The organism is Streptomyces sp. NPDC001663, from assembly GCF_042893105.1.
Lineage (GTDB): Bacteria > Actinomycetota > Actinomycetes > Streptomycetales > Streptomycetaceae > Streptomyces.
In genome coordinates, this window is record NZ_JBIAUR010000016.1 from 56351 (window position 1) to 112825 (window position 56475).

Consider the following 56475-nt stretch of genomic DNA (forward strand, 5'->3'; position numbering starts at 1 on the left):
TCGGCCTCTTCTTCGCCTTCTGGTCGTGGGTCGGCTTCGAGTCGACGGCGATGTACGGCGAGGAGTCCCGTGACCCGAAGAAGATCATCCCCAAGGCGACGATGATCTCGGTCCTCGGCGTCGGCGTCTTCTACGTCTTCGTCTCCTGGATGGCCATCATCGGCAACGGCGAGGCGGAGGCCGTGAAGGCGGCCTCGTCCGCGAACCCGCTCGCGCTCTTCTTCAACCCGACCGAGCGCTACGTCGGCCACTGGGCGGTCGACGTCATGCAGTGGCTGATGATCACCGGTTCGCTGGCATGCGGCATGGCCTTCCACAACTGCGCCGCCCGCTACATGTACGCACTGGGCCGCGAGGGCGTCCTGCCGTCCCTGAAGAACACCGTCGGCCGCACTCACGCAAGGCACGGCTCCCCGCACATCGCGGGCCTGGTGCAGACGGTGGTCTCCGCCGTCCTGATCGGCGCGTTCTGGGTCGCGGGCAAGGACCCGTACAACGCCCTCTACGTCCTGCTCGCGATCCTCGGCACGATGGCGATCCTGATCGTGCAGGCGGTCTGCTCGTTCGCGGTGCTGGTCTACTTCCGCAAGAACCACCCCGAGAGCCGGCACTGGTTCAAGACCTTCGCCGCGCCGCTCATCGGCGGCATCGCAATGCTCGCGGTGGTCGTCCTGCTGGTGTCCAACATGGGCGTCGCGGCCGGCACGGAGTCCGGCTCACTGCTCCTGAAGGCAACTCCGTGGCTGGTGGCCCTGGTCGCGGCGCTGGGCATCGGCTACGCCCAGTACCTGAAGCGACGCTCGCCCGAGCGGTACCTGCTGCTGGGGCGGACGGTGCTGGAGGAGACCAAGGAGCGGTAACTCCCGGCCCCAACTCCTAGTTGCCGAACAGCTGTTGGCGGTGCACCCGCCACCGCTCCATCATGGCCGCGACCTCGCCCTCGACGAACTCGAAGAAGGCGAGCGTCTCGGCCATGCGGCGTCCTGCGGGGGTGTCGGCGCCGAGGCTGCTGACGCCTTCCCGCAGGGCGCTCTCCCAGCGCTTGATGATGGCCTCGCGGTTGGTCAGGGCCTCGTACCACTGGTCGCCGTGCACCCGGTAGCGCTCGCGACGCGAGCCGGGCTCCCGCTCGCGCGAGACCATGTGCGTCATGGTCAGATAGCGCACCGCCCCGGAGACCGCAGCCGGACTGATCCGCAGCTGATCGCCCAGCTCGGCCGAGGTCATCGAGGCCTCGTCGGAGGAGAGCAGGGCGGCGAAGACCCGCGCCGGCATCCGCTGCATCCCGGCCTCGACCAGCTGCGCCGCGAAACTCTCCACGAACTTCGAGACCGCCTCCGCGTCACGCCCCGCCTCATCAGCCATGGTCACCACCCTATCCGGGCTTTATATGCTTCCTTAACTTCACAAATTTCTGAAAGAAGCGTACGTTCAGAACCATGACGAAGGCAATCAGCGTCTCCGGGCTCCACAAGTCGTTCGGGAAGACGCACGCGCTCGACGGCCTCGACCTGGAGGTGGAGACCGGCGAGGTCCACGGCTTCCTCGGCCCGAACGGCGCCGGCAAGTCCACCACCATCCGCGTCCTGCTCGGCCTGCTGCGCGCCGACTCCGGCGCCGCGCAGGTGCTGGGCCGCGACCCGTGGCAGGACGCGGTGGAGGTGCACCGCCGGATCGCGTACGTCCCCGGCGACGTGACCCTGTGGCGCAACCTCTCCGGCGGCGAGGTCATCGACCTCTACGGCCGCCTCCGCGGAGGCCTGGACGCGGGGCGCCGCGCCGACCTGATCGAACGCTTCGAGCTGGACCCCACCAAGAAGGGCCGCACGTACTCGAAGGGCAACCGCCAGAAGGTCGCCCTGGTCGCCGCGTTCGCCTCCGACGTGGACCTGCTGATCCTGGACGAGCCGACGTCGGGCCTGGACCCGCTGATGGAGGAGGTCTTCCAACGCTGCGTGGAGGAGGAGCGGGACAGGGGAAGGACCGTCCTGCTGTCCTCGCACATCCTCAGCGAGGTCGAGGAGCTCTGCGACCGCGTGAGCATCATCCGCAAGGGCCGCACCGTGGAGAGCGGCTCGCTGGCCGACCTGCGTCATCTGACCCGCACGAGCGTGACCGCCGAACTGGCGGGCCCGCCCAACGGGTTGGCGCACCTGCCCGGCGTCCACGACCTCGACGTACAGGGAAAGCGGGTGCGGCTGCAGGTCGACACGGACAAACTCGACGCCGTGCTGCGGCAGTTGAGCGAGTCCGGCGTACGGTCGCTGACCTCGACGCCGCCGACGCTGGAGGAGCTGTTCCTGCGGCACTACCAGGAGGCGTCATGACCTCCCTCGTGGGCACGGGAGTGCTGCTGCGCTTCAACCTCCGCCGCGACCGTCTGATGATCCCGGTGTGGGTGGCGGTCAACGCCCTGATGGTCCTCTCCATGCCGAACACCCTCAAAGGTCTGTACGGCACCGAGGCCGAGCGCACCGACCTGCTGCACCAGGTGGCGACCAACTCCTCCTTCCGCGCGCTGATCGGCCCGGTCTTCGACGACTCCCTCGGTGCCCTCACGGCCTGGCGCGTCGGCGTCTACGCGGGCGCGCTCACCGCCGTCACCGGCCTTCTGGTCGTCGTACGCCACACCCGCGACGAGGAGGAGAGCGGCCGGCAGGAGCTGATCGCCTCCGGCACGGTGGGCCGCCGCGCCTCGCTGACCGCGGCGCTGCTGGCGGCGGCCGTCGCGAATGCCGTACTGGCGCTGCTGGTTGCGGGTGGACTGGCCGGGCAGGGCGCCGCCGGAGCCGTCGCCTTCGGTCTGGGCCTCGCGGGTGTCGGCATGGTCTTCGCCACGATGGCGGCGATCGTCGCGCAACTGACGGAGAGCGCACGGCTGGCCCGCGGGCTGACGGCGGGCGTCCTGGGCGCGGCCTTCGTGCTGCGCGCGGCGGGTGACTCGGCGACGGCCGACGGCTCGTCGGTACTGACCTGGCTGTCGCCGCTGGGCTGGCTGGAGAACCTGCGCCCGTACGCGGACGAGCGCTGGTGGGTACTGCTGCTGTTCGGGGCGGCGGTGGCGCTCCAGGGCGCGATGGCGTACGGGCTGGCAGGCCGCCGGGACATCGGCATGAGCTTCCTGCCGACCCTCCCCGGACCTGCGGTCGGCCGGCTGGCCACGGCGGGCGCGCTGGCCTGGCGGCTGCAGCGGGGCAGCGTGTACGGCTGGAGCATCGCCTTCTTCGTCGTCGGCGTCGTCTACGGCGGCCTGGCGGACGGTGTGGCCGACCTGGTCGGCGACAACGAGAAGGCCCGCGAGATCTTCGAGCGGATGGGCGGCCAGAGCGGGATCACGGACGCCTTCCTGGCATCCATGGTCGGGATGATGGGCCTGATCGCCGCGCTGTACGTCGTCGGCTCGGTCCTGCGCCTGAACGGCGAGGAGACGTCGGGCCGGGCGGAACCGGTGCTGGCGAACGCGGTGGGCCGCCTGCGCTGGGCCGCCGGTCACCTGGTGATCGCCTTCGGCGGCGCTGTCCTTCTCATGCTGCTCACGGGCGTCGGCTTCGCCGTCGGCTACGGCAAGGAGGTCGGCCCGATCCTGGGGGCGTGCCTGGTGCAGGTGGCCGGGGTGTGGGTGATCGGCGGCGTGACGGTGCTGCTGTACGGGGTGCTGCCGCGGGGGGCGGTGGCCGCATGGGGAGTCGCCGGGGCGGTGCTGCTGATCGGCTGGGTCGGTCCCGCACTGGACGTACCGCAACTGGTCCTGGACCTGTCCCCCTTCGGCCACCTGCCGAAGCTGCCGGGCGGGGGGATGGAGTGGGGGCCGGTGCTGGTCCTGCTGGGGCTGGCGGTGGTGTTGGCGGCCGTCGGGCTGGCGGGACTGCGGCGGCGGGACATGACGACCTGAACGGCGGCGGGAACCCCCGAGCGGCCTGCGCACGTCACTCCCGGACATGGGGCAACGTACGGAGGCCGCCGCGGGATGCCTGACCGCGGCGCTCGGCGCGGGCGCGGGGCTCGCGGTGTGGTCCGTCGACGTCAGGGACAGGTGGTGGCGTTTCGAGGCGGCCCCCGACTGGAGCGTCCTCTACGCCGAACTGCCCCTGGCGATCCTCGGCGGAACCGCCGCCGCGCTGGGTGTCCGGGCCCTTCTCCGCCGTCTCAGACCGCGACGCTGAGCCCCTCCAGCCCCCGGATCACGAAGTTCGGCTTACGAGTCGGTTCCTGGGCGAGGCTCAGGGTCGGGGCCTTCTCGAGCAGGGCGGTCATCGAAGCAGCCAGCTCGATCCGGGCCAGTGGAGCGCCGATGCAGTAGTGGATGCCGGCGCTGAAGGAGATGTGCGGGTTCTCCCCGCGGGTGAGGTCGAGGGTCTCGGGGTCGGAGAAGACATCCGGGTCATGGTTGGCGGAGCCGAAGAGCATGGCGATCTCCGCACCCCGCGGAATCGTCGTCCCGTCGATCTCGATGTCGTCCAGCACCCACCGCTCGAAGAGCTGGAGCGGGGTGTCGTACCGCATCAACTCCTCGACGGCGGACGGTACGAGGGAGTGATCGGCGCGCAGAGCGGCCAGCTGCTCCGGGTTGCGGAAGAGGGCGTACCAGCCGCCCACCGTGGCGTTCACGGTCGCCTCGTGCCCGGCGTTGAGGAGCAGGACGGCCGTGGAGATCATCTCCTGCTCGGTCAACCGGTCGCCCTCGTCGTGCGCGGCGATGAGCCCGGAGATGAGATCCTCGCCGGGTTCCTTGCGCCGCTCGGCGATCAGCTCCCGCAGGTAATCCGAGAACTCGACGGAGGCCTGGACGGCCTTGCGCGCGGTCTCCTCGGACGGGTTCAGCTCGTACATCCCGCAGATGTCCGCGGACCAGGGGCGCAGAGGGCCGCGATCCGACTCCGGAATCCCCAGCATCTCGGCGATGACGGCCACGGGGAGCGGCTCGGCGACGTCGGTGAGCAGGTCGCCGCCACCCGCCTCGACAAGCCGGTCCACCAGCTCGCCGGCCAGCCTGGTCACGTACGGCTTCAGCTGCTCCACCGTGCGCGGCGTGAACGCCTTCGAGACCAGCCGCCGGATCCGGGTGTGGTCCGGCGGCTCCAGGTCGAGCATGCCGTGGTCGTTGAGGACGTGGAACGGCTCGTGCGCGGCGGGCGGCGCGGTCCGTCCGAAGTCCTCGTGTGTGAACCGGTGCAGATACGTGCGCCCGAGCCGCCGCTCCCTGAGCAGCGCCGAGACGTCCGCGTGGCGCGGGACGAGCCACTGGTTCGTGGCCTCGAAGTAGTGCACCCGGCCTTTGGCACGCAGCTCGGCGTAGGCGGGATACGGGTCGGCGAGGAACTCGGGGTCCCACGGGTCGAAGGCTGCCATGCGGGGACGCTAACCCGGGGTCTGCCCCTCTGACCAGGGGTGTTCCTTCAGGCGGTCGATCAGGGCGGTGAAAGCGTCAGACGGACCAGGCGAACGGCGCGGAGTGCCCGTTCTGACCCGCCAGATCGAGGTCGAGACCGAACGCCTGTATGCGGGCGACATTGGATTTCGCGATCGTCACGACCGAGTTGGGCGTGATGGTCATGCCATGCAGAGTCGCGCCTTCACTCGCGCCTTCGTGGAAGAAGTCCTCGACCTCTATCTCCACCGAGTCCCCGATGGTGACGCGGTGGGTCCGGCCCTGGGAGTCGAACGTGATCGGAGCGGTTTCCACCCCGGCGATCTCGCCCACCAGAGGTGTGAGTATCGCCGGCGGCCCACCCATCGCTCCGCTGAACACCCCCTGCAGCTTCTCGGCCTGCTCGGCCGAGGCCGCCGCGTCGAGGAACAGTCCCACACGCCAGCCACCCAGGGACATCTGCCCCGGCGCATCCGCCAGCAGCGCGACGGTGAGCCCACCGACGTCGACACCCTCGATGTCCCCTCGGTCGACGTGGAACACCAGCGTCACCTGACACCGCTCTGTGTCCGCCGGCATCGCCAAGGCCGAGACGGTGCACGGACACACCACGTCACACGGACACGCTTCGAAATACCGGCCTTCCAGACTCCATCCCATCGCCCGCTCCGCTTCACCACTCGTCGGCACTCAGACAGGATCCGTTCTCCGGATATGACTTCAGCATATGTCCAGACCAAGCAGCTCGCCATAGGAACTCCCTATAGCCCGTACTCACATTGCGTCTTTGCCTCTCGCTCTTTTCCGTACGTACGGTGAAACAGCTCGACGAGGTATTCACCGCCGTTTCTCCGTCGAGCGGCAAATTACGAAATCGAGAGGACCGGTGGCATGACCACGATCGAGAACGGATCGGGAACGCGAGAACTCGCGGGAAAGCGGGCCCTGGTCACGGGCGGTTCGCGCGGAATCGGAGCAGCCGTCGTACGCCAACTCCTGGACGCGGGCGCCGAGGTGCTCACGACCGCCAGGTCGGCGACGAGCACGGTGCCGGAAGGAGCCGCCTTCGTGACGGCGGACGTGCGGACACGGGACGGAGCGCAGGCGCTCGCCGCGGCCGCGCAGGAGGTGCTCGGCGAGGTGGACATCCTGGTCCACAACGCGGGTGGAGGGGAACCGCACGCGGACGCCGTGGCCATCCCCGACGAGGAGTGGCAGAACGCGCTGGATTTGAACTTCCTGGCGTCGGTGCGGCTGGACTCGCTGCTGGCACCGGGGATGCGGGAACGGCGTTCGGGGGTGATCGTGCATGTCTCCTCGGCCGCGGTCCCCGCCGCGCTACCACCGTTCCTGCACTACACGGCGGCGAAGGCGGCGCTGGAGAACTACAGCCGCGGACTGGCCTCGGAGCTTGCCCCGTCCGGAATCCGGGTCAACACCGTGACTCCCGGCAGAACCGCCACCCCCGGCGGCGAGGCGACGCGGGAGCAGTGGGCGCGCCTGAACGAAGGGCCGGGCCAGGCCGACAGCACGCCCCCGCTGGGGCGCGACGGCCGGCCCGACGACATCGCCCACGCGGTGCTGTTCCTCGTGTCCGACCGGGCGAGCTGGCTGACCGGGAGCAATCTCGTCGTGGACGGCGGCGAATTCACCAGGGGCTGACACCGACAGAATTCCGATACACCACTTCCGGCAAAATGAATTCAGCGGCGCCCGCCTCTTTCTCGGCCGGTCAGGAAACCGGCGAGAAGAAAGATGATTTGTGCCAGGTCTCCTGACGCAGGAATTCGAGCAGAGCCCTCTCCGCCGGGCCCGCGCCATTCCGGAGCGCGGCGACGACGGGCTGGGACACGACCGGGAACACCGGGCGCGCGAGGTGCTCGTAACCCTGGGGCACGGCGGAGGCCGGCACGAGCGTCACCCCCAGCCCGTCGGCGGCCCAGCGCACGGCCGTCGCCGTCTGGGACACACGGGCGACCGTGGTCGGGGCCAGTTCGTTGTCCCGCAGCACGTCCCGCAGCACGCAGTCGAGGGTGCTGTCGCGGTCGAACCTCACCCACGGCTCCCCTGCCAGCTCGCGCAGCTCGACCCGGTCCGCGGCGAGCTGCGGGTGCCCGACGCCCATCACCACGACGAACTCCTCGTCGCCGAGGTGATGGGCGTCGGCAGGACCCCCGCACGGCTCGGCCACCAGGGCGAGGTCCAGCACGCCCCGGCGCCCGAGCCGCTCCAGTTCGGCGGGGTTCGGCTCCTCGAAGACGGTGACCTCCAGCCGCGGGAAGCGGCGGCGCAGTGCGCCCAGCGCGCCCGGCAGCTGCCGCGTGCCCAGGCCCATCTGCACCGCGACCAGCAGCTCGCCCACCAGCTCATCGGCACCGGCCCGCGCCGTCGCCGTCGCCCGCCGCGCCGCGCTCACCGCGACCTCCGCCTCCCGCAGGAACGCGCGACCGACCACGGTGGGCACCAGTCCGGTCGGCGTGCGGTCGAACAGTGTCACGCCGAGTTCCCGCTCCAGGCTGCGGATCTGCTGGGACACCGACGGTTGAGCGACGTGCAGCAGCTCCGCCGCCGCAGTCACCGAGCCCTCCTCGGCAACGGCCAGGGCGTACTCGAACTGGCGCAGACTCATCGGCTCCCGTCCCCTTCCCGGGGGTGGACCGCGGTCCAGCCCGTTGTCATCGTTGTTGTACTGGTAAGAGGTCGGGCTCTCCCGTTATTTCGTCCCGGGACATCTGCGGACAGCGACCTACCCCGGCGTCACCAGCCGTGCCTCGTAGGCGAACACCGCCGCCTGCGTCCGGTCCCTCAGGCCCAGCTTCACCAGGATCCTGCTGACGTGGGTCTTGATAGTCGACTCGGCGACCACCAGCCGCTCGGCTATCTCCGCGTTCGACAGGCCCTGCGCGATCAGGACCAGGACCTCCGTCTCGCGGTCGGTCAGGTCGCCGTAGGCCGCCATTGCGGACTGCATGGGGCGTGGGGCTCCCGAGAGTTTGGAGAACTCCAGGATCAGGCGCTTCGTCACCGAGGGGGCCAGGAGGGCCTCGCCGGAGGCCACCACCCGTACGCCATCGGCCAGTTGGCGGGCCGAGGCGTCCTTCAGGAGGAAGCCGGAGGCTCCTGCGCGCAGGGCCTGGTACACGTACTCGTCCAGGTCGAAGGTGGTCAGGACCAGGACCTTTGCCGTGCCGTCCGCCGCGACGATCTCCCTCGTCGCCTCTATGCCGTTCAGCTCCGGCATGCGGATGTCCATCAGGACCACGTCGGGGGCGAGTTCACGGACGCGGTCCACCGCCTCGCGGCCGTTGACCGCCTCGCCGACCACCTCGATGTCCGGCATCGCGTTCAGCAGGACCGAGAAGCCCTCGCGCACCATCATCTGGTCGTCCGCGATCAGGACGCGGATCGTCATGCCTCTCCCTCGGTCCCGGCGGCGACCGGCAGGAACACCGTCACCTCGTAGCCTCCCTCGTCCGTCCGGCCAGCCGTCATCTCGCCGTTCAGCATGGAGACGCGCTCCCGCATGCCGGTGATGCCGTGGCCGGCGCCGGGTGAGGGCTTCAGCAGTGAGGGGTTCGGTGGCGGGTCGTTGACTATGCGCAGGCCCAGGCCGCCGAGTACGTAGCCGATCTCCACGCGGGCGCTCGCGCCCGGTGCGTGGCGCAGAGTGTTGCTCAGCGCCTCCTGGACCATGCGGTACGCCGACAGCTCGACGCCCTGCGGGAGTTCACGTATCGCTCCGGTCACCGTCTTGTCGACGTTCAGGCCCGCCTCCCGCACATTGGCGAGCAGGCCGTCCAGGTCGGCGAGGGTCGGCTGCGGGGCGTCCGGGGCCTCGTAGTCCTCGGCACGGACCACGCCCAGCACACGGCGCAGCTCGGCGAGGGCCGCCACCGCGTTCTCCCGGATCGTCGCGAACGCCTTCTCCAGCTCCGGCGGCGGGTTCTCCACGCGGTACGGGGCGGCCTCCGCCTGGATCGCGACGACCGACATGTGGTGTGCGACCACGTCGTGCAGCTCGCGGGCGATCGTCGTGCGCTCCTCCAGCAGAGTGCGCCGGGAACGCTCGTGCGCGGTCACCGTCTGCTGGGCGGTCACCTCCTGGCGGGCCTCGCGGCGTATGTGCCGAACGGTGACGGCGAGGAGGCACACGGCGGAGAGGAACAGCATCTCCATGGTGTTCGGGGCGAAGGGGGGTCCGCTGTGGAGGCCTTCGGCCGCGATGCCGTACAGCCCCGTCAGGACCCACATCCATGCCGCTGTGCGCGGCCGGGTCCGGATGGCCACGATCGTGAGGACCAGGAGGTGGGTGACGAAGCTGCCGTTCAGCCACGGCCACTCGCTGTCCCAGTCGCTCCACAGGGCGGCGGCGACCGGGGTCGCGACCATCGACAGCCAGAACGCGAGGATCGGGCGCACCGCGGTCAGCAGGACGGGGGCCAGGGCGAGCAGGCCGAGTGCCAGGTTCTCGCCCGCACCGCGGATGCTGCTGTTCGAGGCGACGAACATCGCGAACAGGCCGGCCGCGACGACCAGCGCCTGCGGCGTCCAGGTCGCGTACTCCCGCCACCGGCCCGACAGCCGCCGGGTGAACCGGCCGTCGGCCGCCATGCGGTTCAGTGGGCGGTAGGCGAAGGCGTCGTGGAACAGGTCCTGCTGCAGCCCGCGCAAGGCGTCCATGGCCGCCCGGACCTCCGGACTGCGCGGCTTGTACGGCTCGAACAAGCCGTCCGGTGGCTCCGGGGGCGTCGACTGCGTCTGGGTCGTCTCGGTCACGTTGAAAACGGTAGGCCGTGGCGGGGCGGCGGTCGTCACCAGTGAGAAGGGTCCTTCGGCGTCCCCCTCAGGTACTACGGGTACTGCGCCCGCCGGTCAGTATCCCGACGGCCGTACCAGCCCCGACTCGTACGCGAACACCGCCGCCTGCGTCCGGTCCCTGAGGCCCAGCTTCACCAGGATGCGGCCCACGTGGGTCTTCACCGTCTGCTCGGCCACGACCAGCCGCTGCGCGATCTCCGCGTTCGACAGGCCCTGGGCGATCAGGGCGAGGACCTCCGTCTCACGCTCGGTCAGGTCGCCGACGCGTGTCTTGAGCGGGGCTCGGGGCTTGCCGTCCAGGCGGGAGAACTCGGCGATCAGGCGCCGGGTGATGCCCGGTGCGAGCAGTGCGTCGCCGGCCGCGACCACCCGGACCGCCTCGGCGAGCTTGTCCGCGGACGCGTCCTTGAGCATGAACCCGGACGCGCCGGCGCGCAGCGCCTCGTACACGTACTCGTCGAGGTCGAAGGTGGTGAGCACCAGCACCTTTATGTCGGGGCGCTCGGTGGTGATGCGGCGGGTGGCCTCGATGCCGCCGAGTTCGGGCATGCGGATGTCCATCAGGACGACGTCCGGGACGAGTTCGTCGACCTTGGCCACGGCGTCCAGGCCGTCCACCGCCTGCCCGATCACGTCGATGTCGGGCTGGGTGTTGAGCAGCACGGTGAAGCCCTGCCGGACCATCTGCTGGTCGTCGGCGATGATGACGCGGATGGGGCTGCTCGTCATGCGGTGTCGTCCTTCGGGTCGGTGACGGGGTCCGGGGCGTCGGGGAGGTCCGGGCCGTCGGCGCGCGGGGCTACCGGCAGGAACGCGGAGACCTGGTAGCCGCCGTCCGGCTGGGAGTGTGCGGAGAGGGCGCCGCCGAGCATCGCGGCCCGTTCCCGCATGCCCAGCAGACCGTGCCCCGCGCCGGGCGACGCCGGTGCCTCGTGCAGCGGCCGCGAGTTGACGACTTCCACGTGCAGTCCGTAGGGGACGTAGGCGACTTCGACGCTCGCGCTCGCGCCGGGTGCGTGGCGCAGTACGTTGCTCAGCGCCTCCTGCACGATCCGGTACGCCGACAGCTCCACTCCGGACGGCAGCGGGCGCCGCTCCCCCGTGGTCCGTGTGGTCACGGTCAGGCCGGCCGCCCGGGTGTTCTCGACGAGCGCGTCGAGCCGGTCCAGTGTGGGCTGCGGACTGTGCGCGTCGCCGCCGGCGCCGTCGAGCGTGTCCGTGCCGGGGTCCTCCGAGCGCAGGACACCCAGCACGCGGCGCAGTTCGGTCAGCGCCTCCAGCGCGTTGCTCCGTATGCCCTCGAGGTTCTCCTTGAGCTCCTCGGGCGGGTCCGCCACGAGGTGGGGGGCGACCTGGGCCTGGATGGAGATGACGGACATGTGGTGGGCGACCACGTCGTGCAGCTCGCGGGCGATGCGGTTGCGCTCCTCCAGCAGGGTGCGCCGCGCCCGTTCCTCGGCGGTGAGCGTGGTCTGCCGGCCCAGTTCCGCGCGTGCCTCGCGGCGGCCGCGCAGCGCGATGCCGAGCACGACGACGATCGCGGACAGGGCGATGGTGACGACGGCGGTGTCCTGATGGTGCGCCGCGCCCCACACGTCATCGAGGACGAAGGTGAGCAGTGCGGTCAGGACCAGCACCTCGACGGACACCCTGGTGCGGACCCGCAGTGCGAGCAGCAGCAGTACGAGCAGGTGTGCGATGATCCCGGCCGCGGTCCAGGGCCAGGTGAACTCGGTCCCCTCGTCCATGCCCAGCTTGCCGTGCACCGCGAGGGCGCCCACCAGGGTGGCCCCCGTCGACAGCCACCACGCCGGGATCGGCCGCCACATCGCGAGGACCACGGCGCCGCCCTGCGCGAGTGCGATCAGGAAGCCGTTCACGCCCAGATGCCCGTTGTCCTGGAGCTGCGCCGTGCCGCCGAGCACGATGCCGAACGCCGCCAGGCACAGCACTCCGTGCGGCAGCCACCGCAGCCACTTGGACGGAGGCAGCGGGTCCGCGTCGACGGTGCACAGGTCGTCGCGCACCACCCGCAGCCCGCGCACCACCCGCTGCGTCCCCGTTCCCGTCACACGCACCACCCTAGACATGGGGCCTCTCCAGCGCCGCCCGCCCTGTGGACGGACGGTGTGCGCGGACGACCCGTGAACGCCGACGGTCGGTCCGCTCGGCGGGGCGGGCGTGCTCGTAGGTCCGAAAGGCGGCCCAGCAGACGGTGAGGGCCAGGGCGAAGACCGGGAGCCACATCAGGCGGGACGCCACCCAGCCGAGACCGTCGGGGGAGGTGTGCAGGCCGGGGAGGCGGCCCGCGAGGAGGCCGGTGGCCGTGGTCGCCATCATCGCCGTCTGGTGCCAGAGGAAGATCGTCATCGCGGAGAGGTTGACGAAGGCCACCGCCGCCCAGGCCAGAGGGCGCCGCATCGTACGGCGCAGCCGGTCGCGCAGGAGCAGCGCGAGGCCGCACTGGGCCAGGCCGAACGCGACCGCGGCCAGGGTCGGCGGGTTGAGGTTCGAGATCGCCGAGCCCGGGACGCCGACCATCGACGCCGGGTAGTGCGCCCAGATCACCAGCGCGGCCGTCGCCGCCGTGCCGCCGACGAGCAGGACCCAGCCCGCGCGGGGGCGGTCCAGCTCGCCGCGGGTCCAGGCCGCGCCGAGGGTGTACGGCACCAGCCAGCCCGCCGCCAGGTTCACCCAGCCGAGGCTCTGCGGGGCGCCGAGTCCGAAGCGGAGAAGGTCCACATGGAGGACGACGGCCAGCGGCCAGAGGGGGTTGAGCCGGGTGAGGAGCGGGGTCGCCGCCGTCAGGGCCGCGAAGACCAGAAGAAACCAGAGGGGTGACAGGGCCAGCTTGACGAGCGTGCGGACCGTGTCGAAATCCGCGCCGGACAGGAGCAGGGCCGTCGCGGTCACGGTCCACAGGACCAGGACGGCCGCCACCGGCTTGAACAGCCGCGCCAGACGGGCGAGCAGCCATTGGCCGTACGGCGTCCCCTTGGCGCGGGCCGAGCTGTAGCTCCGGGTCGCCACATGGCCGCCCACCAGGAAGAACACGGCGAGGGTCTGGAAGGCCCAGGAGATCGGGGCCAGCCACGGCATGTGCTGGAGGGGGCTGGTGGTGTGCAGGGTGCCGCCGTCCGCCACCAGGGCCGTGACCAGCCAGTGGCCGAGGACCACGCCGAGGATCGCGAAGGCGCGCAGGGCGTCCACGGCCCGGTCCCGGCCTGCGGGGGTGGCGGCGTCGATCCGGTCGGCGCCCTGCCGTATGCCGTCCCACGCGCGGCGCATGCTCAACTCACGCACGGGTCACCTCCTTCGACTCGCCGAGCACGATCCGGGCGAGGTTGGTCAGGGAGACCGAGCCCGGCCTGAAGTAGTCGCTGTGGCCGCCGGAGCCCGCCGCGAAGACATGGGCGCCGAAGGCGGGGGACACGGGGTCGGTGCCGAAGCCGACGGTGGTGCCGAACAGGTCGGTGCTGACGTGCGGCACCTCGGCGATCCAGTCGTCACCGCCGCGCGCCGCCCAGACGCGGGCCCGTGTGTGCAGGGCCGCCGCCGAGTCCGCGCCGGTGCCGGGGCTGCCGACGAGGGCGATGTCGGCGACGTCCAGGCCGGCGGCCGCGCGGGCGCACACCACCGAGCCGTAGGAGTGACAGAGCAGGGAGATGCGCGCCTCGGCCCCGGCTATTCCGCGCAGTTCGGCGACGAACTCGCGCAGGTGCGGGGCCGCCTGCTCGGCGCGGCCCGTCGTGAGGACCGTCGCGCTGATCGTGGCCGGCGTCCGGTAGCCCAGCCAGGCCACGACCGCGGTGCGGGTGCCCCTGGGGGCCTCGCGTGTCAGGCGGTCCTGCAGGGCGACGGCGCCCGCGCGGAAGCGGTCGTAGGTGTCGAGGGAGGTGTCGGAGCCCGGGACGAGGACCGCGATGCGGTCGGCGTGGGCGAGGTCGCCGAAGACCTCCGTCGCCTGGCCGGGGCCGCGGCCGTCGAAGGAGAGGAAGTGACGGGACGGCGTGGCCATGGAGCGGTCGGCGGCGGCGCGTTTGTCGTCGCCGTGGGTGGCGGCCATGCGGGACGCTGCCGCGGCGTTGGCGCGGTTGGCTGCGTAGGCCTTGTCGAGGGTGGTTGCCGTGAGCGGGGCGAGGGTGGCGGGGGGAGGGGCGGGGATCTCGGGGCGGGTGGCCGCGGAGAGGGGGAGGACCACGGCGCCCGTGATGAGGGCGGCGAGGGTGGCACGGCGCCATCTGCCGACTCGGCGGCGTCTGTTCGCACGCTCTGCGGTTGTCCCCGTCTCGAGCCCCATGGTCGTCTCCCCTTCCAGTTCGCCCGGCCATCGGGCTTGTCTGGATGGGAAGTTACGGAGACGGGCTCGTCGTCCGCGTCACGCCAGGGAGCTGTCCTGTCGCGTAGCTCTCAAGTACTACGGGTATGAAGGGGACGGCTCACCAAGCCAGTTGGGCGATCTCCTCCGCCACCACCGCGCACGCGTCCGCCGCCGGGTCGATCAGCGGGAAGTGGCCGACGTCCTCCAGGAGCGTGAGGCCGACCACCTCGCCGGCCTTCGCCGCCGCGTCCGCGTAGGACTCGGCGACCGCCTGCGGGACGTCGACGTCCGTGCGGCCCTGGACCAGCGTGGTCGCGATGCCGGTGGGCAGCAGCAGCGACGGGTCCGCGTGCGGGCGCCGCTCGGTGAACTTCTCGTCGCCGCCCAGGAGTTGGCGCGCGGCCCCGCCGCAGACGTCCAGCTTGTCGGCGACCTCGAAGTCGGCGATCGGGGCGAGGGCGACGACACCGCGCAGGGGCGCGGGACGGTCCGTGCGCCACGGGGAACCGGAGGGCAGCACATGCCGTGCCGCCGCCCACAGCGCGAGGTGGCCGCCCGCCGAGTGGCCGGTGATCACCATGCGGCGCGGGTCGGCCTGCGGGAGGGCTTCCCGCAGGAGCGCAGGCAGTGCGTCCAGCGCGGCCGCGACGTCGTCGAAGGTCTCCGGCCACCGCCCCGCGAGCGGACCGCCCGAGCCGCCCTGGGCGGGGATCGCGCCGCCCCGGCGGTACTCCACGCTGGCCACGGCGAAGCCCCGCCGGGCCAGGAAGTCGGCGAACGGGGAGATGTGCCGCCGGTCGTACGGCGCCCGCCAGGCACCGCCGTGCAGCACGACGACCAGCGGGGCGAGGGTGCCGGCGGGCAGCTCGTGGCGCGGGGCGTAGAAGTCGATCAGCTGGTCGGGGTGGTCGCCGTACGCGGCGGTGGAGTCGGGGTCGACCGAGGGGTGCGAGAACGCGGACTCCTCCTCGGCGGCGGCCCGGGCTGCGGCGTCGTCCGGCATGCTCCAACCTCTCAGCGGCGATGGGGGTACCTCCCAGGCCTTCGGCACTGGGGGCGGATTTCGGGCCGAGCGGACCAGCTGCCACATCGGCCGTTGGCGGGGACGGTACCAGGCCGGTGACGTGCGCGGACACGGGGATGTCACGCACGGTGAGGACAAAACGGTTCTGTGACGCGCGCGGGCCGGGCGGCACCGTGACCGCCCGGCCCGCACCCGCATGCCAAAAGCACGCAAGCTACCCGCCCAGTGTCTCCCCCAGCACCCGGGCCGCCCGCTCCACATCCCCGAAGCCGACGTACAGCGGTGTGAATCCGAACCGCAGCACGTCCGGGTGCCGGAAGTCCCCGACCACGCCCCGCTCGATGAGCCGCTTCATCACATCCCCGGCGTCCGCGCAGCGCAGCGCCACCTGGCTGCCGCGCTCCTCGTGGGCCACCGGAGTCAGCGATTCCACCCGCCCCGCCGGGACGTACTCCCCCACGCACTTCAGGAAGAAGTCCGTCAGCGCGAGGGACTTGGCGCGCACCGCCTCGATCGACACGCCCTCCCAGACCTCCAGCGCCGCCTCCAGGGCGAGCATGGAGAGGATGTCCGGGGTGCCGACGCGACCCCGGAGCGCGCCCGCGGCCGGTTCGTAGCCGGGGCGCATGCCGAAGGGCTCCACGTGGGAGTTCCAGCCGGGCAGCGGGGAGTCGAAGCGTTCCTGCAGGTCACGGCGTACATAGAGGTACGCCGGTGAACCCGGGCCGCCGTTCAGGTACTTGTAGGTGCAGCCGACCGCCAGGTCCACGCCGTGCTCGTCGAGGCCGACCGGCAGCGCGCCCGCGCTGTGGCACAGGTCCCAGACGGCGACCGCGCCCGCCGCGTGCACTTCCGCCGTGAGACCGGGCAGGTCGTGCAGGCGGCCGGTGCGGTAGTCGACGTGGTTCAGCAGGACGGCGGCCGTACGGTCGGAGAGCACGCCCGGCACGTCCCCCGGGACCACTGGACGCAGCGTGCACCCCGTCATCCGGGCGGCCGACTCGGCGATGTACCCGTCCGTGGGAAAGGTCGTCGCGTCGACGACGATCTCGTCCCGGCCCGCTCCCGCCATCCGCACGGCGGCGACAAGTGCCTTGAAGACATTGACACTTGTCGAGTCGCCGACGACGATCTGCCCGGCCGCCGCCCCGACCAGCGGTGCGATGCGGTCGCCGATCCGCTCCGGCGCCGTCCACCAGCCGCTCTCGTCCCAGGACCGTATGCGCAGCTCGCCCCACTGCCGCCGTACGACGTCGTCCACCCGCCCCGGGACCGCCGTCGGCAGCGCGCCGAGCGAGTTCCCGTCCAGGTAGACGACCTCGTCCAGCACGAACTGCTTGCGCAGCCCGGCAAGTTCGTCCGCAGCGTCCGACTTCCCTGCCTGCACCGTGAGTTCAGACATGGGACCGCGCCGTCCACAGCTCGGGGAAGACGTTCTTCTGCGCGCGCTTCTCCAGCCAGGCCACGCCGGCCGAGCCGCCCGTGCCGGGCTTGGCGCCCATGGCGCGGCGGGTGGCGACCAGGTGATCGTTGCGCCATCGCCACACCAGCTCGGCCACGTCGGTCAACGCCTCGCCCAGCCGGGCGAGTTCGGCGTTCTCGTCGCCCGCGTAGACCGCGGTCCAGGCGGCCTCGACGGCCTCGTTCGGCTCGTAGCGCCGCGAGACGTCGCGCCGGAGGACCGACCCCGGGATCGCGCACCCGCGCCGTGCCATGAGCCGCAGCACCTCGTCGTACAGGCTCGGCTCGGCGAGCGCCTTCTCCAGTTCGGCGTGGACGCGGGGCGCGCCGCGGTGCGGGACCAGCATGGACGCGGACTTCTCGCCGAGCAGGAACTCCATCCGGCGGTACATCGCCGACTGGAAGCCGGAGCCCTCGCCGAGGGCGGAGCGGTACGAGTTGAACTGGGCCGGGGTCAGCTGGCCGAGCGGCTTCCAGGAGGCGTTCAGCGCCTCCAGCTCCCGTACGGAGCGCTTGAGCGCGGCGACGGCGGTCGGGACGTCGTCCGAGCGGAGTGCGTGGGCCGCGGTCTCCCACTCGTGCACGACGACGGTGAACCACAGCTCCATGACCTGGGTCGTGACCAGGAAGACCATCTCTCCAGGGTCCTCGGAGAGGGTGTGCTGGAGGTGGGTGAGGACGTCGGCCTTGACGTAGTCCTCGTACGGGGTCGTTCCCTGGAAGTCGAGATGCGGGGTCTCGGGCTCCTGAGCCTCTGCGGGCTGGGCCAAGTGGGACATCGCGGTCTCCTGCAATGTGCTCCGGGTAGCGGTCCGCCCCTGCCGTTATCGACACGGGGGCCCCGGTCCCCACCGGGCATCCTCCACAATCGTCCCCCGAAACCGCAAGGTCCGCCCGGTCACACCGGGCGGACCTGCACCGATACGCGTACGGCTAGCCGAGGGTCTGGGCCGCCGTCGGGGAGGAGTCCTTCAGGAACTGGCTGCAGCGCTCGTACTCCTCCTGCTCGCCGATCGAACCCGCGGCGCGGGCGAGGGCGTGCAGGGCGCGCAGGAAGCCGCGGTTCGGCTCGTGCTCCCAGGGGACCGGGCCGTGGCCCTTCCAGCCGCTGCGGCGCAGGGCGTCGAGGCCGCGGTGGTAGCCCGTACGGGCGTAGGCGTACGACTCCACGACGCTGCCCCGCTCGAACGCCTCGTCGGCCAGCTGGGCCCAGGCCAGCGAGGACGTCGGGTACTTGGCGGCGACATCCGCCGGCGCGGTGCCGTTCGCCAGCAGCTCGCGGGGCTCGGGGTCGTCGGGGAGGTGGGTCGGGGGCGGGCCCCCGAGAAGGTTTTCGTGAATGGCCATGCCTTCAGTTTGCGCCATGCGCATTCGTGGGTGCGGAGGACCGGCCCCTATGCGATACGGCCCCGCGCCCGCTCCCCCTCCAGCGGCGGAGCGGCGATCGCCCCGTGCGTGCGGCACTCCGGGCGCCGGCAGCCCGGTGGCAGCGGCCGTACTGTCGCGAAGGCCACCGCCGAGCCCACCACCAGCACTCCGGCGCAGATGAGCATCGCCCGGTGGAAGGCGTCGTCGAAGGCCTCCGGGGAGCGGTAGGCCTCCGGGCCCATCCCCGCGAGCAGCGGCAGCGCGGCCACCGCGATCAGGCCGGCCACGCGGGCCGCCGCGTTGTTGATGCCGCTGGCCAGGCCCGCCCGCGCGGTCTCCACGGAGGCGAGGACGGTGGCGGTCAGGGGTGCCACCAGGGTGACCAGGCCGACGCCGAGGACCAGAACGGCGGGCAGTACGTCGCGCACGTACGAGGCGCCCGGCCCGACCCGCAGCATCAGCAGCATTCCGGCCGCGGCCACCAGCGGGCCCACGGTGAGCGGGATGCGCGGGCCGATGCGGTCGGCGAGGGCGCCCGAGCGGGCCGAGAACAGCAGCATCATGGCGGTCGTCGGCAGCAGCGCCGTACCGGCGGCGAGGGCCGACCAGCCCACGGCGACCTGGAGCTGGACCGCGGCCAGGAAGAAGAAGCCGCCGAGCGCCGCGTACACGCACAGGGTGACCAGGTTGACCGCCGTGAACTGGCGGGACGCGAAGATGTCGAGCGGCATCATCGGGTCCGGGCGGCGCTTCTCGACGTAGAAGAAGGCCACTCCCGCGACCAGCCCGGCGACCGCCGTGAGCACGACGGCCGCGGAAGCATCGCGGGCCTCGATCAGCGCGTACGTCACCAGGGCGAGCGCCAGGGCGCCCAGCGCCGCGCCGAGGACGTCGAACCGGCCGTGGCTGCGGCCGTCGGCGGACTCGGGGACGTGCCGTACGGCGATGGGCGCGCACAGCAGCGCAAGCGGAACGTTGAGCAGGAACACCCAGCGCCAGCCGGGGCCGTCCACCAGCCAGCCGCCCAGGAACGGGCCGACCGCCGCCCCGATCCCGCCGAAGCCGGACCACAGGCCGACCGCCCGGCCCCGGTCGTCGGGATGGAAGGACGCCTGGATCAGGGCCAGGGAGCCGGGGGTGAGGAGCGCTCCTCCGACGCCCTGCAGTGCGCGGGCCGCGATGAGCACACCCGTGCTGGGCGCCACCCCGCACAGCAGGGAGGCCGCCGCGAACCACACCACCCCGATCACGAAGATCTTGCGGCGGCCGTAGTGGTCGCCCAGGGAGCCACCGAGCAGAATCAGCCCGGCCAGCGTCAGCATGTACGCGTTGACCGTCCACTGGAGCGCGGCCAGGTCGGCGTCCAGATCGCGGCCGATGCGCGGGAGGGCGACGTTGACGACAGTCGAGTCCAGCATCGCCATGCTGGAGCCGAGCACGGTGGTCAGCAGGATCCACTTGCCCTGCGGGGAGGCGATCCGGACGTCGGGCATGACCACAGGTATACAGCGAGCCCGGCGCCGTAGCACCGGGCTCGCTGTGAAGCGGTCGAAGCAGCGCCGCTTACTTGATCTTGTTGCCCGCCGAGCGCAGGTTCTGCGTGGCCTCGACGACACGGGCCGCCATGGACGCCTCGGCCAGCTTGCCCCAGGTGCGCGGGTCGTAGGTCTTCTTGGAGCCGACCTCGCCGTCGACCTTCAGGACACCGTCGTAGTTGCGGAACATGTGGTCCGCGACCGGGCGGGTGAAGGCGTACTGGGTGTCCGTGTCGATGTTCATCTTCACGACGCCGTTCTCCAGCGAGGTGCGGATCTCCTCCTCGGTGGAGCCGGAGCCGCCGTGGAAGACGAAGTCGAACGGGGACTGCTTGCCGAACTTGGCGGCAACGCCCTCGTTCAGCTCCTTCAGCAGCTCGGGACGGAGCACGACATTGCCCGGCTTGTACACGCCGTGCACGTTGCCGAAGGACGCGGCGAGCAGGTAGCGGCCCTTCTCGCCGAGGCCCAGGGCCTCCGCCGTACGGATCGCGTCCTCGACCGTGGTGTACAGGGAGTCGTTGATCTCGTGCGAGACGCCGTCCTCCTCGCCACCGGTCGGGGTGATCTCCACCTCGAGGATGATGTTGGCGCGACGGGCCTGCTCGAGCAGCTCCTGCGCGATGGACAGGTTGTCGGCCAGGGTCTCGGCGGAGCCGTCCCACATGTGCGACTGGAAGAGCGGGTTGCCGCCCGCCTTCACGCGCTCCTCGGAGATCGCCAGCAGCGGACGTACGTACCCGTCGAGCTTGTCCTTCGGGCAGTGGTCCGTGTGCAGCGCGACGTTGACCGGGTACTTCTCGGCGACGATGTGCGCGAACTCGGCGAGGGCGACCGAGCCGGTCACCATCTCCTTGCTGAACTGGCCGCCCAGGAACTCGGCACCGCCGGTCGAGATCTGGACGATGCCGTCGCTCTCCGCCTCCGCGAAACCGCGCAGGGCCGCGTGCAGGGTCTGGGTCGAGGTCACGTTGATGGCCGGGTAGGCGAACTTGCCTGCCTTCGCCCGGTCCAGCATCTCGTTGTAGACCTCGGGAGTTGCGATGGGCATCTGTCCGCTCCTTGGTATGTGCGGGTTGACGATCTACTACTACGGCCCTGACCTAGACCTTGGGGGTGACGTCATCGTCGGGCCACATCTTTCCAGACTTGGCCGGATGCTTTGCCCGCCCTGTCCGGCTTGTGGACAACTCAGTCGAGGCCCAGGTCGTCCTTGGAGTAGGCGAAGAGGTACGGCACTCCGGCGCCGTCCTGGATCTTCTCGGCGGCACCGGTCGCGCGGTCGACGATCGTGGCGACGGCGACGACCTCCGCGCCCGCCTCGCGCACCGCCTCGACGGCGGTCAGCGGAGAGCCGCCGGTGGTGGAGGTGTCCTCGACGACCAGGACCCGCCGGCCCGCGATGTCCGGTCCCTCGACGCGGCGCTGCAGGCCGTGCGCCTTCGCCGCCTTCCGTACGACGAAGGCGTCGACGCGCTTACCGCGCGCGGCGGCCGCGTGCAGGATGGCTCCCGCGACCGGGTCGGCGCCCATGGTCAGGCCGCCCACCGCGTCGTAGTCGAGGTCGGCGGTCAGGTCCAGCAGCACCTGTCCGACCAGCGGGGCGGCCTCGCCGTCGAGGGTGATGCGGCGCAGGTCGACGTAGTAGTCGGCCTCCAGACCCGAGGAGAGGGTCACCTTGCCGTGCACCACGGCCTTGTCCTTGATCTGCTGCAGCAGCTCGCCGCGTACGTCCGTCATGCCTGTCAGCTTAAAGGCGGTGCCAAGTCCAGACGGTCGTGGCTTCGAGCGGTTCCAGCGGGGTGACCTGGCGCGGCAGGGTGTTCAGGCCATCGGGCGGGCCGGTCTGCGGTTCCACGCATACGGCGGCCTCCTGCTCGTCGTAGACGACGACCCACTCCTCGCGGCTGGCCACCTTCAGCTCCAGCTGCCCGGGCCAGGTCAGGGTCACGTCGACGCCGCCGGGCATGCCGAAGCAGTCGTCCCAGGGGCCGGGGCGCGGGTCGACGCGGTTGCCGGTGGGGAGGTGGTCCGCGCCGCGCTCCTCCTGCCAGGCGGGGGTGAAGTCCAGGCGGACGTCCTCGCCGCCGAGGTTCCGGTTGAACCAGGGGTGCCAGCCGATCTGGGCCGGGAAGGAGGAGTCGATCGTCTCCACGGCCATCGTCAGGGTCAGGGACTCCGGCGTGAGGACGAACTGCTGCGTGACGCGGCCGGCGTAGGGCCAGGGCTCCACCAGGTCGTACGTGATGACCGCCTCGTCGGTGTTCACGCGCGCGGTGCGCCAGGCGCCGTCGCGGACGGTGCCGTGGATGGCGTGCGGCGGAGAGTTGAGCGGCATCTGGTGGACGGTCGCGCCGTCCCGGAAGCGGCCGTCGCGGATCCGCCCGCACCAGGGGACCATCGGGAAGCACCCGAACCGCTCGCCCTGGCGGAGCAGTTCGATACCACCGACGCGCAGTCCTCCGACCCGGCCGCCGTTGCCCGGCTGCACGGTCACCTCCGCGTCGCCCGCGGTCAGCGTGATGTCTTCGTTACTCACGGGACGACCCTACTGGGGCGATCAAGACCCCGGTGCACCGCTCTCAGCGGCGCCTGCGCAGCACCCGGCTCACCACGATCGCCGACGCGAGGACGAGCGCCGCCGCCGGGGCCGCCCAGCGCAGGGGCGAGCCCGGCGCGACCGTCTGCGGGGCGGGCACGGGGGCGTAGCGGCCGCGCGGCGGGGCGTGGTCGACCTCCTCCGCGCTGCGGCCGATCATCGTGCGCCGGGCGTGCGCCGCTTCGGCGGGGGGTTCGGGGGGCTCGGTGAACTCGGCGGGGGCGGGGGCGGGGGCGGCAGTTGCTTCTGCCGGTTCCACCGGTTCCTCGCGCTCCTCCCCGTTCTGCTCCTCGTCCTCCTCGGCCTGCGGGTCGAGGGACGGCGGGGGGACCTCGGTGTCGAAGACGGAGGTGTGCTCGGCGGGCTCGGGCGCGGGGGCCGGTGCGTCGTCGGCGTCCGGGGTCGTTTCGAAGTCACTGGTCGCCTTGGGCTCGAATTCCTGGGTGACCAGGGGCTCGGGGGTCTCCGCTTCCTCCGCCGGCTCCTCGCCCGTCTGCGTGCCCAGGTTCTCCGCGAAACGGTTCAGCAGCCGGGCCACGGCGGAGGCGACCTGCTCGGCCGGGAGTTCGGTGACGCGGCCGTCCGCGGAGGCGGTGCCCTCGAAGGCCAGCGTGGAGCCGCCGTCGGCGTCGGTGACGCGGAGGGTGAGGGCGAGCTTGACCGAGCCGGTGCCGCGGGTCTCGGTGGCGTCGCCCTCGGCGGCGTAGGAACCGTCGTCCTGCGCGGTGACGCGTACGGTGCCGCGGTAGGTGACGGAGTGGCTGCCGACGCGCACTTTCAGGCGCCCGGTGACGGGCTCGGCGCCGGCGTCCTGCTGGAGCCCGGGCACCGCCCGGGCCACCTGCGCGGGATCGGCGAGGGCCTCCCTCAGCCGCTGGGCCGGAACCGGAACGAACACCTCATGCTCCATGGCACGCGAGCCTACCCAGGTGGCCGGGTCCTGCACCCCCGTTGGTCGAAAGTGACCGCGCGTCGGGTGAGGACGAGGATGCGCGGGGGCGGGACGGACCGCCGTACGGGTTTGTCCGCGGTCAGTACCGGGGGTGTACCAGCGTCGACGCCGGCAGCCCGTCGATGCGGGTGAGCGCGGCCGCCTTTCCGTCGGCCGTCAGGGTCGGCTGGGTGAGGGTGCGCAGGGGCGGCTCGTGCGGGTCGAGGCGCAGGCGGGGGCGGGTGTCCGCGGAGGCCAGGACGAAGCCCCAGTCGCGGGGTGTGCGGGCGCCGTCCGTCATGCGGTCGGGGCCCGCGGTGAAGCCGGAGTCGCGGCCGCCGACGCGGTAGGGGGCGGTGCGCAGGCCGGCGGCGCGCAGGGTCGCGTCGACCGTCCAGAACACGCGCGGGCGGTCGGCGCACGGGCCCGCGTGCACCACCAGGCGGCCTCCGGGGGCTAGGACGCGGCGCGCGAGGCCGTAGAACTCCTGGGAGTACAGCTTGGTGCTGGCGGTGATGCCCGGGTCGGGGAGGTCCGAGATCACCACGTCGTACGCCGCCGTGGGCGCCGTGCGCAGCCAGCGGAAGGCGTCGGCGGTCGTCACGCGCACGCGTGGGTCGTCGTAGACACGGCCGTTGAGCTTCGAGAGTGCGGGGTCGCGGCGGGCCAACCGCACGACGTCGGCGTCGAGTTCGACGATGTCGACCTGTCGTACGCCCTCGTGGCGCAGCACCTCGCGGGCGGCCAGGCCGTCACCGCCGCCGAGGATGAGCACGCGCGCGTGCGGGCCGTTCATCGCGGGGTGGACCAGGGCCTCGTGGTAGCGGTGTTCGTCGCGGCCGCTGACGCGCAGACGGCCGTCGAGGAAGAGGGCGAGGGGGCGGCCGTCGGTACCGCCGGTCAGGACGACCTCCTGGCTGCCGGTCTGCTGCGCCACGCGTACATCCCTGCCGTAAACGGCGTGCCGGGCGGCCCGTTCGAAGTCGTCGACCAGGACGGCGGCGGAGGCGAGGACGCCGAGCACGGTGACGTTGGCGATCAGCAGCAGCCAGCGGGCGCGGCGGGTGAGGTCGCGGCGGAACAGGCCGAGGACGAGGGCGCCGCCCGCGATCGCGTTGACGGCGCCGGTGATCAGGGCGCCGGTCAACTGGCCCAGCAGGGGCAGGAGAAGGAAGGGGAAGGCGAGTCCGCCGACCAGTGCGCCGACGTAGTCCGCGGCGAAGAGGTCGGCCACTGCGCCGCCTGCGTCCTGGCGCCGGATGCGCTGGATCAGCTCCATCAGCAGGGGCACTTCGGCACCGATCAGCAGGCCGATGGTGAGCGAGAAGGCGACCAGCAGCCAGCGCGGGCCGCACGCCCACAGGCCGCCCCAGTCGCCGGTCCACGCGAACACGGCGTACAGCGCCATCGCACTGCAGCCGCCGACGAGCGCGAGCGTCGCCTCGATCGCGCCGAAGCCGGCCGCGGCATGCCAGCGCAGTCGCTTCGCGGCGAGCGAGCCGATGCCCATCGCGAACACCATGACGGACAGCACGACCGAGGCCTGGGTGACCGAGTCGCCGATCAAGTACGAGGCCAGGGCGACCAGTTCGAGTTCGTACACGAGTCCGCATGCGGCGCAGACGAAGACGCACGCGAGGACGAGGAACCGTCCGGTGCTCGGCCGCACCGGCAGCGGCGCCGGGCCCGGCCACGGGGGCGGGCTGCCGGGTGGTGCTGGCGCGTGCGGCTCGATCACGACTGCGACGTTACGTCACGGGAGAGTCACGCTTGGTCACCCACACGTGTGGAACTGTGTAGCGTTTCGCCACCGCACGTTTGGAAGCCCTCAGATGCCGGACGGGCTGAGACTGCCCGAGCTCACCGGCACTCGTACACCCACTCTCGTCCGCGTCGCCACCAACTGCCCGTCCTGCGGGTACGCGTGCCAGGTCCGCCAGTGGACCTGCCCCTCGTGCCACTGCGCCAGCAGCGCGGTGAAGGCATGGGGGCTGCCGGGGAAGACGCCGGCGAGGCCGTTGGGGTGGTCGGAGACCAGGGCCAGCAACTCCTGGGCGCGGCCCGCGAAGGAGCCCGGTGAGAGGACCTCGACCCGCGCCGCGAACTCGTACTCCCAGTCCCCCACCCGCTTGGCCACGCCCAGCGGCAGCGGGGTGCTGCTGCCCGCGATGCAGGCCACCGTCTCCGAACAGCTGCCCCGCTCCTCCTCCAGGAGCACCTGGTGGGATGCGCCGAGGAGTCTCAACTGCAGCTTGGCCCCGGCCAGTTCGAGGTCGAGCGTGGCCAGTGCGGGAAGCGGCTCGCGCCCCAGGGCCCAGGCGAGGTCGGCCGCGCGCGTGTCGCTGTAAGAGGTGTTCAGGGTCGTGAGCATGGGTCGGCTCCGCTAGCACGCAATGAAAGGGAGTGTGGGGGTCCGGCACACCCGGGCGACAGTGGGGGGATCGGCCCGGTCAGCCCAGTCGGAAGGTCAGGAAGGTGCCGCAGGACGCCGTCCGAGGGGCTGGGTTGGTGATTTAGAGGGAATCATGAACTGTGGCGCCGCCACAGCGTTTTTACCCAAGTTCGTGGGGTTTCCATCCCTCAGAGGGCTCCACAGCTCAACTGTTCAACCACGGCGTACGCCACGGCGGCCACGGCGCACGCCGGAACGTGCGAGCGCCCGCCGGGGCGTGGGCACCGGCGGGCGCTCGATGGGAGTGACGGGAGTGGTTGCGGTTCCCCCTGGTGGAGCTCGGCTGCCCCGTGTCAGCTGCCTCCACCGCATCCGCCGCCGCCACCGCAGGACGAGCCGCCGCCGCAGGACGAGTGGCCCCCGCAGGAGTGGCCGCCGCCGCAGGAGTGGTGGCCTCCGTGGTGCCCGCCCGAGGAGCCGCCGTCGCCCCCGCCGGCCCACCAGCTGCTGCTGCCGCTGCCGCGGTGCCCGCCCCGCAGGTTCGACCTGACCGTCTTCCGCCCGCCCCGCCCGGCGGCCGCGAGGCCGGCCGCGACGACGACGAAGACCACTGCCAGAGCCAGGATGATGCCGATACCCATGGCGCCACCCTCCTTCCGAGTCCCCCGAAGCGACCCCCCGTGGGCGCCCCGGTCCTTGCGTGAACGGGGGATGCCCGGCCGTCTCACCGGCCAAAGCAGAGTTGAGGAACTCCAGAGCTTCGGCGCAGGATGACCGGCATGACCTCCAGCAACCGCCCCTTCCTCAACCGCCGGCTCGCCGAGTTCGGGACGACGATCTTCGCCGAGATGTCGGCCCTGGCCGTGCAGACGGGCTCGATCAACCTGGGCCAGGGCTTTCCCGACACGGACGGCCCCGAGGAGGTGCGGGAGGCGGCGGTACGGGCGCTGCGCGACGGCCGCGGCAACCAGTACCCTCCGGGCCCCGGCATCCCCGAACTGCGCACGGCGATCGCCGCCCACCAGGAGCGCCGCTACGGCCTCTCCTACGACCCCGACAGCGAGGTCCTGGTCACGGCGGGCGCCACGGAGGCCATCGCCGCGTCCCTGCTGGCCCTGGTGGAACCCGGCGACGAGGTGATCGCCTTCGAGCCGTACTACGACTCGTACGCGGCCTGCATCGCGATGGCGGGCGGCAAGCGGGTCCCGGTGACCCTGCGCCCGCACGAGGGCAGCTTCCGTCTTGACCTCGACGAACTGCGCGCGGCGGTCACCGACCGGACCCGCTTGCTTCTCATCAACACACCCCACAACCCCACCGGCACCGTCCTCACCCGCGAGGAGCTGACGGCCATCGCCGAGCTGGCGGTGGAGCGCGACCTGCTCGTCGTCACGGACGAGGTCTACGAGCACCTGGTCTTCGACGACGCCGAGCACCTCCCCCTGGCCACCTTCCCGGGCATGCGGGAGCGGACGGTCACCATCGGCTCGGCCGGCAAGACCTTCTCCTTCACCGGCTGGAAGGTCGGCTGGGTGACGGCGTCCCCGGGCCTGGTCTCGGCGGTCCGCTCGGCGAAGCAGTTCCTGACGTATGTGTCGTCGGGCCCGTTCCAGTACGCGGTGGCGGAGGCCCTGTCCCTTCCCGACACGTACTTCACGGCCTTCCGCGAGGACATGCGCGCCAAGCGGGACCTGCTGGCGACGGGCCTGAGGGACGCGGGCTTCGAGGTCTTCACCACGTCCGGCACCTACTTCATCACCACCGACATCCGCCCCCTGGGCGAGACGGACGGCTTCGCCTTCTGCCGCGCCCTCCCGGAGCGCGCCGGCGTGGTCGCCATCCCGAACGCCGTGTTCTACGACCACCGGGACGCGGGGGCGCCTTTCGTGCGGTTCGCGTTCTGCAAGCAGACGGGAGTGCTGGAGGAGGCGGCCAAGCGGCTGAAGACCTTGGCGGGCTGATCCGGCGGGCCGTTTTTCGAGCGCGCGTCACGCCGCCACGCCGGACGGCGCGAATCCGTACCCGCCCGGATGCGCACCACTCGCGCTTGCCCGGTTCACCCTGCAATGTGCCGGTGTGACCCACGCCAGTACCCTCGCACCAGCCTCCGTCACCGGACCCCGCCCCGGCGCCGGCGCCGAGGAGCGCGCTCAGCCGTCAGTGGTGGCGGCCATGGGTGGGGCCCTCGGGCTGTTCGTGTTCGCCCGGCTGCTCGGCGGTGTCGTGGTGGCCCTGCTCTCCTGGGCGGCCGGGCGGAATCCGTTCGCGCTGCTCGGGCGGTCCTGGGACTCGCTGTGGTACCTGGGGATCGCCGCGCACGGGTACGGGCACACCCTGCACTTCCGGCCCGACGTCGTCCACAGCGACCTGGCGTTCTTCCCGCTCTACCCGGCGCTCGTACGGGGCGTGACGACCCTGACGCCGCTGGCCGGGGGCGCCGCCGGACTGGTCGTGTCGTGGCTCGCGGCCGCGGTCGCCGCCTGCGGGATCTACGCCGTCGGTGCCCGGCTGTACGGGCGGGCGGTGGGCACCGCGCTGGTGCTGCTGTGGGGTCTGCTGCCGCACTCCGTCGTGCTGTCCATGGCGTACACCGAGCCCGTGCTCACCGCTTTCGCCGCCTGGGCGCTGTACGCCGTGCTCACCCGGCGCTGGGTCTGGGCGGGCGCGCTGGCGCTGGCGGCGGGGCTGGCCCGGCCCAACGGGTTCGCGGTCGCGGCGGCGGTGCTCGCGGCGGCGGCGTACGAGGTCGTGAGGCGGCGCGGAAGGGTTACCCACAGGCTGTGGACGGGCGCGGCGCTCGCGCCGGTCGGGTGGATGGCGTATGTGCTGTGGGTGGGACGGCGGAAGGGGGATCTGCTCGGCGGGTACTTCGAGGTGCAGCGGCTGTGGGGGTCGCGGTTCGACTTCGGGCGGGGGTCGCTGCAGTTCGTGCACCGCCTGCTGCTGCGCGGGGACCGGTTCGTGTTCCCCATGACGATGGTGATCGTCGCGGCCGCCGTGCTGCTCTTCGCCCTCCTGCTCGCCGACCGCGCCCCGCTCCCCCTCGTCGTCTACGGCGGCGTACTGCTGCTGATCACGCTGGGCGGGTCCGGGTTCTTCGAGTCCAAGCCCCGGTTCCTGCTGCCGGCCTTCCCGCTGCTGCTGCCGCTCGCCCGCGCCCTGGTCCGCACGGCGAGAGCCCGGCCCCGGCACGCGACCGTGGTGGTCGGTGCCCTGGCCGGGCTCTCGTTCTGCTACGGGGCGTATCTGGTCGTGATCGCCAACACGCCGCTGTAAGGCCTTGTGCAGCGGAGCGAGGACTACTCCTCGTCGTCCTCGGGCTTCTCCGCCTCGTTGACCTCCTGCTCGAGGCCGAGCTGCTCGACGAGCCACTTGTCGAACTCGATGGCGGCGCGCACCCAGCTGACCGTGGAGGACACGAAGTGCTCCAGGGCGACACCGGTGCCGATCAGCATCTGCGCCTCGCCGATCAGGCGGACGGTGCCGTCGTCGTGGGTGTGGCTGTAGACCTTGGGCCACAGGGTCCGCCGGTTCCAGTCGTCGATGGACTCCAGCAGCTGCGGCTTCTCGTCGATCTTGTGGGGGCGGTCGTAGAACGTCCGCACGGAGAAGACCTGCTGGTCCCCTTCACCACGGAACATGAAGTACGTACGGAACTGCTCCCACGGCGCCGCGAGGTCACCCTCGTCGTCGACGACATACTTGAGCTCCATCTGGTCGAGGAGCTGCTTCACGAGGTCCTGATCCGGGACGACGGGGCCCGCCGGTCCTTGGGGCTGCGGCTCGGGCTGGCCCCCGAAGTTCGGAATCGAGGACGGGTCGATGGTCACCGTGAATTTCCCTTCGTACGGATTCAGTCATCCTCCCTCATCCGGGGAGGGGGGTGGCAAGCCCCGACGGCCCTGTCAGCCACGGGCTGACACGATCCGGTCACCCCCGACCAGCGGCAGAACGACACAGGCCCGCCACCCACCAGGGTGACGGGCCTGCCGCGGCTCCGCTCGTCTACAGCGTCTTGCCGGTCGCCGGGCCCACGATCAGCCCGTCGCCGAACGCGTCCACGCGGACCGTGTCGCCGTCCTTGACCTCGCCCGCGAGGATCTCCTTGGCGAGGCGGTCGCCGATGGCGGTCTGGACGAGGCGGCGCAGCGGGCGGGCGCCGTAGGCCGGGTCCATGCCCTCGTCGGCGAGCCAGGCCAGGGCCTCGTCGGTGACCTCCAGGGTGAGGCGGCGTTCCGCGAGGCGCTTCGCGAGCCGGTCGATCTGGAGGCGGGCGATGCGCCCCAGCTCGTCCTTCGACAGGGCGGAGAAGACGACCAGGTCGTCGAGGCGGTTGAGGAACTCCGGCTTGAAGGACGTCCGGACGACCTCCAGGACCTGCTCCTTCTTCTCCTCCTCGCCGGTCAGCGGGTCGACCAGGAACTGGCTGCCCAGGTTCGACGTCAGCACCAGGATCGTGTTGCGGAAGTCGACCGTTCGGCCCTGACCGTCCGTCAGCCGCCCGTCGTCCAGCACCTGGAGCAGGACGTCGAAGACCTCGGGGTGGGCCTTCTCGACCTCGTCCAGCAGGATCACGCTGTACGGGCGCCTGCGCACCGCCTCCGTGAGCTGGCCGCCCTCCTCGTAGCCGACGTAGCCGGGAGGGGCGCCGACCAGGCGGGCGACGCTGTGCTTCTCGCCGTACTCCGACATGTCGATGCGGACCATCGCCCGCTCGTCGTCGAAGAGGAAGTCTGCCAGCGCCTTGGCGAGTTCGGTCTTGCCGACGCCCGTCGGGCCGAGGAAGAGGAAGGAGCCGGTCGGGCGGTCGGGGTCGGCGATGCCGGCGCGGGTGCGCCGTACCGCGTCGGAAACCGCCTGCACGGCCTCCTGCTGGCCGATCAGGCGACGGCCCAACTCCTCCTCCATGCGCAGGAGCTTCTGCGTCTCGCCCTCCATGAGGCGGCCGGCGGGAATGCCGGTCCAGGCGGCGACGACGTCCGCGATGTCGTCGGCGCCGACCTCGTCCTTGACCATGGTGCCCTTGGCGGCCTCCTCCTCGGCCTCGGAAGCGGCCTCCAAGTCCCTTTCCAGGGTGGGGATCTCGCCGTAGAGGAGCTTGGAGGCGGTGTCGAAGTCGCCGTCGCGCTGGGCCCGTTCGGCCGTGCCGCGCAACTCGTCGAGCTTCTCCTTGAGTTCACCGACGCGGTTGAGGGACTGCTTCTCCTTCTCCCAGCGGGCGGTCAGGCCCCGCAGCTCCTCCTCCTTGTCGGCGAGATCGCGGCGCAGCCGCTCCAGGCGCTCGCGGGAGGCCGGGTCGGTCTCCTTCTCCAGCGCCAGCTCCTCCATCTTCAACCGGTCGACGCCGCGCTGGAGTTCGTCGATCTCGACGGGCGAGGAGTCGATCTCCATGCGCAGCCGGGAGGCCGACTCGTCGACGAGGTCGATGGCCTTGTCGGGCAGGAAGCGGGAGGTGATGTAGCGGTCGGAGAGGGTCGCGGCCGCGACGAGTGCACTGTCGGCGATCTGCACCTTGTGGTGAGCCTCGTAGCGGCCCTTGAGCCCGCGCAGGATCGCGATCGTGTCCTCGACCGTCGGCTCGGCGACCAGCACCTGCTGGAAACGGCGCTCCAGGGCCGGGTCCTTCTCGATCCGCTCGCGGTACTCGTCCAGCGTCGTCGCGCCGACCATGCGCAGCTCGCCACGCGCCAGCATCGGCTTCAGCATGTTGCCGGCGTCCATCGCGGAGTCGCCGCCGGCGCCCGCGCCGACGACGGTGTGCAGCTCGTCGATGAAGGTGATGATCTGGCCGTCGGAGTCCTTGATCTCGGCCAGGACGGTCTTCAGGCGCTCCTCGAACTCACCGCGGTACTTCGCACCCGCGACCATCGCACCGAGGTCCAGCGCGACCAGCCGCTTGTCCTTGAGGGACTCCGGCACGTCACCCTTGACGATCCGCTGGGCGAGACCCTCGACGACGGCGGTCTTGCCGACGCCGGGCTCGCCGATGAGGACCGGGTTGTTCTTCGTACGGCGCGACAGCACCTGCACGACACGGCGGATCTCCTGGTCCCGGCCGATGACCGGATCGAGCAGGCCCTCGCGCGCCGCGGCCGTGAAGTCCGTGCCGAACTTCTCCAGGGCCTTGTACTGGCCCTCCGGGTCGGGTGTGGTCACCCGGCGTCCCCCCCTCGCCTTCTGGAAGGCCTCCTGCAGCTTCTTCGCACCGGCCCCCTGCCCGGACAGTACGTCAGCGGCGGGGCCGCCCTTCGCGGCGATGCCGATCAGCAGGTGCTCGGTGGAGAGGTAGTCGTCGCCGAGGTCACGGGCGCGCTCCTGCGCGTCGGCGATGACGGCGAGCAGTTCGCGGTTGGGCTGCGGCGGCGCGACGGTGGAGCCGGTCACGCTGGGCAGACCGGCGAGCACCTTCTCGGCACCCGCGCGCACGGCGGCCTGGTCGGCGTCCACGGCCGCGAGAAGGTCGACGATGTTCTCGTTGTCCTGCCCCTGGAGCAGCGCAAGCAGCAAGTGCGCGGGGGTGAGGTCGGGGTGTCCTGCGGACACTGCCCGGTTACTGGCCGCGTTGATCGCGTCCCGGCTCCGGTTGGTCAGCTCGGCGTCCACGTTCGCTGTCTCCTCCTTGCGTCAGCCGTCTCCCGTGTCTGACTCAGTCAGCGTACACAAAGTTGAGTCTATTCCACTCAAGGCGAGGGACGGGAGGCCCGAACGGCTAGGTTCCGTGGCCATGGCGACCTACACGAAGGACCCCGGCGCGCCCAGTGCGGCATATCTCGACTTCTGGCGGGAGCGGCACCTGTGCACGCTGACCACTCCGCGCCCGGACGGCAGCCCGCATGTCGTACCCGTCGGGGTCACATACGACCCCGAGGCCGGACTTGCTCGGGTGATCGCGAGCAAGACGAGCAGGAAGGTGGTCAACGTGCTGGCCGCCGGGTCCGAGGGGGCGCGCGTCGCGGTGTGCCAGGTGGACGGGCGGCGCTGGGCGACGCTGGAGGGCCGGGCCGTCGTACGGTCCGAGCCGGAGCGGGTCGCGGAGGCCGAGCGGCGCTATGCCGAGCGCTACGAGCGCACGCCGTCGCCGAACCCGTCACGTGTGGTGATCGAGATCGACCTCACGCGCGCCATGGGCAACATCTGACCGTTCGCCCGGCTGTTTTCGGCCACGAGCCGGCACGGCGCGAGACGGCCGATAGCGGGAAATGTCCGCCAAAACTGCAGCGGCGTCACCGTGTTCAGGTCACGGTGACGCCGCTGCGGGGGGAAGCACCTGAGCGATCTGTTACGACGGGGGAATCGCGTCAGGCACTGCGGGGGGTGGCTGAAATGGTCCGAACATCGGGGGTTTCCGGTTCCACCAGCCGGTGGTCTCGTTGGTCGAGGTTCACGAAGATCATCCCGTACCGAATGGCACATCGCACGGGCTGCGGCGCCCCCCGAGGCCGCCGCAGACACCGGTACGCGCGCACGTCCTCGTCCTCGTCGCGCGTGACGACGACCGGCTCACCGAAGACGGTCACCATCAACGAGTCACCGGAGTGGGGGATCGCGGTGACCAGGTCGATGAAGTGCCAGCCGGAGCGATAGGCCGTGGCCATTTCGCGCCGGAAGGAGCGGTCGTCGGGAGGCGTGGTCATGCTTCAGCGCCCGCCGGAGTCGACCAGCCGACGTCCGTGGGGTTGTCGCCGGCGACGACCACCCAGCCGACGTCGCCGGTGCCGGCCGCGGTGACCGACCAGCCGACATCCTGGGCGCTGACGTGCTCGGTCTTGGTCGGGCTCACCCAGCCGACGTCGAGAGGACCAGCCGCACCGCTGGCCAGCGCGACTACGAAGGCAGTGGCAAGCACCGAGCGAAGCATTCTCTTTTTCATGGTCGGCTTCGTCCTCACTTGATGGCTTCCTCTCCCCCGTGAAACAAGACGATGGCTCATTCAGGCACGTCAATGCCACACAAGAGATGCATCATGTTCCTGCACGTTCAGGACCCTGGGGGGTGGAGATTTGCCATCAAAGAGCACAAAACCGACACATCCTCACGACATCACAGACCTGTGTGCCGACGGGGCGCGTCTCTACGCCAGTGCTCTCAGTTCCGGACGTATCTCCAGGAACGAGGTCGAGAACGCGCCCTGTCTGCTGGAGTTCGCCCTGCTACATCCCGATCCGGACGACGCCGACTGGCTGCGCCCGGTTCCTCCGTCCGTCGTGCTCGCGCAGCAACTGCAGCCCCTGGAACGGGAGATCCAGGACCGGCGGCGGGCCACCCTCGACCTGGCGGACGCCTTCCAGCCGTTCCTGGACATCAGTGCCCAGAAACCGGCTACCACGCACGCGATCACCGTGCTGGAGGGCATCGACCGCATCCACGCGGCGCTCGACGTGGCGATCGCCGAGGCCCGCACCGAGGTCCTGACGGTGCAGCCCGGCGGCAGCCGGCCCGAGCACATCCTCAGCCAGGCGCTCAAGCGCAGCAAGCCGTTGATCGAGCGGGGCATCTCCATGCGCACGCTCTACCAGCACACCGTGCGGCACAGCCAGAGCACGTACGCGTACATGGACCAGATGGCAGGTGCCAAGGTCGAGATCCGCACGCTCGAGGAACTCATCGAGCGGCTCATCATCTGCGACAGCTCGGTCGCCTTCATCCCCGCCCAGGACGACCGGACGGTCGCCCTGGAGCTGCGCCACCCCGGCCTCGTGCAGTACCTGATCAAGGTCTTCGAACAGCTCTGGCAGCGGGCCACCCCGCTGATGGACGAGGTTCCCTACGAGTCCACCCCAGAGGGCATCACCGGCGTCCAGCGCTCCATAGCCAAGCTGCTCATCGAGGGCCACGTCGACGAGGCGATCGCCCGGCGGCTCGGCATGAACGTCCGCACCTGCCGGGCGCACATAGCCAAGCTGGCGGCCGCCCTGGGCAGCGGCAGCCGGGCCCAACTCGGCTTTCTCATAGCCCAGTCCGGCATCCTGGACCGCGACTGAGACCGGCAGGGGGTGGCACGGTGAGCGGGCCGGCGCACCCCGGGCACGGCGTGGAGGACCTCTGCGCCGCCGGGGCCCTGCTGTACGAGCGCGCGGTGCGGGAGGGCCGCGTCCGGGCCGCGGACGCCGAACCGGCGCCCTGTCTGGTGGACTTCGGGCTGCTGCACCCGACGGTCGAGGACCTCGACTGGCTGGAGCCCGTCGCACCCGCCGTCGCGCTGCGCCGGCTGCTGCGGGTCTCCGAGGACCGCATCGCGGACGAGCGGCGCCGCGGCGAGCGGCTGGCCGAGGCGTTCGAGCCGCTGCTGCGGATCGGTGACCGCCGGGCGGACGCCACGGACACCCCGACGCTCAGAATCCTCAGCGGCCTCGAGCGCATCAACATCGCCCTCGACCAGGCCCTGACCGAGGCCTCCGGCGAACTCCTCGCCATCCAGCCGCACACCACCCACACCAGGATCTCCCCGGAGCGCCGGGCGGCCGCCCTCGCCCGCGACCAGGTGCTCCTGAACCGCGGCGGCCGCATCCGCACCCTGTACCAGCACACGCTGCGGCACGCGCCCTCGGTGCTGGCCCGCTACGAGCAGCTGGAGGGCGACGTCGAGGCGCGCACCCTGGACGAGGTGACGGACCGGCTGCTCGTCATCGACCGGGCCGTGGCGTTCGTACCGGCGAGCGCCGACCTCTCGCTCGCCCTCGAGGTCCGCCATCCCGCGCTGCTGTCGTTCTTCGTCACCACCTTCGACCGGCTGTGGCGGCTGGCGGTGCCGATGTATCCCGAGGCCGTCCAGCGCCCGTCCCTCGGCGGTGTGACGCCCCGCCAGCGGGCCATAGCCGCCCTGCTCGTCGAGGGGCACACCGACGCCGTCATCGCCGACCGGCTCGGCATGAACGTGCGCACCGCCCGCGTCCACATCGCCAAGCTGGCGGCGACGCTGGGCAGCGAGAGCCGGGCTCAGCTCGGCTTTCTCATCGGACGCTCGGGGATCCTTGATCAGGCAGGCTGAGGTACGAGGCGGGGTCGCGCGGTCCGTCCAGCCCCACCTGCGCGATCCTGACGCCGAGTTGGGTGCGGCTGGCCGCGCCGAGGGTCTCGGAGAGGCGCGCGATGTGAGCGCGGCAGGTGCGGACGCTTATGCCGAGCCGCTCGGCGATCACCGCGTCCTGGTGGCCCTCCGCCAGCAGCGCCGCGATGGACTGCTCGCGGTGGGAGATGCCCTCGATGCCGGTGTCGGGCAGCGGGGCGGTCAGCGGGATCGCCAGGCGCCAGAGGCGTTCGAAGACCGTGACCAGATACTCGACCAGGGCCGGGTGGCGCAGCTCCAGGGCGAGGGTACGGTCCGCGTTCGCGGGGATGAAGGCCACCTTGCGGTCGAAGAGGATCAGCCGGTCGATCACCTCGTCGAGAGTGCGCGCCTCGACCGAACCGCCCATCAGCTCCAGGTAGTTGAGCAGACCCTGGCCGTGCCGCGCCACGTGCGTGTACAGGTCGCGCATGCGTACGCCCCGGCCGCGCAGCGCGAGCGCCCGGTGCAGGCCCTCGGTCAGTTCGTGCTCGGGCCGGATGCCGCCGGGCTGGACCGTGAGGACCTCCGTGGTGCACGCCTCGGTCGCCTCGTCCATCGCGGCCTGGATGCGCGAGAGCCCGTCCAGGACCCGGATCGCGGAGCCCTCCGCGGCGCCCGCCGGGTGCACCGCCGGGCCGAGTCCGGCGTACCACTCGAAGGCGGCCACCGCCGAACCCATGCGCCGCTGGCTCGCGCTGACCTCGTCGTACACCCCGCGCAGCAGCCGGGTCATGACCTCCTGCGGGGAGGTCGGCACCAGCCAGTCCATGTCGTCGGGGTCCGGGTGCAGCAGGGCGAGCTCGAGCAGACAGGGCACCTGCTCGGCGTCACAGCGCGCCACACGGCCCCGCCGTACGGCCCGGGAATACACGCGATCCCCGGCCTCGCACAGTCGGTCAGCACCATGTGGATGCTCGTCCGTCCCGTGCCCGGCCATCGCCCATCCCACCCCCGGTTTCGCCGTCTTCCGCAGCGCAACTATGCGCGGACCGGACCGGCTCCGCAACACGGCTCCGTACGAACCGGGCGCCGAAAACAACCCGTACACCCAATTTTGTACGGGCCTCCGACCGTCGGGTTGCAACAAGCTGACGGTGGTGCCCGAGGGGCGCGTGCAAGCTCCCGGAAATGCCGCAGTGATCGTCGTGTTACGTATCGCCTCTAACGTCCCCTCATGGCGGACATATTTGACGCGTACGCGTTGGCCGATGCGTGGGACGAGATGTTTGAGCGGCCGGGTGAAGTCAGGACCGCCTATGAGCCGGTGCTGGCGGCGCTGCAGCCGATCGAGCCGAGTGAACTCAGGTTCCGGGCGGACCAGATGGCCCGCGCCTTCACGGACCGTGGTGTGACCTACGCCTTCGCGGGCGAGGAGCGGCCCTGGCCGCTGGATCTCGTGCCGCGGATCCTCGACGCCCTCGAGTGGGATCTCATACAACGCGGGGTGAGCCAGAGAGTCAGGGCCCTGGAGGCCTACCTCGCCGACGCCTACGGGCACTGCCGCGCCTTCGAGGACGGCGTGGTGCCCTGGCGGCTGCTGCTGAACTCCCCGCACTTCCACCGGGCGGCCCACGGGGTCGAGCCACCGGGCGGGGTGCGCATCCACGTCGCCGGCATCGACCTGGTACGGGACGAGGCCGGGGACTTCCGGGTGCTCGAGGACAACGTGCGGGTGCCGAGCGGCGTTTCGTACGTCATCGAGAACCGGCGTGCGATGACCCGGATCTTCCCGTCGCTCTTCGCCGAACAGCACGTGGTGCCCGTCGACGGGTACTGCCAGCGGCTCCTCGCCGCGCTGCGCGCCGCCGCCCCCGACGGCGTGCAGGACCCGCGGGTCGTCGTGCTCACCCCGGGTCCCAACAACGCCGCCTACTTCGAACACGCCCTGCTCGCCCGGCTGATGGGCGTGCAGCTGGTCGAGGGGCACGACCTGGTCTGCCGCAACAACCGCGTGTGGATGCGCACCACGCGCGGCGAGGTACCCGTCCACGTCGTATACCGGCGCCTGGACGACGACTTCCTCGACCCGCTGCACTTCCGCCCCGACTCGGTGATCGGCTGCCCCGGCATCATGGGCGCCGCCATGGCAGGAAACGTCACACTCGCGAACGCCGTCGGCAACGGCATCGCCGACGACAAGCTGCTCTACACCTACGTACCGGACCTGATCCGCTACTACCTCTCCGAGGAACCGATTCTGCCGAACGTCGAGTCCTTCCGGCCCGACGAACCGGGCCAGCTGGAGGCCGTCCTCGATCAGATCGACCGGCTGGTCATCAAGCCGGTCGACGGCGCCGGCGGCCAGGGCATCGTCATCGGCCCCAAGGCCGACAAGGACACCCTCGAACGCACTCGCAAAGCAGTGATCGCCGACCCGCGCGGTTTCATCGCCCAGCGGCCCGTCGCCCTGTCGACCTCCCCCACCCTCGCGGGCGAGCGCATGGCCCCGCGCCACATCGACCTCAGGCCCTTCGCCGTGAACGACGGCAACGATGTCTGGGTGCTCCCGGGCGGGCTGACACGAGTCGCCCTCCAGGAGGGCAACCTGATCGTCAACTCCAGCCAGGGCGGCGGCTCCAAGGACACCTGGGTGCTCGCGGAGGGCCCGGCCGAGCAGCCGGTGCCCGCCGCCGAGGGCTCGCTCCCCGAGGTGGCGCCGCGTCAGCTCGGACCCGACGGCAACCCCACCGTCGTACAGGAAGGGGCGCAGCAGCAGTGAACGACGTGATCCTCTCCCGGATAGCCGAGGCTCTGACCTGGACCGGCCGCTATGTCGAGCGGGCGGACGCCACGGGCCGCATCCTCGACGCGTACCTCCACCGCATGCTCGAGGACCCCTGGCGCGACGAGGACGTGGCCTGCCGGTCGCTGTACGCGATCCTCGGCGTCGACGCGGGCGGCGAGCGCGTCGACATGCAGCAGGTCCTGGACCAGCTCGCCTTCGACGCCCGCTCGACCTGCTCGATCGAGGGCGCGCTGGGCGCCGCCCGGCTGAACGCGCGCAGTGCCCGTGAGGCCGTCTCCTCCGAAATGTGGGAGTGCCTCAACTCCACCTGGCACGCGCTCGCCGACCAGCGGATGGCGGCGCGCCGCACGGGCCCGTACGCCTACCTGGAACTGGTACGGCGGCGAGCGGCCCTCTTCTTCGGACTGGCCGACTCGACCATGAGCCGCGACGACAGCTGGCGTTTCGTCGTCCTGGGCCGGAGCCTGGAGCGGGTGGACATGACCGTACGGCTGCTGTCGGTCCGTGTGCTGGACGCGGCGCACGCGCCCGACTGGCCGACGCTGCTGAGCGCTTCGGGTGCCGACGAGGCGTACGCGCGTGTGTGGGGCGGTTTCGGCGACACCCCGCGGGTGGCCGAATTCCTCCTGTTGGACCGGGACTTCCCGCGCTCCGCGCTGCACGCGCTGACCACGGCCGAGGAGTGCCTGACGGCGCTCGGCCGCCCCCGCCAGGATCCTGCGCGCCGCCCGATCGGCCGACTGCGCACCCGGCTCGAATACCTGGACACCCACACCCTCGAAGACCAACTGCCGGTCCTGCTACGGGATCTGCAACAGGCCTGCATGGCGTCCGCCGACGCGGTGGCTGAGCGGTTCTTCCCGTACCAGGGGCCCGTCGAGTGGGCCCAGGAAGGAGCCTGACATGGCTCGTCGCCTCCGCATCAAGCACATCACCCGGGTCTCCTACGCGCAGCCCGCGGCCTCCTCGCACAACGAGGTCCGCATGACGCCGCTGACGATCCCCGGCCAGACCACCCTGGACGCCCGCGTCACCGTGAACCCGACGACGCCCACCTGGTCGTACTGGGACTACTGGGGCACCCAGGTCACCGGCTTCGACCTGATGGACCCGCACGGCAAGCTCACCATCACGGCCTCCAGCCTGGTCGAGACGTCCCCGGCGGAGCCACTCCCGGCCGCGCCCACGTGGGACGAGCTGGCCGAACGGATCGCGAAGTCCCGCCTGTTGGAGTTCGCGAACCCGACGGGCCGTACGACGGTCCCGCCGAAGCTGGTCAAGAAGGCACGGAAGGCGGCGGCCGGACTCGACCCGCACGAGACGGCGGTCGCGGTCTCGGCCCTGGTCGCCGACCGGGTGTCCTACCTGCCCGGCGCCACCAGCGTGAACACCTCCCCCGCGGAGGCCTGGGAGCAGGGCGCGGGCGTCTGCCAGGACATCACCCACCTCACCGTCGCCCTGCTGCGGGGCGTGGGGCTGCCGGCGCGGTACGTCTCCGGCTACCTCCACCCGGAGCGGGAGGCGGAACTGCACCGGCCCGTCGCGGGGCAGAGCCACGCGTGGATCGAGTACTGGGCGGGCGACTGGTGCGGCTACGACCCCACCAACCGCACCCGCGCCGACGAGTCCCACGTCGTGGTGGCCCGGGGCCGCGACTACGACGACGTCACCCCGCACAAGGGCATCTACCGGGGCGTGCCCGGCGGACCGCCGGAGGTGTCGGTGGAGTTCACCCGGGTGGCGTGAACCGACGGCAGAGGGCCGGGGGAGCGGTCTCCCCCGGCCCTCTCGGCTTCCCGCCGCCGTCGGCTACTTCAGGCCGATCGCCGCGCACTCCGAGGCGTACTTCGAGGTGCAGATCTGCGAGATCTTGTAGATGCCGTCCGCCACGACCGTCGACTTGATGTTCTTCTTCGTCAGGGCCGTCACGGTGACGAGCTGCGCCGGGATGTCCTTGTTGGTGGGGCTGTCGACGGTGTCCTGGGTGAGGGCGTCGAACTGAATGTCGTGGCCCTGCACCTTGGCGACCGCCATCTGCGCGGCCGCCTGGGCCTCCTGCGGGTACGACTTGTAGACGCTCATGTACTGCTCGCCCGCGACGATCCGCTGCACGGCCGGCAACTCCGCGTCCTGCCCGGTGATCGGCGGCAGCTTGGTGACCCCGGCGTTCTGCAGGGCCGTGACGATGCCGCCCGCCATGCCGTCGTTGGCGGAGTAGACGGCGGCGATGTTGCCCTTGCCGATCGCGTCGATCGCCGACTTCATGTTGGCCTCGGCGTTCTTCGGGTCCCAGTCCTTGGTGTCGTAGGACTTGGCGATCGTCACCTTGCCGTTGAGCTCGGACGTCGCGCCCGCCTTGAACTGTTTGGCGTTCGGGTCGGTGGGCGAGCCGTTCATCATGACGATCTTGTCGGAGGTGTCGGCGTCGCTGCCCAGCGCGTCGAGCAGGGTGCGGCCCTGGACCTCGCCGACGAGTTCGTTGTCGAAGGAGATGTACGCGTCGATCGGGCCCTCGGCGAGGCGGTCGTAGGCGATGACCGGGATGCCCGCGTCCTTGGCCTTCTTCACCTCGCTCGCGATGGCGTGCGAGTCGACGGCGTCCAGCAGGATGGTGTCGACCTTGTCGTCGATCATCTGCTGCATCTGGCGCGCCTGCTTGTCCGCGTCCTGGTCGGCGTTGGCGTAGTCGACCTTGCCCTGCTTCTTGGTGAGGGAGGCGACCTGCTCCTTGATGATGGGGTAGTCGAAGTCCTCGTACCGGGTGTTGGCCGTCTCCGGCAGCAGCAGCCCGATGGTGACGTCGTTGCCCTTCGTGGGGCTCGCGGAGCTGCTGTCCCCCGAAACGTTGAGCACGCCACACGATGTGAGCGACAGGGTCATCGTGGACGCTGCCACGACTATGGCGGTGCGACGCGTACGGCGCGTGGGACGCATGGGGGAGCTCACTTCTGATGCCTTCCGGACGCGGGCGCAGCTTTGCGACCCGGGTGACTGAAAAGCCAACGCGGAGCGGCCCCGAGGCGTCAAGCGGAATCACTTAACGAGTGCGCAACGCCACGCTCCGCCGATCTTGTGAAGAGATGGCAAAACCGCCTCCAAACACCCTTTACGGACTGCCCACTCAATGGCAGGCAAGGAGAAGGCAAAGATCCGTACAACCAACCCGATACCTCGCGAGTCGTGATCACGGCAGCTCCACCAGCCGTTCCGATCCTGACCAGAGGACCGAATGAACCCAGCCAGACGTACGACGACGGTCGCCGCCGCCGTCGTGCTGACCACCGCGGGCACCCTGCTCTCCGCCGTCACCACGCCCGCCTCCGCCGCGACGACCTGCGCCTCGCCGGTCTACAAGCGGCAGTTCTACGCGAACACGTCCTTCTCCGGCACCGCGAAGAAGACGGACTGCGACAGCGCGATCGACCAGAACTGGGGCACGGGCGCCCCGGCTTCGGGCCTCCCGAAGGACAACTTCGGCGTCCGCTGGACCGTCACCCGGGACTTCGGTTCCGGCGGGCCCTTCTCGCTGCCGGTCTCCACACAGGACGGCATCCGCGTCTACCTCGACGGCGTGCGCAAGGTCGACATCTGGAAGAACGTCTCCACGAACCAGAGCAAGTCCGTGGACGTCACCATCCCCTCCGGCAAGCACACCCTGCGCGTCGACTACGTCAACTGGACGGGCACCGCCAACGTCTCCTTCGCCTACCTGCCCCGCCTCTCGGCCACCGCCGACAAGGTCAAGCCCCTTGTGCCGACCGGGACTTCGGTGTCGTACGACTCCGCGACGGGCAAGGCGAAGCTGACCTGGTCCAGGAACAAGGAGATGGACCTCGCCGGCTACCGCGTCTACCGGCGTCTCAAGGGCACGTCCTTCGACAGCAAGCCCCTCGCGACGACCACGTCGACGTCGTACACCGACACCACCCTGCCGGTGACGGGCCAGACGTACTACTACGAGGTCCGTGCCTACGACAGGGTCGGCAACGAGTCGGCCGGTACGGCGGACCAGGGCGTGACCACCGTCGACCGGGTGGCGCCGGGCGTGCCCACCATCGTGAAGGCGACGGGCGAGGTGACCCCGACCGGCAGCACGGGCGGGCTGGAGGTCGGCTGGAACGCGGTCGAGGGCGCGGCGTCGTACCGCGTCTTCCGGGCGGCGACCAAGAGCGGCACGTACACCGAGCTCGGCAGCACGGACAAGCTCTCCTACCTGGACGCCTCGGCCGCCGAGAGCGTCGTGTACTACTACCAGGTCTCTGCCGTCGACGCCGCGGGCAACGAGTCCGCCCGGTCCGAGACCCAGTACGGCAAGATCTGGGACAACGACCCGCCGGCCCTCGTCACCGGCCTGGACGTCACCCCGACCGAGTACGGCTTCGAGCTGAAGTGGGACAAGAACGCCGCCACCGACCTGAGACACTACGTCGTCTACTGGGGCGAGCTCCTCGACGGCGAGGACGGCGAACAGGTCTGCTACGGCACCGCGTCGGACTACGTCTCGCCCACCCGCACCACCTACACGTACAGCACGCTCCCGGACGGCGACCAGGTCTGTTTCTTCATGGACGCCGTGGACGACGAGGGCAACTCCGCCATCAAGTGGAGCGACGAGCGCGTCACCGCCGTCTCCGTGACCGAGCTCGACATGACCCCGAGCGTGGCGACGCCCGAGGACGCGCCGGTCCGGCTGACGGCGAGCACCGGGGAGACGGGCGTCGCGCTGTCCTGGAACACGGTGGCCGACGCCACCGGATACCAGGTCTACCGCTGGGACCGGGACACCAAGGCGTACGAGAAGCTGGCGGTCACGACGGACACCTCCTACGCGGACACCGGCGCCGCCAAGGGCACCACCCACTACTACTGGGTGACCGCCCGGTACGCCGACGGCACCGAGTCGGCGCCCGGCGGTGACTACGCGGTCCTGACACCCTGAGCGGCCGCACCATGCGGAAGGGGCCCGGAAGTCGAACTTCCGGGCCCCTTCTCACACCTGCGGGTCAGTCGGTCTGCCGCCCCTTGGGCCGCCAGACCACCAACGCACTGGTCTGCTGCACCTCCTGATAAGGCACCAGATCCCGGCGGTACGACGCATGCACCGCCGCCTCGCGCTGCTGCATCGCCGCCGCCGCGCCCTCGACCGCCGTCTGGAGTTCGGCGACGCGCTGCTGGAGCGCGGCGACCTGGTTCTCCAGTTCGATGATCCGCTTGATGCCGGCCAGGTTGATGCCCTCGTCCTGCGACAACTGCTGCACCGTACGCAGCAGTTCGATGTCGCGGGCCGAGTAGCGGCGGCCGCGGCCGGGCGTGCGGTCCGGGGAGACCAGGCCGAGGCGGTCGTACTGGCGCAAGGTCTGCGGGTGCAGGCCGGAGAGCTGGGCCGCCACCGAGATGACGTAGACCGGGGTTTCCTCGGTCAGTTCGTACGGGTTGCGTCGACGGCCGTCCATCTTGGTCATGCTCCCTTCGCGGCCTGGAACAGCTCCGCCCGCGGGTCCTCGCCCGCGGTCGCCTCGCGATACGCCTCGAGTGCGTCACGAGCCTTCCCCGTCACGTCCTTCGGGACACTCACCTCGACGGTGACCAGCAGGTCCCCGCGGGTGCCGTCCTTACGGACCGCGCCCTTGCCGCGGGCGCGCATGGTGCGGCCGTTGGGCGTGCCCGGCGGCAGCTTCAGGGTGACCGGCGGTCCGCCCAGGGTGGGCACCCTGACCTCGCCGCCGAGCGCCGCCTCCGCGAACGTGACCGGCACCGTCACCGTGAGGTTGTCGCCCTTGCGGCCGAACACCGGGTGCGCGGACACATGGACCGTGACGTACAGGTCGCCGGCGGGGCCGCCCCGTTCGCCCGGTGCGCCCTTGCCGCGCAGGCGGATGCGCTGCCCGTCCGAGACGCCCGCGGGGATACGGACCTGCATCGTCCGGGAGGACTTCGCACGCCCCGAGCCCTTGCAGACCTCGCAGGGGTTCTCCGCGATCAGGCCGCGGCCCTTGCAGTCCGGGCAGGGGTCCGTGAGCGAGAAGCCGCCGCCCGAACCCCGCGCCACCTGACCGGTGCCGACGCAGGTCGGGCACACCCTGGGGTTGCCGTTCGCGTCGCCGGTGCCGGAGCAGGCCTTGCACGGTGCCTGCGAGGACATGCGCAGCGGGACCGTCGCCCCCTCGATCGCCTCGGTGAAGCTGAGGCTGACCTCGGTGTCGATGTCCTGGCCACGCCTGGGCTGCACGCGCGTGGTGCCCGAGCTGCCCCGGTTGAACAGGCCCCCGAAGACGTCACCGAGTCCGCCGCCGAAGCTGCCCCCGGAACCCCCGCCGCCCTGGGCGCCGCCTCCGAAGAGGTCGCCCAGGTCGAAGTTGAAGGAGCCGCCGCCGGCGCCCGGACCCGGGCGGAAGCCGCCGTTGCCGAAGAGGGCGCGGGCCTCGTCGTACTCCTTGCGCTTCTTGGGGTCGCCGAGGATGTCGTTCGCCTCGGAGATCTCCTTGAAGCGCTCCTCGGCCTTGGCGTTGCCCTTGTTGGCGTCCGGGTGGTACTCGCGGGCGAGCTTCCGGTACGCCTTCTTGATCTCGGCCTCGGTGGCGTCCTTGGGGACGCCGAGGACCTTGTAGTAGTCCTTCTCGATGAAGTCCTTGGTGCTCATCCTCGACGCGCCCCCTTTCCGGTGTTCCGCTCAGTGTTTACTTCAGCCCTCCTCAGGGCCGTTGTCCTTGTCGTCGCCGGCCGCCGGGGCTTCGTCGGCCCCCTCGGCCTTGACCGTCTGCGCCCCCGGCTGGGGTTCGGCGACCGCCACCCGCGCGGGGCGGATGGTGCGCTCGCCGATGCGATACCCGGGCTGCAGAATCGCCACGCACGTCGTCTCGGTGACGTCCGGCGCGTAGCTGTGCATCAGGGCCTCGTGGATCGTCGGGTCGAAGGGCTCGCCCTCCTTGCCGAACTGCTGCAGACCCATCTTCGCCGCGACGGTCTCCAGCGACTCCCCGACGGACTTGAATCCGCCGACGAACTCGCCGTGCTCCCGCGCGCGGCCGATGTCGTCGAGCACGGGCAGGAGCTCGGTGAGGAGGTTCGCGATGGCGATCTCTTTGACCGTGATCCGGTCCCGCTCCACGCGGCGGCGGTAGTTCTGGAACTCGGCCTGGAGCCGCTGGAGGTCCGCGGTGCGCTCCTCGAGCGCCTTGCGCACCTGGTCCAGCTGGGCCGTCAGGCCTGCGATCTGTGCTGATGCGTCCCCGGCCGGGGCCGCCCCCTCCCCCGAAGAGGGGGAGGCGGCCTGCGGCTCGGCGTCGTCGGGGGTGGCGCCGGAGGGGACGTCGGGCTTCTCCTCGAAGCCCGGGGTCTCCTCCGTCACGCGGCACCGTCCTTGCGCTCGTCGTCCACGATCTCGGCGTCCACGACGTCGTCGTCGGCCTTCGGGGCCTCGGCGCCGGCGGACTCGCCGCCCGCGGCCTGCGCGGACTGGGCGTCGGCGTACATGGCCTGGCCGACCTTCTGGGAGACGGCCGCGACCTTCTCCGTGGCGGTGCGGATCTCGGCAGTGTCCTCGCCCTTGAGCGCGGTCTTCAGCTCCTCGACGGCGGCCTCGACCTCGGTCTTGACCTCGCCGGGGACCTTGTCCTCGTTGTCCTTGAGGAACTTCTCCGTCTGGTAGACGAGCTGCTCGCCCTGGTTGCGGCTCTCGGCGGCCTCGCGGCGGCGGTGGTCCTCCTCCGCGTACTGCTCGGCCTCCTGGCGCATGCGGTCGACCTCGTCCTTCGGCAGCGAGGAGCCGCCGGTGACGGTCATCTTCTGCTCCTTGCCCGTGCCCAGGTCCTTGGCGGTCACGTGCATGATGCCGTTGGCGTCGATGTCGAAGGACACCTCGATCTGCGGGACGCCACGCGGCGCCGGCGGCAGACCGGTCAGCTCGAACATCCCGAGCTTCTTGTTGTACGCCGCGATCTCGCGCTCGCCCTGGTAGACCTGGATCTGCACGGACGGCTGGTTGTCCTCGGCCGTGGTGAAGATCTCGGACCGCTTGGTCGGGATCGTGGTGTTGCGCTCGATGAGCTTGGTCATGATGCCGCCCTTGGTCTCGATACCGAGGGACAGCGGGGTCACGTCGAGGAGCAGGACGTCCTTGACCTCACCCTTGAGGACACCGGCCTGGAGCGAGGCGCCGATGGCGACGACCTCGTCCGGGTTCACACCCTTGTTGGCCTCCTTGCCGCCGGTGAGCTCCTTGACGATCTCCGCGACGGCGGGCATACGGGTGGAGCCACCGACCAGGACGACGTGGTCGATCTCGTTGATCGAGATGCCGGCGTCCTTGATGACGTTGTGGAACGGCGTCTTGCAGCGCTCCAGCAGGTCGGCCGTCAGCTGCTGGAACTGAGCCCGGGTGAGCTTCTCGTCCAGGTGCAGCGGGCCCTCGGCGGAGGCGGTGATGTAGGGCAGGTTGATCGAGGTCTCCGTCGAGGACGACAGCTCGATCTTGGCCTTCTCGGCGGCCTCACGGAGGCGCTGGAGGGCCATCTTGTCCTTGCTCAGGTCCACGCCGTGACCGGACTGGAACTGCTTGACCAGGTAGTCGACGACGCGCTGGTCCCAGTCGTCACCACCGAGGTGGTTGTCACCGTTGGTGGCCTTCACCTCGACGACGCCGTCACCGATCTCCAGGAGGGACACGTCGAAGGTGCCGCCACCGAGGTCGAAGACGAGGATCGTCTGGTCGTCCTTGTCGAGGCCGTACGCGAGCGCGGCCGCGGTGGGCTCGTTGACGATGCGCAGGACGTTCAGACCGGCGATCTCGCCGGCCTCCTTCGTCGCCTGGCGCTCGGAGTCGTTGAAGTAGGCCGGGACGGTGATGACCGCGTCCGTGACCTTCTCGCCCAGGTAGGACTCGGCGTCGCGCTTCAGCTTCTGCAGGATGAAGGCGCTCATCTGCTGCGGGTTGAACTGCTTCCCGTCGAGCTCGATCTTCCAGTCCGTGCCCATGTGGCGCTTCACGGAGCGGATGGTCCGGTCAACGTTCGTGACCGCCTGGCGCTTGGCTACCTCGCCGACCAGCACCTCACCGTTCTTCGCGAAGGCGACGACGGACGGCGTGGTCCTGGCACCCTCGGCGTTGGTGATGACGGTGGGCTCGCCGCCCTCCAGAACGCTGACGACGGAGTTAGTCGTGCCCAGGTCGATGCCGACCGCACGTGCCATGGTGAATTCCTCCAGCTGACTTGAGTGGAACGGACTCAAGTGTGCACGACGCCCGGCAATGGGTCAACAGACCTGAGTCGCAGGGACTCAACTCTTATCCGTTCCTTACACGCAACTGGCCCCTGACCTGCGTGGATGCCTGCGTGGGCGGAGGCCGCCGGAGCCCGTAGACAGGGATCCGAAGCAGCATGAGTACGACGACGAGGGCTCCCGCCCCGACCCAGTAGACCCCGGACTCCGCGGTCCACCCCATGTGCACGAGCACCCCGACGAGCACCCCCGCAAACGCCCCGATGCCGAGCAGCACGGTCGCCCCCTGTGGAGTGAGCCCCAACCGCCGCAGCCGGTGCCCGAGATGGTCCGGGCCGCCGCGCAACAGCCCCCGCCCGGCCAGCCTCCGCGACAGGACGACGAGGAGTACGTCGGCGCTCGCGACGGCGGTGAGCGCGAACAGCACGCCGGCGCTGGAAGCGAGCCCGTACCCGGCCTGCGTGTACACGGCCGAGGCGGCGAGCAGGAACCCGGTGAACAGCGACCCGCACGCGCCGAGCCCCACGCGCGCGGGCGGCCAGTTGTGCATGAGGAAGCCGGTCAGCGCGGCGGCCAGCACACTCAGCAGCACCGCGAGACCGTCCATCACCTCGGCCGCCGCACAGGCACCGACCCCGAAGGCGGTGACGACCCCGACGGTCCCCGCGAGCCCGTCGGCATGGTCGAGCGCCTTGAACCCGACGGTGACGAAGACGATCCAGCAGACGGCGAGCAGCCCGGCGGGCAGCCCGGTCTCGTCGTACGGCACGACGTACGCCGCCGCAATGGTGGTACCGATGACGAAGACCCGCGTCTTGATCCGCCGCACATCCGCGATCAGCCCGATCGCGGCCACCCCGCCGCCCGCGACGAGCAGTTCCCCGACCCCGGACCCGAGGGGCGCCACGCCGGTCCGGTCGACGGTCACCGCGACCGCACAGGTGGCGAGCACCACCGCGACACCCCCGAACAGCGGCACCGGCCGCTGCCGCCGCCGGTCGGCGACGCCGAGGCGCAGGGCGGGAACCCGGAGCAGCGCGGTGAGCACGGCGGCGAGCAGCAGGGCGGTGGTGGCGGCGGCGATCCCGTATAGCACGGATCTAAGTTAGGGGCGAATGTACCAATTTGGTACGAATAACACGTTCAGATCTTAAGGCAACCCTCAGCGATCCAGATCACTGCACGCCTGGCTACAGTGCGATGGAAGATGGGGGTAGTCTCAGACGGACTGCATAAGTTACCGCTTAGTAATGTCGAGGCCCCGCCCTCGAACGAAACCCCTCGCAGGCCCGAGGAGCCCCCAATGCAACTCGCCGCGATCATCGTGTCGCTGGTCCTGACCGTGGTCGGCGTTGCCCTGCTCGCACGCGCCATCGGCCAGTTCGTCCGGTACTTCAAGCTGGGCCAGCCCGTGCCCGCCGGGAGCCGGACAGACAACCCCTACTCGCGCAGCGTGACGCTGGTTCGGGAGTTCCTCGGCCACACGCGGATGAACCGCTGGGGCATCGTGGGCTTCGCCCACTGGTTCGTGGCCGTCGGCTTCCTGACGCTGCCGCCGACCCTGGCGCAGGCCTTCGGTCAACTCTTCCAGGCCGACTGGACGCTGCCGATCGTCGGCGACTGGCTGCCGCTGGAGATGTACACCGAGTTCATCGGTGTGATGACGGTGCTCGGCATCGTCGTACTCATCGCGATCCGTCTGTCGAACCTGCCCTCGCGCCCCGGCCGCAAGTCCCGCTTCGCGGGCTCCAAGGCGGGTCAGGCGTACTTCGTCGAGTACGTCATCCTCACCATCGGCCTCGCGATCTACACCCTGCGCGGCCTGGAGGGTGCGATCCACCACGTGGACGGCTACGAGGCCTCGTACTTCGCGTCGTACCCGCTGGTGGTGGCCTTCAAGGGCCTGAGCGTCACGGCGCTGCAGAACCTGATCTACCTGGTCGCGATGATCAAGATCAGCACCTCGTTCATCTGGATGATCGTGGTCTCGCTGAACACCAACATGGGTGTGGCCTGGCACCGCTTCCTGGCCTTCCCGAACATCTGGTTCAAGCGCAACGCGGACGGCGCCACCGCTCTCGGCGCCCTGCAGCCGATGACGTCGGCCGGCAAGCCGATCGACTTCACCGACCCCGGTGACGACGACGTCTTCGGCGTCTCCCAGGTCGAGCAGTTCTCCTGGAAGGGCCTGCTGGACTTCTCCACCTGCACCGAGTGCGGCCGCTGCCAGTCGCAGTGCCCCGCCTGGAACACCGGCAAGCCCCTCTCCCCCAAGCTCCTGATCATGTCCCTGCGCGACCACGCGCACGCCAAGGCCCCCTACCTGCTGGCCGGCGGCGGCAAGACCATGGAGGGCGAGGAGAAGGCCTCCGAGGAGCAGCTCAAGGACGTCCCGGCCGCCGCGCTCGCGGAAGCGGAGCGGCCGCTGATCGGCACCGCGGAGGAGAACGGCGTCATCGACCCGGACGTCCTGTGGTCCTGCACCACCTGCGGCGCCTGTGTCGAGCAGTGCCCGGTGGACATCGAGCACATCGACCACATCGTCGACATGCGCCGCTACCAGGTGATGATCGAGTCCGCGTTCCCGTCCGAGGCGGGCACGATGCTCAAGAACCTGGAGAAGAAGGGCAACCCCTGGGGCCTGGCCAAGAAGCAGCGCCTGGAGTGGCTCAAGGAGGTCGAGTTCGAGGTCCCGGTCGTCGGCCAGGACATCGAGGACCTCACCGAGGTCGAGTACCTGTACTGGGTCGGCTGCGCCGGCTCCCTCGAGGACCGCGCGAAGAAGACCACCAAGGCCTTCGCCGAGCTGCTGCACATCGCGGGCGTCAAGTTCGCGATCATGGGCGGCGACGAGAAGTGCACCGGTGACTCCGCCCGCCGCCTGGGCAACGAGCCCCTGTTCCAGGAGCTCGGCATGGAGAACGTCATGGCGCTGAACATGGCGTTCGGCGAGGAGCTGGACGACGACGGCAAGGTCGTCCCGGAGTCCGCCAAGCCGAAGTCGGCGAAGAAGATCGTCGCCACCTGCCCGCACTGCCTCAACACCATCGGCAACGAGTACCCGCAGCTCGGCGGCGACTACGAGGTCATCCACCACACCCAGCTGCTGCAGCACCTGGTGGACGAGGGCAAGCTGGTCCCGGTCACCCCGGTCGAGGGCATCATCACCTACCACGACCCCTGCTACCTGGGCCGCCACAACAAGATCTACACCCCGCCGCGCGAGATCATCGCCAACGTCCCGGGCCTCAGGAACGAGGAGATGCACCGCCACAAGGAGCGCGGCTTCTGCTGCGGCGCCGGCGGCGCGCGGATGTGGATGGAGGAGCGGATCGGCAAGCGCATCAACAACGAGCGCGTCGACGAGGCTCTGTCGCTCAACCCCGACATCGTCTCGACCGCCTGCCCGTTCTGCCTGGTCATGCTCACGGACTCCGTGAACGGCAAGAAGAACGACGGCAAGGCCAAGGAGTCCATCCAGGTCGTCGACGTCGCCCAGCTCCTCCTCGAGTCCGTCAGGACCCCGGTCGACCCGGCCGGCGAGGAGGAAACGGAAAGCGCCCCGGAGCCGGAGCCGGTGAAGTAGCTTCTACGGCCGTCCCGATGCCCCCAGGTCCCACGCGGACCTGGGGGCATCGGCGTTCAGAACACCAGCTGTCCGACCCCCAGCAGATTCCCCTCGCTGTCCCGGAACCAGGCCCCGCGCTCGCCCCGCGCGCCCTTGCTCGGGTAATTGCCCTCGATCTCGGCGATCCCGCCCTCCGTACGGAAGCCGGGCGCGTCGACCTCCTCGAACACGACGCCCCGGGCCTTGAGTTGAGCCACCACCGCCTCGATGTCGTCGACCTCGAAGGCCATCTGCGTGAAGGTGCCGGGGGAAGCCCCCGTCGACTGGAACACCACGAAGTCCACTCCCTCGCAGCGATACAGCAGCCCGCCGGGCCGTTCGTCGACGGGATCGAGACCGAGCGTCTCGGAGTAGAACCGCCGCGCCCGCTCCAGATCCTGAGCAGGCAACCGGGTCGCGACGCGCCCCCGGGCCAGAATGTTCCTTCCGTCCGTGTTCATACCTCCACTATCGGCCCCACCTGCCCGCTCGGGTCGGTCATCGGCTCAGGTCGGTGCCGGGTGTGACGGCCCAGTGGTTGCTGCGCAGCACCCGGTCCGCGAACGTCACCTCGCACTCACCGAGGAGCCGGAAGCCGAGGGATCTGCAGACGCCGTTGGAGGCGGCGTTGCTGATCGCCGGAAACGCGTGCACGACTCCCCAGCGGTCCTCGTCCCGCGCCCGTTCAAGCAGGACACGAGCCGCCCGCTTGCCCAGGCCGCGCCCCTGGAACTCGGGCAGGACCATCCAGCCGATCTCCGAGATCGGCCCCTCGTCGGTGTCGTGGGACCAGATCGTCACCGCCCCGGCCACCACGTCCGGCGTGCCGGGATCAGGGACGATCATCTTGATCCAGGAGACGTCCGCCGCAGCCTCCCGGGCATCCCGAAGCACCTTGTCCCGCATGCCCTCCGACGGCAGCGGACCGCCGAGGTCGGTCGTCATGGCCGGATCGCAGCGCATGCGTACGTACGCCTCGACGTCGTGCGGTGTGACATTGCGCAACTGCACAGGGTCCTCCTTGCCGCCGGACTGTCGCCCCACCTCGAACGCGTGCATCATTGCCCAGGCGTTGTCGACGGTGCTGACGAGGTGAACGGTGCGCGTGCGAAGAGGTGGGATCTGTACGGCGGCCCTCTGCAGCACCCTTCTCCTCGCCGCCTGCGGCCCCGGTACCGAGGCGAAGACCGCCCACCACACCCCCGTACGGATCGCCGACGCCCCGGCCCGCCTCCCGATACCCCGCGGCAAGGGCAGCAGGACCGCCGACGACTTCAACGGCGACGGCCACCGCGACCTCGTGCTCGACGCCCTGGTGAAGGCGCACAGTCACGCCGACGACGCGGGCATCGGTGTCGTCTACGGCAGCGCGCACGGACTCACCCCCGGCGCCCGGCAGTTGCTCAGCCCCGCCAAGTACGCCGCCCGTACCAAGGGCCGACTCCCCGCGGTCTTCGACGCGGAGGCCGGCTGCGACCTCGACGGGGACGGCTTCACCGACCTGATCGTCTCGACCGACCCGCCCTACGACGGCCAGGGCCGGCCCTCGGTCCCCCTCCAGATCCTGTTCGGCTCACCCGCCGGACTGACCCACGCCGTCCACCTCACCGTCCCCGCCGCCGCCCGCTTCGGCAACGACTGGCCCGACCAGCCGGTCTGCGGCGACTTCGACGGGGACGACAGCGTCGATCTGGTTCTACATGCCTCCGGCGGCCAACTCAGCTACCTGCGCGGCCCGTTCAGCCGCAAGGGCCGCCCCCGCGCGGCCGGCGCCCCGATCCCCTCCACCGGCGAGTTCCCGACCGGTCCCGCGGCCGACGTGAACCACGACGGCTACGACGACCTCGTGGTCCGTACGACTCAGGGCACCAGCAAGGCGACCGTCGTGCTCGGCGGCCCTACCGGCCCGACCCGCACCGGAGTCGTCCTCCCCGAGGGCATCGACATCGCCCTCGGCCGCTTCGGGAAGGGCCGCGCCCTCGACGCGGCGGTCGGCGCGATGGGCGAAACGTCCCTGCGCTACGACCTCCCGACCCCGACGCGCGCCACCCTCCCGTCCCCCGGCTCCATGCTCGACGCCGCCGACTTCGACGGCGACGGCCTGAGCGAACTCGTCTCCAGCGGCTCGCAGTTGCGTGTGTTCCGGGGTCGTACGACAGGCCTGTCGAAGGCGGGAATGGTCACCGTCGAGCCACCGGCCCACGGCACCACCCGCGTGCTGACGGCGGGCGACTTCGACGGGGACGGTCGGGCCGACCTCGCGGTGCGGACGTACCGGGGGGAGACGCAGGACACCGTCGCCGTCTATGCCGGGGTGAAGAAGGGGCTGGTCGCGGACAAGCCCACGGTCACCTTCTCGACGTCGGAGTTCCTGGTCGGCTGACCGTCACAGGAGCATCGGAACGATTCAAGAATTTACCGAACTCACGTACAACCCTTACGCCCCGGAACAGGTCTCCTGATCGCCGACCGGCCCGTGAAACCGAGGACAACTCCCGGTGAACGCGGGTCGGCGCGCACCCCATCGACTGTGGATGCCCGCCAGGCATCCCCCGCATGCCGCAGGAGAACCCGCATGCACAAGCCTCTGCGACTCGCCCTCGCGACGGCCACCGCCGCCGCTCTGACGGGCGGTCTGCTCACCTTCACGGCCGTGACGGCCACGGCCGCGGACTCCACGCACGTCCCGCAGGCCGACTTCAACGGCGACGGCATCGGCGACGTGGCCTTCTCGGCCTCCGGCGCCTATGTGAACGGCAAGAAGAACGCCGGCCAGGTGGTCGTCCTCTACGGCACGGCCACCGGCGTCTCCTCCGCCAAGCGCTCCACCATCAGCCAGAACACCACCGGCAACCCCGGCACCGCCGAGACCGGTGACGTCTTCGGTGCGGAGACCGCGTACGCCGACTTCAACGGCGACGGCTACGACGACCTCGCGGTCGGCTCCCCCGGCGAGGACGTCGGCAGCGACACCGACGGCGGCGGCCTCGCCATTCTGTGGGGCTCCGCCTCCGGCATCACCGGCAAGGGCGTCGGCATCGCCGACCCGGCCCCCTCCAGCCACGACTACTGGGGCAAGAACCTCGCCGCCGGCGACTTCGACGGCGACGGCAAGGCCGACCTGGCCGTCGGCAGCTCCGCCTCCACCATCTACGTCTACAAGGGCGGCTTCACCACGTCCGGTACCGCCGGCGGCCGCTACACGATCAAGCCCCCCATCCAGAGCGGCGGCGACGCCAACGGCCCGCTGAACCTGACCGCGGGCGACGTCAACGGCGACAAGCGCACCGACCTGGTCGTCGACGGCTTCGAGACGAACACCGACTACGGCTGGAACCGCAACTACTACATCCCCGGCACGGCGAGCGGCCTGAGCGTCGCCTCCGCCCAGGCCCTCAAGCCCGGTGTGATCACCGCGATCGGCGACATCGACAACGACGGCTACGGCGACATCGTCAGCGGCGCCTACTGGAACGCCACCACGGGCGACGGCACCTCGATCCCGGACTCCGCCAAGGGCGGCAAGGTCTGGCTCACCTACGGCTCCGCCGGCGGCCCCAGCGGGTCCACCGGCATCACCCAGGACACCGGCAACGTCCCCGGCACCTCCGAGAACAACGACTGGTTCGGCTCCGAGCTGGACCTCGGCGACATCAACGGCGACGGCTTCCTCGACCTCGCGATCGGCGTCTCCGGCGAGAACATCGGCAGCGCCACCGACACCGGCGCGGTCACCGTCCTCTACGGCACGGCGAGCGGCCTGGACACCACCACCGGCGCCCAGTCCTTCGCCCAGTCCACCGCGGGCGTGCCGGGCAACGACGAGGACGGCGACGAGTTCGGCCTCGACGTCAAGCTCGACGACGTCAACGGCGACGGCAAGGCCGACCTGACCGTCGGCTCCGCCGAGAACGCGGGCAACGGTGCGGTGACCTACCTGCCCTCCAACGGCACCACGATCACCACCACCGGCTCCCGCACCGTCTCCCCGAGCACCTCGGGCGTGTCCACGACGGGAACGCCGTACTTCGGCGCCAACTTCGCCGACTGACCGTCCCTGTACCGGAGCCGGGCCCTCACCCTCGGGCCCGGCTCCTCCTCCTTCTCCACGGAGCCCCTCCTTGCGCAAGCGCACCCTCCTGCTGGCCGCGACGCTCACCACCGGCCTGCTCACCGCCCTGCCCGCCGCCACCGCCTCCGCCGCGCCCTCCGGCCTGTCCGGCGACTTCAACGGCGACGGCTACCGCGACACCGCGATCGCCGCCCCGTGCGCCACCGTCGGCTCGGCCTCGTGCGCCGGCTCGGTCGTCGTGCTGTACGGCTCGTCCTCCGGTGTGTCGGCCACCAGGAAGACCGTGATCACCCAGAACTCCACGGGCGTCCCGGGCACGGCCGAGGAGCTCGACCAGTTCGGCGGCAGCCTGGCCGCCGGCGACCTGGACGGCGACGGCTACGCGGACCTCGTCGTCGGCACCCCGAGCGAGAGCGTCGGCGACCGCGACGGCATCGGTGCCGCCACGGTCCTCTGGGGCTCCAAGTCCGGCCTGTCCGGCGGCTCTTCGCTGCCCTCGCCCTCCGGCCTCACCGAGTGGGGCGGCTACTCCTCCGGCATCGCGACCGGCGACTTCAACCGTGACGGCAAGACGGACGTCACCGTCACCGGTCAGAGCAGGACCGAGCTGTACCGGGGCCCCTTCGCCCGCACCGGCAAACCCGCGAGCCAGAGCGGCGTCTACGAGGTCGGCACGACGTACGAGGTGATCGCGGGCGACCTGAACGCCGACGGCGCGGCCGAGCGCGTGTACCCGTACACCCAGGACGACGACGAGGGCGGCGTCGTCGAATACATCCGCTACGACCCCGAGGGCTGGGACAACCACCCCGAGTCGGACTACGCCGCCACCGAACTGCCCGCCGCCGACGGCCACCAGGGCGTGGTCGGCGACGTCAACGGCGACGGTTACGGCGACCTCGTCCTCGGCGACCACGAGGACCCGCGCAGCGACAAGAAGACCGGCCACAAGGGCGGCCAGATCTC

The 56475-nt window shown here is 70.8% G+C and carries 53 protein-coding genes (2 of these 53 only partly in view); 18 read left to right on the top strand and 35 right to left on the bottom strand.

Annotated elements, in window-relative coordinates:
- Window positions 1–860 carry the 3' portion of an APC family permease gene (locus ACFY1L_RS40655; RefSeq protein ID WP_388836476.1) on the top strand. Its footprint begins 652 nt before the window's first position, so only the last 860 of its 1512 coding nucleotides appear in the window; its start codon lies beyond the left edge, outside the window; its stop codon occupies window positions 858–860.
- Between the two features lie 16 nt (window positions 861–876).
- On the opposite strand, the gene ACFY1L_RS40660 is transcribed toward ACFY1L_RS40655, so the two are convergent.
- Window positions 877–1365, bottom strand: coding sequence for a GbsR/MarR family transcriptional regulator (locus ACFY1L_RS40660; protein ID WP_388836479.1), 489 nt, complete (start codon window positions 1363–1365; stop codon window positions 877–879).
- A 74-nt stretch (window positions 1366–1439) separates the two neighbouring features.
- Between ACFY1L_RS40660 and ACFY1L_RS40665 the strand changes: the two genes are divergently transcribed.
- From ACFY1L_RS40665 to ACFY1L_RS40675, 3 genes are read left to right on the top strand one after another with little or no spacing between them, the layout of a single operon-like run.
- Entirely contained in the window at window positions 1440–2327 is an 888-nt protein-coding gene (locus ACFY1L_RS40665; protein ID WP_388836482.1) for an ATP-binding cassette domain-containing protein, read from the top strand.
- Window positions 2324–3892, top strand: coding sequence for an ABC transporter permease (locus ACFY1L_RS40670; RefSeq protein WP_388836485.1), 1569 nt, complete (start codon window positions 2324–2326; stop codon window positions 3890–3892). The genes ACFY1L_RS40665 and ACFY1L_RS40670 overlap by 4 nt, the downstream gene beginning before the upstream one ends.
- A 46-nt stretch (window positions 3893–3938) precedes the next feature.
- On the top strand, window positions 3939–4163 hold the full coding sequence (locus ACFY1L_RS40675) for a hypothetical protein (RefSeq protein WP_388836488.1): 225 nt from the start codon (window positions 3939–3941) through the stop codon (window positions 4161–4163).
- On the opposite strand, the gene ACFY1L_RS40680 is transcribed toward ACFY1L_RS40675, so the two are convergent.
- Both ACFY1L_RS40680 and ACFY1L_RS40685 read right to left on the bottom strand, forming a co-directional pair.
- The gene (locus ACFY1L_RS40680; RefSeq protein ID WP_388836491.1) at window positions 4147–5349 is read right to left on the bottom strand and encodes a cytochrome P450; all 1203 of its coding nucleotides are present in this window, start codon (window positions 5347–5349) and stop codon (window positions 4147–4149) included. The genes ACFY1L_RS40675 and ACFY1L_RS40680 overlap by 17 nt on opposite strands.
- 76 nt (window positions 5350–5425) lie before the next feature.
- Entirely contained in the window at window positions 5426–6028 is a 603-nt protein-coding gene (locus ACFY1L_RS40685) for a DUF1326 domain-containing protein (protein ID WP_388836494.1), read from the bottom strand.
- Window positions 6029–6259: 231 nt separating this feature from the next.
- On the opposite strand from ACFY1L_RS40685, the gene ACFY1L_RS40690 reads away from it, so the two are divergent.
- Complete coding sequence (locus ACFY1L_RS40690; RefSeq protein ID WP_388836497.1) at window positions 6260–7030, top strand: SDR family oxidoreductase; 771 nt, start codon at window positions 6260–6262, stop codon at window positions 7028–7030.
- Between the two features lie 70 nt (window positions 7031–7100).
- Here the strand turns inward: ACFY1L_RS40690 and ACFY1L_RS40695 are convergent, their stop codons facing one another.
- From ACFY1L_RS40695 to ACFY1L_RS40785, 19 genes are all read right to left on the bottom strand, one after another.
- Window positions 7101–7997: a LysR family transcriptional regulator gene (locus ACFY1L_RS40695; RefSeq protein ID WP_388836500.1), complete on the bottom strand. Its 897-nt coding sequence runs from the start codon at window positions 7995–7997 to the stop codon at window positions 7101–7103.
- Window positions 7998–8114: 117 nt separating this feature from the next.
- On the bottom strand, window positions 8115–8780 hold the full coding sequence (locus tag ACFY1L_RS40700) for a response regulator (RefSeq protein ID WP_388836503.1): 666 nt from the start codon (window positions 8778–8780) through the stop codon (window positions 8115–8117).
- Window positions 8777–10144, bottom strand: coding sequence for a sensor histidine kinase (locus tag ACFY1L_RS40705; RefSeq protein WP_388836506.1), 1368 nt, complete (start codon window positions 10142–10144; stop codon window positions 8777–8779). Before ACFY1L_RS40705 ends, ACFY1L_RS40700 begins: the two co-directional genes overlap by 4 nt.
- Window positions 10145–10240: 96 nt before the next feature.
- Complete coding sequence (locus ACFY1L_RS40710; RefSeq protein ID WP_388836509.1) at window positions 10241–10915, bottom strand: response regulator; 675 nt, start codon at window positions 10913–10915, stop codon at window positions 10241–10243.
- Complete coding sequence (locus tag ACFY1L_RS40715) at window positions 10912–12276, bottom strand: sensor histidine kinase (RefSeq protein ID WP_388836512.1); 1365 nt, start codon at window positions 12274–12276, stop codon at window positions 10912–10914. Before ACFY1L_RS40715 ends, ACFY1L_RS40710 begins: the two co-directional genes overlap by 4 nt.
- Window positions 12269–13474 carry an acyltransferase gene (locus ACFY1L_RS40720; protein ID WP_388837033.1) on the bottom strand — a complete coding sequence of 402 codons (1206 nt, stop codon included), beginning with the start codon at window positions 13472–13474 and terminating at the stop codon, window positions 12269–12271. The genes ACFY1L_RS40715 and ACFY1L_RS40720 overlap by 8 nt, the downstream gene beginning before the upstream one ends.
- A 7-nt stretch (window positions 13475–13481) precedes the next feature.
- Window positions 13482–14486, bottom strand: a complete 1005-nt coding sequence (locus tag ACFY1L_RS40725) for an alpha/beta hydrolase (RefSeq protein WP_388836515.1) — start codon at window positions 14484–14486, stop codon at window positions 13482–13484.
- Window positions 14487–14625: 139 nt separating this feature from the next.
- Complete coding sequence (locus ACFY1L_RS40730; RefSeq protein WP_388836518.1) at window positions 14626–15510, bottom strand: alpha/beta hydrolase; 885 nt, start codon at window positions 15508–15510, stop codon at window positions 14626–14628.
- A gap of 235 nt (window positions 15511–15745) precedes the next feature.
- Entirely contained in the window at window positions 15746–16933 is a 1188-nt protein-coding gene (gene kynU / locus ACFY1L_RS40735) for a kynureninase (protein WP_388836521.1), read from the bottom strand.
- Window positions 16926–17771, bottom strand: coding sequence for a tryptophan 2,3-dioxygenase family protein (locus ACFY1L_RS40740; protein WP_388836524.1), 846 nt, complete (start codon window positions 17769–17771; stop codon window positions 16926–16928). Before ACFY1L_RS40740 ends, kynU begins: the two co-directional genes overlap by 8 nt.
- Window positions 17772–17925: 154 nt before the next feature.
- Window positions 17926–18339, bottom strand: a complete 414-nt coding sequence (locus ACFY1L_RS40745) for a DUF3151 domain-containing protein (protein ID WP_388836527.1) — start codon at window positions 18337–18339, stop codon at window positions 17926–17928.
- A 47-nt stretch (window positions 18340–18386) separates the two neighbouring features.
- Window positions 18387–19853: an MFS transporter gene (locus ACFY1L_RS40750; RefSeq protein ID WP_388836530.1), complete on the bottom strand. Its 1467-nt coding sequence runs from the start codon at window positions 19851–19853 to the stop codon at window positions 18387–18389.
- Between the two features lie 70 nt (window positions 19854–19923).
- Window positions 19924–20946 carry a class II fructose-bisphosphate aldolase gene (gene fbaA, locus ACFY1L_RS40755; RefSeq protein WP_388836533.1) on the bottom strand — a complete coding sequence of 341 codons (1023 nt, stop codon included), beginning with the start codon at window positions 20944–20946 and terminating at the stop codon, window positions 19924–19926.
- Between the two features lie 140 nt (window positions 20947–21086).
- On the bottom strand, window positions 21087–21635 hold the full coding sequence (pyrE, locus tag ACFY1L_RS40760; RefSeq protein WP_388836536.1) for an orotate phosphoribosyltransferase: 549 nt from the start codon (window positions 21633–21635) through the stop codon (window positions 21087–21089).
- A gap of 10 nt (window positions 21636–21645) precedes the next feature.
- Window positions 21646–22434, bottom strand: coding sequence for an aldose 1-epimerase (locus ACFY1L_RS40765; protein WP_388836539.1), 789 nt, complete (start codon window positions 22432–22434; stop codon window positions 21646–21648).
- Between the two features lie 43 nt (window positions 22435–22477).
- Window positions 22478–23404 carry an SRPBCC domain-containing protein gene (locus tag ACFY1L_RS40770; RefSeq protein ID WP_388836542.1) on the bottom strand — a complete coding sequence of 309 codons (927 nt, stop codon included), beginning with the start codon at window positions 23402–23404 and terminating at the stop codon, window positions 22478–22480.
- Window positions 23405–23525: 121 nt separating this feature from the next.
- Complete coding sequence (locus ACFY1L_RS40775; RefSeq protein WP_388836544.1) at window positions 23526–25163, bottom strand: polyamine aminopropyltransferase; 1638 nt, start codon at window positions 25161–25163, stop codon at window positions 23526–23528.
- A 90-nt stretch (window positions 25164–25253) separates the two neighbouring features.
- Entirely contained in the window at window positions 25254–25796 is a 543-nt protein-coding gene (locus ACFY1L_RS40780) for a DUF2617 family protein (protein WP_388836547.1), read from the bottom strand.
- A gap of 374 nt (window positions 25797–26170) precedes the next feature.
- The gene (locus tag ACFY1L_RS40785; protein WP_388836550.1) at window positions 26171–26458 is read right to left on the bottom strand and encodes a hypothetical protein; all 288 of its coding nucleotides are present in this window, start codon (window positions 26456–26458) and stop codon (window positions 26171–26173) included.
- 129 nt (window positions 26459–26587) lie between these two features.
- On the opposite strand from ACFY1L_RS40785, the gene ACFY1L_RS40790 reads away from it, so the two are divergent.
- Both ACFY1L_RS40790 and ACFY1L_RS40795 read left to right on the top strand, forming a co-directional pair.
- Window positions 26588–27778: a pyridoxal phosphate-dependent aminotransferase gene (locus ACFY1L_RS40790; RefSeq protein ID WP_388836553.1), complete on the top strand. Its 1191-nt coding sequence runs from the start codon at window positions 26588–26590 to the stop codon at window positions 27776–27778.
- 115 nt (window positions 27779–27893) lie between these two features.
- Window positions 27894–29093 carry a hypothetical protein gene (locus ACFY1L_RS40795; RefSeq protein ID WP_388836556.1) on the top strand — a complete coding sequence of 400 codons (1200 nt, stop codon included), beginning with the start codon at window positions 27894–27896 and terminating at the stop codon, window positions 29091–29093.
- A 23-nt stretch (window positions 29094–29116) separates the two neighbouring features.
- Here the strand turns inward: ACFY1L_RS40795 and ACFY1L_RS40800 are convergent, their stop codons facing one another.
- Both ACFY1L_RS40800 and clpB read right to left on the bottom strand, forming a co-directional pair.
- Window positions 29117–29647, bottom strand: a complete 531-nt coding sequence (locus ACFY1L_RS40800; protein ID WP_388836559.1) for a YbjN domain-containing protein — start codon at window positions 29645–29647, stop codon at window positions 29117–29119.
- 175 nt (window positions 29648–29822) lie between these two features.
- The gene (clpB, locus tag ACFY1L_RS40805) at window positions 29823–32420 is read right to left on the bottom strand and encodes an ATP-dependent chaperone ClpB (protein WP_388836562.1); all 2598 of its coding nucleotides are present in this window, start codon (window positions 32418–32420) and stop codon (window positions 29823–29825) included.
- Between the two features lie 121 nt (window positions 32421–32541).
- Here clpB and ACFY1L_RS40810 point away from each other — a divergent pair, with 121 nt between their 5' ends.
- Window positions 32542–32955: a pyridoxamine 5'-phosphate oxidase family protein gene (locus ACFY1L_RS40810; protein WP_388836565.1), complete on the top strand. Its 414-nt coding sequence runs from the start codon at window positions 32542–32544 to the stop codon at window positions 32953–32955.
- Between the two features lie 160 nt (window positions 32956–33115).
- Here the strand turns inward: ACFY1L_RS40810 and ACFY1L_RS40815 are convergent, their stop codons facing one another.
- Window positions 33116–33451, bottom strand: a complete 336-nt coding sequence (locus ACFY1L_RS40815) for a hypothetical protein (protein WP_016437222.1) — start codon at window positions 33449–33451, stop codon at window positions 33116–33118.
- The gene (locus tag ACFY1L_RS40820; protein WP_361275720.1) at window positions 33448–33663 is read right to left on the bottom strand and encodes a hypothetical protein; all 216 of its coding nucleotides are present in this window, start codon (window positions 33661–33663) and stop codon (window positions 33448–33450) included. The genes ACFY1L_RS40815 and ACFY1L_RS40820 overlap by 4 nt, the downstream gene beginning before the upstream one ends.
- A gap of 154 nt (window positions 33664–33817) precedes the next feature.
- Here ACFY1L_RS40820 and ACFY1L_RS40825 point away from each other — a divergent pair, with 154 nt between their 5' ends.
- Window positions 33818–34798, top strand: coding sequence for a helix-turn-helix transcriptional regulator (locus ACFY1L_RS40825; protein WP_361275723.1), 981 nt, complete (start codon window positions 33818–33820; stop codon window positions 34796–34798).
- A 20-nt stretch (window positions 34799–34818) separates the two neighbouring features.
- A complete protein-coding gene (locus ACFY1L_RS40830; RefSeq protein ID WP_388836570.1) occupies window positions 34819–35805 on the top strand; it encodes a LuxR C-terminal-related transcriptional regulator in 987 nt (328 codons plus the stop codon).
- Here ACFY1L_RS40830 and ACFY1L_RS40835 read toward each other — a convergent pair.
- On the bottom strand, window positions 35768–36802 hold the full coding sequence (locus ACFY1L_RS40835; protein WP_388836573.1) for a LuxR C-terminal-related transcriptional regulator: 1035 nt from the start codon (window positions 36800–36802) through the stop codon (window positions 35768–35770). The genes ACFY1L_RS40830 and ACFY1L_RS40835 overlap by 38 nt on opposite strands.
- A 237-nt stretch (window positions 36803–37039) precedes the next feature.
- On the opposite strand from ACFY1L_RS40835, the gene ACFY1L_RS40840 reads away from it, so the two are divergent.
- The 3 genes from ACFY1L_RS40840 to ACFY1L_RS40850 are packed head-to-tail and all read left to right on the top strand — an operon-like array spanning window position 37040 to window position 40357.
- Window positions 37040–38584: a circularly permuted type 2 ATP-grasp protein gene (locus ACFY1L_RS40840; protein ID WP_388836576.1), complete on the top strand. Its 1545-nt coding sequence runs from the start codon at window positions 37040–37042 to the stop codon at window positions 38582–38584.
- Entirely contained in the window at window positions 38581–39513 is a 933-nt protein-coding gene (locus tag ACFY1L_RS40845) for an alpha-E domain-containing protein (protein WP_388836579.1), read from the top strand. Before ACFY1L_RS40840 ends, ACFY1L_RS40845 begins: the two co-directional genes overlap by 4 nt.
- A gap of 1 nt (window position 39514) precedes the next feature.
- Window positions 39515–40357 (top strand): transglutaminase domain-containing protein, encoded by an 843-nt coding sequence (locus ACFY1L_RS40850; RefSeq protein WP_388836582.1) that lies wholly within the window; start codon window positions 39515–39517, stop codon window positions 40355–40357.
- Between the two features lie 63 nt (window positions 40358–40420).
- Here the strand turns inward: ACFY1L_RS40850 and ACFY1L_RS40855 are convergent, their stop codons facing one another.
- A complete protein-coding gene (locus ACFY1L_RS40855; protein ID WP_388836585.1) occupies window positions 40421–41545 on the bottom strand; it encodes a sugar ABC transporter substrate-binding protein in 1125 nt (374 codons plus the stop codon).
- 295 nt (window positions 41546–41840) lie between these two features.
- Here ACFY1L_RS40855 and ACFY1L_RS40860 point away from each other — a divergent pair, with 295 nt between their 5' ends.
- Complete coding sequence (locus ACFY1L_RS40860; RefSeq protein ID WP_388836588.1) at window positions 41841–43550, top strand: PA14 domain-containing protein; 1710 nt, start codon at window positions 41841–41843, stop codon at window positions 43548–43550.
- A gap of 64 nt (window positions 43551–43614) precedes the next feature.
- On the opposite strand, the gene ACFY1L_RS40865 is transcribed toward ACFY1L_RS40860, so the two are convergent.
- The 5 genes from ACFY1L_RS40865 to ACFY1L_RS40885 form a co-directional block, all read right to left on the bottom strand.
- Window positions 43615–44064, bottom strand: a complete 450-nt coding sequence (locus tag ACFY1L_RS40865) for a heat shock protein transcriptional repressor HspR (RefSeq protein ID WP_388837035.1) — start codon at window positions 44062–44064, stop codon at window positions 43615–43617.
- Between the two features lie 5 nt (window positions 44065–44069).
- The gene (gene dnaJ / locus ACFY1L_RS40870) at window positions 44070–45251 is read right to left on the bottom strand and encodes a molecular chaperone DnaJ (RefSeq protein ID WP_361275745.1); all 1182 of its coding nucleotides are present in this window, start codon (window positions 45249–45251) and stop codon (window positions 44070–44072) included.
- Between the two features lie 42 nt (window positions 45252–45293).
- Window positions 45294–45959 carry a nucleotide exchange factor GrpE gene (grpE, locus tag ACFY1L_RS40875; RefSeq protein ID WP_388836592.1) on the bottom strand — a complete coding sequence of 222 codons (666 nt, stop codon included), beginning with the start codon at window positions 45957–45959 and terminating at the stop codon, window positions 45294–45296.
- On the bottom strand, window positions 45956–47800 hold the full coding sequence (dnaK, locus tag ACFY1L_RS40880) for a molecular chaperone DnaK (RefSeq protein ID WP_361275748.1): 1845 nt from the start codon (window positions 47798–47800) through the stop codon (window positions 45956–45958). The genes grpE and dnaK overlap by 4 nt, the downstream gene beginning before the upstream one ends.
- Before the next feature lie 94 nt (window positions 47801–47894).
- Window positions 47895–48926 carry an MraY family glycosyltransferase gene (locus tag ACFY1L_RS40885; RefSeq protein WP_388836597.1) on the bottom strand — a complete coding sequence of 344 codons (1032 nt, stop codon included), beginning with the start codon at window positions 48924–48926 and terminating at the stop codon, window positions 47895–47897.
- A 207-nt stretch (window positions 48927–49133) separates the two neighbouring features.
- Between ACFY1L_RS40885 and ACFY1L_RS40890 the strand changes: the two genes are divergently transcribed.
- Entirely contained in the window at window positions 49134–51416 is a 2283-nt protein-coding gene (locus ACFY1L_RS40890) for a (Fe-S)-binding protein (protein ID WP_388836600.1), read from the top strand.
- Window positions 51417–51472: 56 nt separating this feature from the next.
- Here the strand turns inward: ACFY1L_RS40890 and ACFY1L_RS40895 are convergent, their stop codons facing one another.
- Both ACFY1L_RS40895 and ACFY1L_RS40900 read right to left on the bottom strand, forming a co-directional pair.
- A complete protein-coding gene (locus ACFY1L_RS40895) occupies window positions 51473–51898 on the bottom strand; it encodes a VOC family protein (protein ID WP_388836603.1) in 426 nt (141 codons plus the stop codon).
- 37 nt (window positions 51899–51935) lie between these two features.
- Window positions 51936–52448 carry a GNAT family N-acetyltransferase gene (locus tag ACFY1L_RS40900; RefSeq protein ID WP_388836606.1) on the bottom strand — a complete coding sequence of 171 codons (513 nt, stop codon included), beginning with the start codon at window positions 52446–52448 and terminating at the stop codon, window positions 51936–51938.
- A gap of 88 nt (window positions 52449–52536) precedes the next feature.
- Here ACFY1L_RS40900 and ACFY1L_RS40905 point away from each other — a divergent pair, with 88 nt between their 5' ends.
- The 3 genes from ACFY1L_RS40905 to ACFY1L_RS40915 all read left to right on the top strand — a co-directional run.
- Window positions 52537–53820 carry an FG-GAP repeat domain-containing protein gene (locus tag ACFY1L_RS40905; protein ID WP_388836609.1) on the top strand — a complete coding sequence of 428 codons (1284 nt, stop codon included), beginning with the start codon at window positions 52537–52539 and terminating at the stop codon, window positions 53818–53820.
- Between the two features lie 192 nt (window positions 53821–54012).
- Window positions 54013–55488 (top strand): FG-GAP and VCBS repeat-containing protein, encoded by a 1476-nt coding sequence (locus ACFY1L_RS40910; RefSeq protein WP_388836612.1) that lies wholly within the window; start codon window positions 54013–54015, stop codon window positions 55486–55488.
- A 70-nt stretch (window positions 55489–55558) separates the two neighbouring features.
- Window positions 55559–56475 carry the 5' portion of an FG-GAP-like repeat-containing protein gene (locus tag ACFY1L_RS40915; RefSeq protein ID WP_388836615.1) on the top strand. It continues 520 nt past the right edge of the window, so the window shows 917 of its 1437 coding nt (coding positions 1–917); its start codon is at window positions 55559–55561; its stop codon lies beyond the right edge, outside the window.

What these genes read in the sequence shown, in the direction of transcription:
- ACFY1L_RS40660 (WP_388836479.1), bottom strand. Translation starts at nt 1,365, where the DNA reads ATGGCTGATGAGGCGGGGCGTGACGCGGAGGCGGTCTCGAAGTTCGTG.
- ACFY1L_RS40665 (WP_388836482.1), top strand. Translation starts at nt 1,440, where the DNA reads ATGACGAAGGCAATCAGCGTCTCCGGGCTCCACAAGTCGTTCGGGAAG.
- ACFY1L_RS40670 (WP_388836485.1), top strand. Translation starts at nt 2,324, where the DNA reads ATGACCTCCCTCGTGGGCACGGGAGTGCTGCTGCGCTTCAACCTCCGC.
- ACFY1L_RS40675 (WP_388836488.1), top strand. Translation starts at nt 3,939, where the DNA reads ATGGGGCAACGTACGGAGGCCGCCGCGGGATGCCTGACCGCGGCGCTC.
- ACFY1L_RS40680 (WP_388836491.1), bottom strand. Translation starts at nt 5,349, where the DNA reads ATGGCAGCCTTCGACCCGTGGGACCCCGAGTTCCTCGCCGACCCGTAT.
- ACFY1L_RS40685 (WP_388836494.1), bottom strand. Translation starts at nt 6,028, where the DNA reads ATGGGATGGAGTCTGGAAGGCCGGTATTTCGAAGCGTGTCCGTGTGAC.
- ACFY1L_RS40690 (WP_388836497.1), top strand. Translation starts at nt 6,260, where the DNA reads ATGACCACGATCGAGAACGGATCGGGAACGCGAGAACTCGCGGGAAAG.
- ACFY1L_RS40695 (WP_388836500.1), bottom strand. Translation starts at nt 7,997, where the DNA reads ATGAGTCTGCGCCAGTTCGAGTACGCCCTGGCCGTTGCCGAGGAGGGC.
- ACFY1L_RS40700 (WP_388836503.1), bottom strand. Translation starts at nt 8,780, where the DNA reads ATGACGATCCGCGTCCTGATCGCGGACGACCAGATGATGGTGCGCGAG.
- ACFY1L_RS40710 (WP_388836509.1), bottom strand. Translation starts at nt 10,915, where the DNA reads ATGACGAGCAGCCCCATCCGCGTCATCATCGCCGACGACCAGCAGATG.
- ACFY1L_RS40715 (WP_388836512.1), bottom strand. Translation starts at nt 12,276, where the DNA reads ATGTCTAGGGTGGTGCGTGTGACGGGAACGGGGACGCAGCGGGTGGTG.
- ACFY1L_RS40720 (WP_388837033.1), bottom strand. Translation starts at nt 13,474, where the DNA reads ATGCGCCGCGCGTGGGACGGCATACGGCAGGGCGCCGACCGGATCGAC.
- ACFY1L_RS40725 (WP_388836515.1), bottom strand. Translation starts at nt 14,486, where the DNA reads ATGGGGCTCGAGACGGGGACAACCGCAGAGCGTGCGAACAGACGCCGC.
- ACFY1L_RS40730 (WP_388836518.1), bottom strand. Translation starts at nt 15,510, where the DNA reads ATGCCGGACGACGCCGCAGCCCGGGCCGCCGCCGAGGAGGAGTCCGCG.
- kynU (WP_388836521.1), bottom strand. Translation starts at nt 16,933, where the DNA reads ATGTCTGAACTCACGGTGCAGGCAGGGAAGTCGGACGCTGCGGACGAA.
- ACFY1L_RS40740 (WP_388836524.1), bottom strand. Translation starts at nt 17,771, where the DNA reads ATGTCCCACTTGGCCCAGCCCGCAGAGGCTCAGGAGCCCGAGACCCCG.
- ACFY1L_RS40745 (WP_388836527.1), bottom strand. Translation starts at nt 18,339, where the DNA reads ATGGCCATTCACGAAAACCTTCTCGGGGGCCCGCCCCCGACCCACCTC.
- ACFY1L_RS40750 (WP_388836530.1), bottom strand. Translation starts at nt 19,853, where the DNA reads ATGCCCGACGTCCGGATCGCCTCCCCGCAGGGCAAGTGGATCCTGCTG.
- fbaA (WP_388836533.1), bottom strand. Translation starts at nt 20,946, where the DNA reads ATGCCCATCGCAACTCCCGAGGTCTACAACGAGATGCTGGACCGGGCG.
- pyrE (WP_388836536.1), bottom strand. Translation starts at nt 21,635, where the DNA reads ATGACGGACGTACGCGGCGAGCTGCTGCAGCAGATCAAGGACAAGGCC.
- ACFY1L_RS40770 (WP_388836542.1), bottom strand. Translation starts at nt 23,404, where the DNA reads ATGGAGCATGAGGTGTTCGTTCCGGTTCCGGCCCAGCGGCTGAGGGAG.
- ACFY1L_RS40780 (WP_388836547.1), bottom strand. Translation starts at nt 25,796, where the DNA reads ATGCTCACGACCCTGAACACCTCTTACAGCGACACGCGCGCGGCCGAC.
- ACFY1L_RS40785 (WP_388836550.1), bottom strand. Translation starts at nt 26,458, where the DNA reads ATGGGTATCGGCATCATCCTGGCTCTGGCAGTGGTCTTCGTCGTCGTC.
- ACFY1L_RS40790 (WP_388836553.1), top strand. Translation starts at nt 26,588, where the DNA reads ATGACCGGCATGACCTCCAGCAACCGCCCCTTCCTCAACCGCCGGCTC.
- ACFY1L_RS40810 (WP_388836565.1), top strand. Translation starts at nt 32,542, where the DNA reads ATGGCGACCTACACGAAGGACCCCGGCGCGCCCAGTGCGGCATATCTC.
- ACFY1L_RS40815 (WP_016437222.1), bottom strand. Translation starts at nt 33,451, where the DNA reads ATGACCACGCCTCCCGACGACCGCTCCTTCCGGCGCGAAATGGCCACG.
- ACFY1L_RS40835 (WP_388836573.1), bottom strand. Translation starts at nt 36,802, where the DNA reads ATGGCCGGGCACGGGACGGACGAGCATCCACATGGTGCTGACCGACTG.
- ACFY1L_RS40840 (WP_388836576.1), top strand. Translation starts at nt 37,040, where the DNA reads ATGGCGGACATATTTGACGCGTACGCGTTGGCCGATGCGTGGGACGAG.
- ACFY1L_RS40850 (WP_388836582.1), top strand. Translation starts at nt 39,515, where the DNA reads ATGGCTCGTCGCCTCCGCATCAAGCACATCACCCGGGTCTCCTACGCG.
- ACFY1L_RS40855 (WP_388836585.1), bottom strand. Translation starts at nt 41,545, where the DNA reads ATGCGTCCCACGCGCCGTACGCGTCGCACCGCCATAGTCGTGGCAGCG.
- ACFY1L_RS40860 (WP_388836588.1), top strand. Translation starts at nt 41,841, where the DNA reads ATGAACCCAGCCAGACGTACGACGACGGTCGCCGCCGCCGTCGTGCTG.
- ACFY1L_RS40865 (WP_388837035.1), bottom strand. Translation starts at nt 44,064, where the DNA reads ATGGACGGCCGTCGACGCAACCCGTACGAACTGACCGAGGAAACCCCG.
- dnaJ (WP_361275745.1), bottom strand. Translation starts at nt 45,251, where the DNA reads ATGAGCACCAAGGACTTCATCGAGAAGGACTACTACAAGGTCCTCGGC.
- dnaK (WP_361275748.1), bottom strand. Translation starts at nt 47,800, where the DNA reads ATGGCACGTGCGGTCGGCATCGACCTGGGCACGACTAACTCCGTCGTC.
- ACFY1L_RS40890 (WP_388836600.1), top strand. Translation starts at nt 49,134, where the DNA reads ATGCAACTCGCCGCGATCATCGTGTCGCTGGTCCTGACCGTGGTCGGC.
- ACFY1L_RS40895 (WP_388836603.1), bottom strand. Translation starts at nt 51,898, where the DNA reads ATGAACACGGACGGAAGGAACATTCTGGCCCGGGGGCGCGTCGCGACC.
- ACFY1L_RS40910 (WP_388836612.1), top strand. Translation starts at nt 54,013, where the DNA reads ATGCACAAGCCTCTGCGACTCGCCCTCGCGACGGCCACCGCCGCCGCT.